This is a genomic window from Phytomonospora sp. NPDC050363 (genome assembly GCF_040655735.1).
Lineage (GTDB): Bacteria > Actinomycetota > Actinomycetes > Mycobacteriales > Micromonosporaceae > Phytomonospora.
In genome coordinates this window covers 115,344-171,734 of record NZ_JBFAKK010000010.1, presented here as the reverse complement: position 1 = coordinate 171,734, position 56,391 = coordinate 115,344, and the positions used below count along the sequence as shown (strand labels likewise).

Here is a 56,391-nt window from a genome sequence, read left to right as displayed (position 1 = left end):
CGATGCCGTCCGACCCGGTCGTCGACCGCCTCGACGCGCTCCACGCGACGATCGTGTCGATGCGGCAGCCGGAGGCCGATCGCCCCTGTCCGGAGCCCTGCTGCGTGGCGGTGCGGTCCCGTGAGCGCCAGGCCGAGCACGTCGGCGCCGACCACCTGATGCACTGAGACCTCGACCGAGAGGGCGACGGCCGGGGATCCTCGCGATCCCCGGCCGTCGCCCTCTCGTCGCTCAGATCAGGCCGTCAGCGGCTGCGCGTCGCTCTCGACAGGAGCGGGCAGCGCCACCTCTCCGCCCAGGAAGGCGTGGATCGAGGCGGCGGCGGCACGGCCCTCGGCGATCGCCCACACGATCAGCGAGGCACCCCGGTGGGCGTCGCCGGCGACGAACACGCCGGGAGTCTCGGTCTGCCAGTCGCTGCCGCAGTCGATGTTGCCCCGCCGGGTGCGCGAGACGCCCAGCTGCGAAAGCAGCACCTGGTCCTCGGTGCCCTCGAAACCGATCGCCAGCAGCACCAGGTCGGCGGGTACGACCCGCTCGGTTCCCGGCACGGGACGGATGTCGCGACGGCCGCCGGACTTGTCGACGACGACCTCGCTGATCCGCAGCCCCGTGACGCGCCCCTGGTCGTCCCCGGTGAACTCGGAGGCCGAGACCGCGAAGACGCGCTCGGTGCCCTCCTCGTGCGCCGGGTAGGACCGCAGGATCGCGGGCCACGTCGGCCACGGATCGCGGCCCGCGTCGCGCTCACCGGGCGGCTCGGGGTACAGGTCGAGCTGGGTCACCGACCTGGCGCCCTGGCGGTGCGCCGTGCCCACGCAGTCGGCGCCGGTGTCACCGCCCCCGATCACGATCACGTCCTTGCCGCGCGCGTCGATCGGAGCGAACGGCGCCCGCCCGGCCACGACCCGGTTGGCGCCGACGAGGTGCGGCATCGCCAGGTGGATCCCGGTGAACTCGCGGCCGGTCAGGTCGGTGTCGCGGCCCTGGAGGGCCCCGACGGCCAGCAGCACGGCGTCGTGGCGGCGGCGCAGCTGCCCGACCGACACGTCGACGCCGACCTCGCAACTCGTCACGAACTGCACGCCCTCGGCCTTCAACTGGGCGAGGCGGCGGTCGATGTGCCGCTTCTCCAGCTTGAAGTCGGGGATGCCGTAGCGCAGGAGCCCGCCGACGGCGTCGTCGCGCTCGTAGACGGTCACCGCGTGGCCCGCGCGGGCGAGCTGCTGAGCGGCGGCCAGGCCCGCCGGGCCCGAGCCGACCACGGCGACCGACTTGCCGGTCATGTCCAGCGGCGGCTGGGGAACGACCGTCCCGTCGGCGAAGGCACGGTCGATGATGTCGACCTCGATCTGCTTGATCGACACCGGGTCGTCGTTGATGCCGAGGACGCAGGCGGCCTCGCACGGCGCCGGGCACAGCCGGCCGGTGAACTCGGGGAAGTTGTTGGTCGCGTGCAGCTGGGCGCCGGCCTGGCCTGTGCGGCCGGTGCGCATCAGGTCGTTCCACTCCGGGATCCGGTTGCCCAGCGGACAGCCGCTGTGGCAGAACGGGATGCCGCAGTCCATGCAGCGCGTCGCCTGCTCGCGGGTGACCTGCGTGTCACCGGGCTCGTAGACCTCGCGCCAGTCGAGAAGACGCAGCGGCACCGGGCGCTTCTTGGCGGTGGCGCGGCCGTGCTTGAGGAAACCGTTCGGATCAGGCATCGGTCACTCCGCCTTCCTGTGTCGATCGGGCGCCCGGGAACGGGCTTCGCTGAACTCGTGGGGTACCGGTCATGACGCGGTCACCACCGCGGAGGCCTCCAGCTCGCTCTTCTCCTCCAGCTGCGCGAGCACCGCCTTGTAGTCGCGCGAGATGACCTTCGTGAAACCGGCCGCCGCGCGCGGCCAGTCGGCGAGCAGCGCGGCCGCGACCGCCGAGTCGGTCTCCCGTTCGTGACGCAGCAGGAGCTTGCCGATGACGTCGATGTCGGCGGCGCCCACCGGGTCGAGGTCGACCAGCTCGGCGTTGACCTTGCCCGGGTCGAGGCGGTGCACGTAGGCCACACCGCCCGACATGCCGGCCGCGAAGTTGCGCCCGGTCGGGCCGAGGATGAGCACGGTTCCACCGGTCATGTACTCGCAGCCGTGGTCGCCGACGCCCTCGACGACGGCGAGCGCGCCGGAGTTTCGGACCGCGAAGCGCTCGCCGACCTGGCCGCGCATGTAGAGCTCGCCGCCGGTGGCGCCGTAGAGGACGGTGTTGCCGGCGATGATGTTCTCCTCGGCGGCGAACGGTGCCGAGGAGTCGGGGCGCACGACGATCCGGCCGCCGGACAGGCCCTTGGCGACGTAGTCGTTGGCCTCTCCGAACAGGCGCAGGGTGACGCCGCTGGCGGTGAAGGCGCCGAAGGACTGCCCGGCCGTTCCGTGCAGGTGCGCGACGATGGTGTCGTCGGGCAGGGTGTCGCGGTGGCGGCGGGTCACCTCGCCCGACAGCATCGCGCCGACCGAGCGGTCGGTGTTGCGGATCGGGAGGTTCACGGTGACCGGTTCGCGGTTCTCCAGGGCCGGTTCGGCGGCGGCGATGAGCCGGTGGCCGAGGGTCCCGTCGAGGTCGTGCCGCTGGCCGATGAGGCGGCGGCGGGGGCCTTCGACGGGGGTGGCCAGGATCGGCCGCAGGTCGAGGTCGCCGGCCTTGGTGTGTCCGAGGACGGGCGCGACGTCGAGGAGTTCGACCTGGCCGACCGCCTCGTCGATGCTGCGCAGACCGAGCGAGGCGAGCAGTTCGCGGACCTCCTCGGCGATGTAGCGGAAGAAGTTCTCCACGAACTCCGGCGTGCCGGTGTACTTGGCGCGCAGGGCGGGGTTCTGGGTGGCCACGCCCACCGGGCAGGTGTCGAGGTGGCAGACGCGCATCATGATGCAGCCGGTGACGATGAGCGGCGCGGTGGCGAAGCCGTACTCCTCGGCGCCGAGCAGGGCGGCGACGAGCACGTCGCGGCCGGTCTTCATCTGCCCGTCGACCTGAACGACCACGCGGTCGCGCAGGCCGTTGCGGATCAGCGTCTGCTGCGTCTCGGCCAGCCCGATCTCCCACGGCGTTCCCGCGTGCTTGATGGAGTTCGCCGGCGCCGCGCCGGTCCCGCCGTCGTGGCCGGAGATCAGCACGACGTCGGCGTGCGCCTTGACCACGCCCGCCGCGACCGTGCCGACGCCCGCCTCGGAGACGAGTTTGACGTGGATGCGGGCGCGCCGGTTGGCGTGTTTGAGGTCGTAGATGAGCTGCGCGAGGTCCTCGATCGAGTAGATGTCGTGGTGCGGGGGCGGCGAGATGAGCCCGACGCCGGGCGTGGAGTGCCGGGTCTTGGCGATCCACGGGTGCACCTTGTTGCCGGGCAGCTGGCCGCCCTCGCCGGGCTTGGCGCCCTGGGCCATCTTGATCTGGATGTCGTCGGCGTTGACCAGGTACTCGCTGGTGACCCCGAAGCGGCCGGAGGCGACCTGCTTGACGGCGCTGCGGCGCAGGGGGTCGTAGAGGCGGTCGACGTCCTCGCCGCCCTCACCGCTGTTGGAGCGCCCGCCGAGGCGGTTCATGGCGATGGCGAGCGTCTCGTGGGCCTCGGCCGAGATCGCGCCGTAGGACATCGCGCCGGTGTTGAAGCGCTTGACGATCGACTCGACCGACTCGACCTCGTCGATGGCGACCGGTTCGCGGTCGCCGACGCGCAGCCCGAACAGGCCGCGCAGGGAGCCGCTGTCGGCGGCGAGCGCGTCGACCTTGGCGGTGTAGCGCTTGAAGACCTCGTACTGGCCCGAGCGGGTGGAGTGCTGGAGGAGGAACACCGTCTCGGGGTTGAAGAGGTGGACCTCGCCCTCGCGGCGCCACTGGTAGTCGCCGCCGGGTTCGAGGAGTTCGATGCCGTCGGCGGTGGCCTCGTCGGCGGCGACCATCTCGTAGGCGGCGCGGTGGCGGGCGGCGACCTCGCCGGCGAGGACCGAGAGGTCGGCTCCGCCGAGGCGGGAGTCGGTGCCGGTGAAGTAGCGGGCGACGAAGTCGCGGTCGAGGCCGAGGGCTTCGAAGACCTGGGCGCCGCAGTAGGACGACACGGTGGAGATGCCCATCTTCGACATCACCTTGAGCACGCCCTTGCCGAGGGCCTTGACGTAGTTGGCGATCGCCTCGTGGGGCTTCTGGCCGGGCAGCGCGCCGGTGGTGATGAGGTCTTCGATGGACTCGAAGGCCAGGTAGGGGTTGACCGCGGCGGCGCCGTAGCCGAGCAGGACGGCGACGTGGTGGACGGTCCGCGCGTCGCCGGCCTCGACGACGAGGGCGACCTGGGTGCGGGTCTGTTCGCGGACGAGGTGCTGGTGGACGGCGGCGGTCAGCAGGAGCGCCGGGATGGGCGCGAGGTCGGCGGTGGAGTCGCGGTCGGAGAGGACGAGGATGCGCACGCCGTCCTCGATGGCCTCCGACACGTGCCGGCAGATCTCGATGAGGCGGTCGCGGACGCCTTCGGCGCCGTCGCGGACGCGGTAGAGGCCGGAGACGCGCACGGCCTTGAAGCCGGGCAGGTCGCCGTCGTCGTCGATGGAGAGGATCTTGGCGAGGTCGTCGTTGTCGATGACCGGGTAGGGCAGCTGGATCTGGCGGCAGTTGGCCGGGCCCGGGTCGAGGAGGTTGTGCTCGGGGCCGATGGTGGTGGACACGCTGGTGACCAGTTCCTCGCGGATGGCGTCCAGCGGGGGGTTGGTGACCTGCGCGAAGAGCTGCGCGAAGTAGTCGTAGAGCAGCTTGGGGCGCTTCGACAGGGCCGCGATGGGCGTGTCGGTGCCCATGGACACGACCGGCTCGGCGCCGTCGCGGGCCATCGGTGCCAGCAGCAGCCGCAGTTCCTCGTCGGTGTAGCCGAAGGTGCGCTGGCGGCGCAGGACCGAGTCGTGGGTGTAGACGACGTGCTCGCGCTCGGGCAGTTCCTCAAGGTGGATCAGGCCGGCGTGGAGCCAGTCGGTGTAGGGCTGCTCGGCGGCCAGGTCGGCCTTGATCTGGTCATCGTCGAGGACCTGGCCGGCCTCGGTGTCGACCAGGAACATGCGGCCGGGGCGCAGGCGGCCCTTCTGCACGATCGTCGCCGGGTCGAGGTCGACGACGCCCGCCTCGCTGGCGAGGACGACCAGGTCGTCCGCGGTGCGGCACCACCGCGCCGGGCGAAGGCCGTTGCGGTCGAGGACGGCGCCGATCTGGGTCCCGTCGGTGAAGGCCACGCAGGCCGGTCCGTCCCAGGGCTCCATGAGGCTGGCGTGGTACTGGTAGAACGCGCGGCGCTTGGGGTCCATCCCGTCGTCGCTCTCCCACGCCTCGGGGATCATCATCAGCATCGAGTGCGGCAGGGAGCGTCCCGACAGGTGCAGCAGTTCGACGACCTCGTCGAAGCTCGCCGAGTCGGAGGCGCCGGGCGTGACGATCGGGTAGAGGCGCTTGATGCGGCCGGGCAGGAGCCTGCTGTCGAGCAGGGCCTCGCGGGCGCTCATCCAGTTGCGGTTGCCGCGGATGGTGTTGATCTCGCCGTTGTGGGCGACCATCCGGTAGGGGTGCGCCAGCGGCCACGAGGGGAAGGTGTTGGTGGAGAAGCGGCTGTGCACGACCGCGATCGCCGACTCCAGGGTCGGGTCGGTCAGGTCGGGGTAGAACACGCCCAGCTGCTCGGGCGTGAGCATGCCCTTATAGACGATCGTGCGCGACGACAGCGAGGGGAAGGCGACCTCGATGCGGCGCTCGCGGGTCTCGCGTTCGGCCTGCTTGCGCACGCAGAAGGCGACCCGGTCGAGTTCGAGGCCGGACAGGGCGCGGCCGTCGGCGAGGCGGCCGGCCGAGATGAAGACCTGCGCGATGGCGGGCATGGCGTCGCGCGCGGCGGGGCCGAGGCCGTCGGCGACGACCGGGACGTCGCGCCAGCCGAGCAGGACGGCGCCTTCGGTGATGACGTACTTCTCGACGATGCGCATCACCTGGGACGCCAGCTCGGGGTCCTGGGGCAAGAAGACCATGCCGGTGGCGTAGGAGCCCTCGGGCGGCAGGTCGAAGTCGACGACGTCGCGGTAGAAGCGGTCGGGGATCTGGAGCATGATCCCGGCGCCGTCGCCGCTGTCGGGGTCGGCGCCGCTGGCGCCGCGGTGCTCCATGCGGCACAGGGCCGAAAGGCCGCTGTCGACGATGCGGTGGGACCGTCGCCCGCGCACGTCCACGACGAATGCGACGCCGCACGCGTCGTGCTCGTACGCCGGGCGGTACAGGTCGCGGTGTTCAACGGTATGAGTCAACGCCACGGGCCTCCTTGTCGTCGCGATCGCGGATCAGTACCGCGTGAGTAGTCGGGACGACAATGGCCCGGAATTCGTAACCGATCGGCAACGTAGATCTTGCGCTGCGGTGATATCGGTCCGGCAAGTGTAGGGGATGTTCGGTGTTGATCTCCACCAGCTCCCACCAGGTGGTGGAGGTGTCGCATGCACGTACTACGCTCGCTAGCGCCCCAGGCCGCGACAACGCGGTTACCCCTTTAGGAGAACAGAGTCACATGGCACAGCAACCACCCCCCGGTAACTACCCGCCTCCCTCGGGCGGTCAGTACCCCCCTCCCGGCGGCCAGCCGGGTCAGCCCGGTCAGCCGCAGGGCGGTTTCCCGCCTCCCGCGCCTGGCGCTCCCCAGGGCGGTTTCCCGCCTCCGGCCCCGCCCGCCAAGAAGGGCGCCGGCGGCAAGATCGCGGCCGTCGTCGGTGTCGTGGTCGTCATCGGCATCGTCCTGGTCCTGAAGTTCGGCATCAGTGCCCTCTTCGGCGACAGCGCGCTCGACGCGAAGACCGGTGACTGCCTCACCAACACCGCCGACGCCAACGACACCGAGGTCGTCGACTGCTCCGACGCGAGCGCGTACTACACCGTCACCTCGGTCGACAACGCTCCCGGCTCGGACCAGACCCAGTGGTGCATGGGCGACGAGCAGGCGACCACCACCCTCTCCGAGGGCGAGAGCCTCACCAATCCCGACGTTGTCTACTGCCTCGTCGAGAAGTAAGCCGCACGCGATCGGCGGTCTCCTCCCGGAGGCCGCCGATCCGTTCGTCCGGGGGCCCTAGCCGCGCCGTCCGCGCAGCAGCCAGATCAGGTAGGGCGCCCCGATGAGCGCGGTCACGATCCCCACCGGGATCCCGCGCGGCGCCAGCAGCGAACGCCCGATCGCGTCGGCGACGACGAGCAGGGTCGCCCCGAACAGCGCCGAGACGGGCACCAGGCGCCGGTAGTCGGTGCCGGCGACCTTCCTTGCCAGGTGCGGCGCCACGAGGCCCACGAAACCCACGGCGCCGATCGCGCCCGCCGTCAGCGCGGCCAGCACCGCCCCGCCGGTGAGCACCAGTACACGAGTGCGACCGAGGCCCAGGCCCAGCGAGCGCGGCAGGTCCTCCCCCAGCGCGAGCATGTTCAGGGGCCTCGCCGACCACACCAGCGCCGCCACGATCACCAGTCCCGGGACCAGCCACCAGACCTGGTCCTCACCACGGGCGTACGAGCTCCCCGACAGCCACACCAGTGCCGCCGAGATGTTCATGTGGGCGCGGACGGCAAGGAGGTTGACCAGGGCCATGCCGGTGGCGGCCACGCCGATGCCGACGAGGATGACGCGCGTGGGGTCGAGGTGCCCGCCTTTCGAGCGGGCGGCGAGCAGGACGAGGCCGAGGGCGAGGACACCGCCGACCATCGCCAGGATCGGCACGGCCTCGGCCGGCGCTCCGGGCGCCAGCGTGATCAGGGCGACCGCGCCGACGGCGGCGCCGCCGGTGATGCCGAGCAGCTGCGGTTCGGCCAGCGGGTTGCGCACGACGGCCTGCACGGAGGAGCCGGCCGCGGCGAGCATGGCGCCGGCCAGGGCGGCGACCAGGATGCGCGGCACCCGCGAACCGAGGATGTCGCGGGCGAGGTCGTCGGCGTTCCAGGGCGCGAAGGCCGCCCAGGCGATGTCGACCTCGCCGACCCGCAGCGCGAGCACGAACGCGGCGATCAGGACGAGCGTGCCGCCGGTGAGGAGCGCGACGTAGGCGCGCCTGCTCATGGGGCCGCGGACGGCGACGGCCGCGCCGCCGCCCTCGTCGCCGGTGACGATCTTGCGGGCCAGGAGGATGAAGACCGGTCCGCCGAGCAGCGCGGCCAGGATCCCCACGGGGAGTTCGCCGGCACCGGCCGAGGGCGGGGCGATCAGGCGCGCGGCGACGTCGGCGGCCAGGAGGAGGGCGGCCCCGATGATGCCGGCGAAGGGGATGAGCCACACGTGCGGGCGCAGGCCGACGCGGCGGACGGCGATGGGCGCGAGGAGGCCGACGAAGCTGATGGGCCCGGCGACGGTGACGGCCGCCGCGGCGCACAGGACGGCCAGGCCAAGCGCGGCGAGTCGGATGCGGCCGACGGGCACGCCCATCGCCTCGGCGGCGTCGTCGCCGAGGCGGAGGAGGTCGAGGGGCCGGGCGAGGGCGAAGGCGGCCGCGACGGCCAGGACGACGACGGCGCCGACGACCGACGGCTTCGTCATCGTGTTCTGCACGAGGGTGCCCTTGCCCCAGAAGAAGAGCTGCCCGGCGAGGGGCTCGTTGAGCAGGAGCAGCAGCGCGGCGACCGAGGCGGCGGCGAAGGTGACGGCCGATCCGGCGAGGAGGACCCGGCCGGGAGTGCGGGGGCCGCGCGAGGTGAGCATCCAGACGATCGCCATGGCCGCCACGCCTCCGCCGAAGGCCGCCAGGCCTCCCGAGAGCAGAGCGAGACCCGGCAGGACCGGAACGGCCACGGTCACCACGACCACGCCGAGGTAGGCGCCGGCGTTCACGCCGAGTGTGTCGGAGGAGGCCAGCGGGTTGCGGGTGACGCCCTGGACGAGGACGCCGGCGACGCCGAGCGCGACGCCGGCGACGAGCCCGGCCAGCAGCCTCGGCAGCCGCGACCCGAGCAGGACGGCCTCGGTCAGCTCACCGGCGGCGCCCTGGCCGATGTGGACCAGCGCGACGCCGGCGAGGACCAGGAGCGCGGCGGCGCCCCAGAGCAGGCGTCGCCGCAGCTGGGGATGCCCGGGATGGGTCGTCGCGGGAAGGGTGCTCACGTGGCGTCACCTGTGTCGGCGGGTCGGGGCGGGGAACAAGGGCGCGGCCGCCCGGGTGCGGGCGGCCGCGCCGGTCGCGTCAGGAGGTGAGGGCCTTGACGGTCTCGTCGAGCAGCTGACCGCAGGAGAGCGGGCCGCCGAAGAACCACGTGCCCGGGTCGAGCGCCTCGACATTGCCGCCCTTGACGAAGCCGAGGTCGGTCCACAGCTCGTTGTCGGCGAGGTCGCCGGTCACCGGGTTGTCGGCGTCGGAGGCGACGTAGAGGAAGCTCGCGTCGTCGGGGACGGCGGTGAGGCCCTCGACGGTCACGGTGGTCATGCCCCACGCGTCGGGTTCACCGGTCCAGGCGTTGGCCACACCGGTCTTCCCGACCACCTCGCCCGCCAGGGACTTGCCGGTCATCATCCGGAACTGCGCGGCGCCCTCGGTGGTGAAGACCTGCGACAGCGCGAAGGGCGCACCGGCCTTGCCGGCCGCGGCGATGGCCTCGGTGGCGGTGGCGATCTCGGTGTCGAGAGCGGTGAGGACCTTCTCGGCCTCGGTGGGCTTGCCCGTGGCCAGGCCCATCTGCTCGACGATGAAGCGCATGCCGGCGAACTGGCCGCCCTCGTACTTGGTGTAGTTGTAGGTCGCCAGCGGCGCGATCCCGGCGAGGGCGTCGCGGTTGGCGGTGGCCCGGTCCTCGTCGGTGATGATCAGGTCGGGCTGGAGCGCGCGGATCTCCTCGATGCTCGGCTCTTGGCGCGTGCCGACGTCCTTGACGCCCTCGGGAACGCGCGGGCCGGCGGTCACCCAGGTGTCGTAGCCCTCGATGTCGGCGACCCCGACGGGCGTGACGCCGATGGCCAGCAGGTCCTCGACGTAGGTCCACTCCAGCGCCACGATCTTGGTGGCGGGCTTGTCGAGGGAGACCTCGCCGGCGGTGGTGGTGAGCGTGATCGCGCCGCCCTTGTCGTCGTTGTCGCTGCCGCCGTCGGCGGTCTTGCCGCTGCACGCGGCCAGACCGAGGGCGAGGGCGGCCACCGCGACCGCGCCGAGGAACTTGCGCATTGTTCTCCTTAGGTGAGCTGTTGCTCTGTCGTCGGCCGAGGGAAGACGGCCACGTGCCCGGTGCCGGGGTCGCGAAGGATCGTCACCGAGAGGTCGAAGGCCCGCGCCACGGTCTCGTCGGTGATGACCTCGGCCGACGGGCCCTTGGCGATCACCCGGCCCCCCGCGACGACGGCGACCTGGTCGGCGTAGCCGGCGGCCTGTCCGAGGTCGTGGAGGACGAGCCCGCAGGCGATGCCGTGCTCGTCGGCGAGGCGCCGGACGAGGTCGAGGACCTCGTACTGGTGCTTGAGGTCGAGGTAGGTCGTCGGCTCGTCGAGGAGGAGGACCCCGGCGCGCTGCGCGAGGACGGTCGCCAGCCACGCGCGCTGCCGTTCACCGCCGGACAGCTCGTCGAGACGACGGGAGGCCAGCCCGGCGGCGTCGGCGACGTCCATCGCCCAGTCGACGGCCTCGCGATCCTCCGCGCTGTGCCTGGCGAAGGCGCCGCTGTGCGCGTAGCGACCGTGCCGGACCAGCTCGCCGACGGTCACGCCCGCAGGGACGAGGGGCTGCTGCGGGAGGAACGCAAGACGCCGGGAGAGTTCGCGGCGGGAAAGGCCGTCGACGGGATCGCCGTCGACGCTGACCTGCCCGGCGAGCGGGGCCTGGAGGGCGGCCATGGTGCGCAGGAGGGTCGATTTCCCGCAGCCGTTGGCGCCGACGAGGACGGTGACGGCGCCTGGTTCGAGGGTGAGCTCGACGTCGCCGACGACCGGATGTCCGGCCTGGTACCCCACGGTGAGCCCCGAAGCCACCAGTGTCATCCCGCCTCCTCCAGTGCAGAGCGGGGCAACCTTAGCTTAGGGCAGGCTTATCTAATTGCCTGGGGTGTCCGAAGATGATCCACCCCGCGAGGTCCGCTCGGCGACCCAGTCGAGATAGGGGCCGTGGCCTCCGGTGACCGGCGTGACGAGCACCTCCGGCGTCTCGTAGCCGTGCCTGGCGACGATGAACGCGGTCAGCTCGCCGGCGGCCGCCTCGGTCGTCTTGAACACGACCCGCCACTCCCGCGACTCCTCCACCGCGCCCGCCCACCAGTACACGCTGGCGATCGGGCCCTCGACCTGAGCGCACGCCGCCAGCCGGGCGGCCACCGCCTCACCCGCGAGGCGGGCGGCGGCCTCCTCGGCCGGCAGCGTCGTCGTCACCAGGACGAGAGCGGTCATCAGTCCCGCAGCTTCGGCGGGTTGCGCAGGATCGCGGCGAGGAAGGCCGGGTTGTTGCGCAGGTACCGGCGCCACAACCGCTTGGGCTCCTTGGCCAGCCGGTAACTCCACTCCAGGCCGTGCTCGCGCATCCAGTCCGGTGCTCGCTTGACGAGACCGGCGTGCATGTCGAAGGCCGCGCCCACCCCGAACAGCGCCGGGGCGTGCAGAAGCTCGCGGTGCGCGGCCATCCAGCGCTCCTGCTTCGGCGTCGAGAGACCGACCCACACCAACTCGGCGCCCGAGTCGTTGATCCGCTCGACGATCTGCGCGTCCTCGTCGGCGGTCAGGGGACGAAACGGCGGCGAGTACATGCCGGCGATCTTCAACTGCGGGAAGCGGGCGGTGAGGCGCGCGGCGAGCAGCTCGGGCACGCCCTCCTTGCCGCCGTAGAGATAGGACGACCAGCCGCGCTCGGCGGCCCGCGCCAGGACGGTCTGCATGAGGTCGGCGCCGAACACCTGGCCCATCCACTCCGCGCCCGCCTTGTGGCCGGCCCACACCATCGGCATGCCGTCGGGCGTGGTCAGGCCGGAGGCGTTGTGGATGCGCATGAGCTCGGCGTCCCGCTGCGACTCCATGACACCGTGCACGCCAGTGACGCACACGTAATGCCGCTCGCGCTCGTCCACCCAGCGGGTGACCTCGTCGATCGCCATGTCCCGGTTGATGGCGCTGATGCCCACACCGAGGACGTCGACGCGCTGGATGCGGCCGGTTCCCATCTCCGTACCCACTTACTTGCCGAGCTTCCTGGCCACCTGGTCGTGGATCCAGCGGTAGGTCGAGGTGAGGCCCTCGCGCAGGGAGATCGAGGGCTCCCAGTTGAACTCCTTCTGGATCAGCGTGTTGTCGCTGTTGCGGCCGCGCACGCCCAGAGGACCGTCGATGTGCTTGAGCTTGATGTCGACACCGGCGATGCCGGCGACCACGTGGTAGAGGTTGTTGATCGTGGTGATCTCGGAGCTGCCGACGTTGAGCGGGTCGACGAAGTCACCGCGGGTCAGCATGCGCGTGCCGTGCACGCAGTCGTCGACATAGGTGAAGCTGCGGGTCTGCTCCCCGTCGCCCCAGATCTCGACCTCCGGCTGACCGGTCAGCGCCGCGATCGCGACCTTCCGGCAGGCCGCCGCCGGGGCCTTCTCACGGCCGCCGTCCCACGTGCCCTCGGGGCCGTAGATGTTGTGGTAGCGGGCGATGCGGGTCTCCAGGCCGAAGTCCTCGCGGAAGTGGCGGCACATGCGCTCGCTGAAGAGCTTCTCCCAGCCGTAGCCGTCCTCGGCGTCGGCGGGGTAGGCGTCCTCTTCCTTGAGGGCGGTCAGGTTCGGGTCCGTCTGCTTGTAACCGGCGTACACGCACGCCGAGGACGAGTAGAAGAACCGGCCGACGCCCGCGTCGCGGGCCGCCATCAGCATGTGGGTGCTGGGCAGGACCGAGAGCATGCACTCGGCCTTGTGGGTCTCGATGAAGCCCATGCCGCCCATGTTGCAGGCGAGGTTGTAGACCTCTCCGGCACCGCCGTCGAGGACCTCGCGCGCCGCGTCCAGGAGACCGACGTCCCGGCTGAGGTTGTCGGCGGCCTCGTGCCGCTGGTCCCACCGGTCGAACGGCTTGATGTCGACCGCGCGCACCGTCTTGCCTTCGGCGAGCAAAGCCCGCACGAGGTGTCCGCCGATGAACCCACCGGCTCCGGCCACCACGGCATCAAACGCTGGCATCGTCACGCTCCATTTCGGTGTTTGGCGGCACTGCGGGGGCTACATTACAGCCGGGTAACGCCCACCGTGCCGCAAGGATACCTAGGCATGGAGACGCGGTGACGGGCGCGTTTGGTTCAGTTCACGCGGGATTCAGGTGGGGTTTGGGGCGCGGGGTGGAGTGGGTGGTTTTCGGGTGATATCGCGGGGTTGGGTCGCAGCGGCGGGGTACGGGGCGTGATCGCGGAAGGGCGTGACGCGACGGGGGGTGAGGAGGGGTTTGCGGGGTTTGCGGGTGGGATCGTGGTGCAGGGGCTGGCGCGGGGGAGGGTGTTCGGCGCGGGGGCGGGGAATCGGTGAGGTTGGTCGCGTGGGGCGGAGTGCGCGGGACGGCGCGGGGGGCGCGGGGGGGCGCGGGAAGCAGCGCGCAGGGCACGGCGCGGGGGACGCGGGGCACGGCGCGGGGCGCAACGCACGGGAGTACGGCGCGGGACGCAGGGCGCGACGGTGCGGCGGGGGTGCGGGCACGGTCGGGCGGAGGCTTCGGGCGGCGCGGCGAGAACCGGGCTGGTGCGGCACGGGCTTGACGCCGGGGGCCGGCCCCGGGTTTCGGCTCCCGAGACCGGCAACGCGAAGCGTGATCGCGACCCTTCCGGGCACAGGTTCGAGGTTCTCCGACGCGAAGCGCGGGGTTCGCCGCCGCGAAAACCGCCCGCTGTGGGCCGACGGTGCCCCCTGCAACTCGCACTGCGACAGCCGAGTGGGGCGTTTACCCTCGCGCCCCGCCCTACAAGAGCCGACCGGGGCGTCCACCCCTTGCGCCCCGCTCCCCGACAGCCACCCGCACCGCCGCACCGGCACAAGCACCCCACCCACGCCTGAGCCCCGCCACGGCCAGGCCGGCGCGGACCTCCTCGGGGCCGGCCTCGGTCTCCTCGATGTAATCACCATGCCGGGTGAGATCCGCGCGGCTCGCCTGGAGCAGCGCGTAGTAGTCGTCGGCGTCGGTCGGGAGCAGCTCGGTCAAAGTGAGCCCGGCACGGTCGGTGGGTACAGCGGGAAGCCCTCGCGGCGTCGGCATGACCCGCGAGGCTAGCCCACCCCTCCCCTACGCCGTCGGCACGTCCCAGTCCGTCAGCGCCGACGCGCCCTTCGCGAAGGTCTTGTCGGGGATCCCGCGCAGCAGCGCCGTCCGCAGGGGCACCACGAACTTCCCCTGCGCGGCGAACACTCCGCCGACCCCCCGCGACATCCTCGACATCCGCGCGATGCGCGGCCGCCGCAGCTCCTCGTAGCGCCGCAGCCCGTCGGGCACCGACTTCCCGCCGAGGCACACCCCGAGCGTCACCGCGTCCTCCAGCGCCAGGCAGGCGCCCTGCCCCAGGTCTGGGGTCATCGCGTGCGCGGCGTCGCCCAGCAGAGCGACCCCGCTGGTGGCGCCGGCGTGCACGAAGCTGCGGGGCAGCGGATCGACGAACTCCACGGGGTGCTGCAGCAGCTCTTCAGGCCGCGTCGCCGCGATCAGCTCGCCGATCGGCTCGTGCCACCCGGCGAACCAGCGCTTCAGCAGGTCGAGCTGCCCCACCGACGACTCGGGCCGCACGCTCCCCCGCGCCTCGGCCGCCCAGTACACGCCGTGCCGGCCCAGGTCGGCGTAGATGAACCGCCGCCCAGACCCTTGCGTCTCACCACCGTCGACGACGTCGGGCGCACGGAAGCGCGGCACGACGGCCCGCCAGGCGACCCGGCCGGCCCCGACGAGGCGCGCGCGGTTGTCCAGCGTCGACCTCGCGAGACTGCTGATCCCGTCGGCGCCGACGACCAGGTCGGCCGTCAGCGTCTCCCCGCCGAGTTTGACGGCGGGCGAGTCACCGAGGCGCAGCCCGGTCACGGTGGCGCCGGTCCGGATCGAGGCGTTGTCGCCGAGCGCGGCGACGAGGGCCTCGTGCAGGTCCTGCCGGTGGACCACGACGGTCCCCGACAGGCCCTCACCGCGGTCCCCGGCCTCGGTCATGCGGATCAGCCAGCGTCCTTCGGGGGTGCGCAACCCTCCGGTGCGGTCCTGCCGGACGGCGATCGCGTCCAGTGCCGCGCCCATCCCGAGCGCGCGCAGGGCGCGAACCCCGTTGGCCCACAGCAGCAGGGCGGCGCCGTCGGCGCGCAGACGGTCGTGGCGCTCCAGGATCTGCACCCGCCAGCCGGCGTTGACCAGCGCCACCGCGGCGGCCAGACCGCCGACTCCGGCGCCGACGACGACGGCGGAGCGCTCGTCCATCAGACCTTCCCGTCCTCGGTGGCCTTCTCTTTGCCGTCGGTGTCCTCGTCGGCGTCCTCCGCGACGGCCTCGGTGTCGCCAGGGTCGTCGCCGGTATCGTCGCCGGGTTCCTCGGTGCCGTCATCCGGGTCGGACGCGGCGTCGGCGACGCCGGGTGCGCCGGCCGAAGCGTCGGCCTTGCCCTCGATGGCCTCGGGGCTGTCGTAGGGCACCGCCACGAGGGCGCCGTCGGCCCCGGGCACGAGGACTTCGCGCTTGCCCTCGACCCGCAGCAGGTAGATCAGCGCGCCGACGATGATCGCCACGCTCATCCACTGGTTGAGCCGCAGCCCGAGGAAGTCCTGCGCGGGGTCGATGCGCATGCCCTCGATCCAGAAGCGGCCGATGCCGTAACCGAGCACGTAGACGGCGAAGGCACGGCCCTTGCCGAACTTCAGGCGCTTGTCCAGCTGCCACACCAGCAGCGCGACGCCGAGGTTCCACAGCAGCTCGTAGAGGAAGGTCGGGTGGTACGTGGCGACGTCCATGAAACCCGCGAGCCGGTTCGGCTCGTCGATCTCCACCGCCCACCAGGCGTCCAGCGGCCCGCCGTAAAGCTCCTGGTTCGCCCAGTTCCCCAGCCGTCCGATGGCCTGCGCGACCGGGATGCCGGGCGCGGCCGCGTCGGCGACCATCGACAGCGGGATGCCCAGCCGCCGGCAGGCGATCCAGGCGCCGAGGGCGCCGGCGATGATGGCGCCGGGAATGCCGAGCCCGCCCTTCCAGATCGCGAGGGCGTCCAGAGGCACGCCGCCCTCACCGAAGTAGGCCTCCGGCGAGGTGATGACGTGGTAGATCCGGGCGCCGACGATCCCGAACGGGACCGCCCACAGCGCGATGTCGATGACCGTGCCGGGCGCCGCGCCCCTGCGACGGAGCCGGAATTCGGTGATCACGCACGCGGCGATGATCCCGAGAATGATGGCGAGGGCGTAACCGCGGAGGGGGACGACACCGAAGAGGTGCCAGACGCTCTGCGACGGACTGGGGATGTAGGCGAGGTCCACGCCGACACGCTACCGGTTGTGCTCAGTTCACGCGTGCACGGCATCGCTGAGTTCGCCGGTCAGCGCCCGCAGCGAGGCGATCCCGTCTCCGATGCTCGACGCGTCGAGCAGGCACTTCACCATCGCGGATCCGACGATGACGGCGTCGGCGTAGCCGGCGATCTCGGCGGCCTGCGGCCCCGAGCGCACGCCGAGACCAACGCCGATCGGCAGGTCGGTGGCCTCGCGGGTGCGCCGGACCAGTTCGGGCGCGGCCGAGGAGGTCGTCTCGCGGGCACCCGTGACGCCCATGATGCTCTGGGCGTAGACGAAGCCGGTGGTGGCCGCGACGGTGCTCGCGATCCGCTCGTCGCTGGAACTGGGCGCGACGAGGAAGACGCGGTCGAGACCGTGGGCCTCACTCGCGGCGAGCCAGTCGTCGGCCTCGTCGGGGACGAGGTCGGGAGTGATGAGCCCGGCACCGCCGGCGGCGGCCAGGTCGCGCGCGAACGCGTCGACCCCGTAGCGCAGGACCGGGTTCCAGTAGGTCATGACCAGTACCGGGGCCCCCGCCGAGGCGACGCCCTCGACGGTACGCAGCACGTCGGCGCTTCGCAGGCCCTTCGCGAGCGCCTGTTCGGCGGCGCGCTGGATGACGGGCCCGTCCATGACCGGGTCGGAGTAGGGGAAGCCGATCTCGACGATGTCCGCGCCGGCCTCGACCATCGCGCGGGCCGCCTTGGTGGCGTCCTCGACGGTCGGAAAGCCCGCGGGCAGGTAGCCGACCAGGGCCGAGTGGCCTGCGGCGCGGATCTTGGCCATGGTGGGGCCGACGCTCACGGGGTGGGCTCCTCGTCGTAGAGACCGAACCAGCGGGCGGCGGTGTCCATGTCCTTGTCGCCGCGGCCGGAGAGGCACACGACGATGACGGCGTCTTCGGGGAGCGTCGGCGCGAGGCGGAGTGCTCCGGCGACCGCGTGGGCGCTCTCGATGGCGGGGATGATGCCCTCGGTGCGGCACAGGGTCTTGAAGGCGTCCATGGCCTCGGCGTCGGTGACCGCCTGGTAGGTCGCCCGCTTGGTGTCGAAGAGGTAGGCGTGCTCCGGTCCGACGCCGGGGTAGTCGAGGCCGGCCGAGATCGAGTGGGACTCGATGGTCTGGCCGTCCTCGTCCTGGAGGACGTAGGTGCGCGCGCCGTGCAGGACACCGGGTGTGCCGCCGGTGAGGGTGGCGGCGTGGCGGCCGGTCTCGACACCGTCTCCGCCGGCCTCGAAGCCGTAGAGGGCGACCTCGGGGTCGCCGACGAAGGCGTGGAAGGCGCCGATGGCGTTGGAGCCGCCGCCGACGCAGGCGCACACGACGTCGGGCAGGCGCCCGAGCTGTTCGAGGGACTGCGCGCGGGTCTCGTCGCCGATGCCGCGCACGAAGTCGCGGACCATGACGGGGAACGGGTGCGGTCCGCCGACGGTGCCGATCAGGTAATGCGTGGTGTCCACACTGGACACCCAGTCCCGGAGCGCCTCGTTCATGGCGTCCTTGAGGGTCTGGGAGCCGTTGGTCACCGGGATGACCTCGGCGCCGAGCATCCGCATCCGGGCGACGTTGAGCGCCTGGCGACGGGTGTCCTCGGCGCCCATGTAGACGGTGCACTCAAGGTCGAAGAGGGCCGCGGCGGTCGCGCTGGCGACGCCGTGCTGACCGGCTCCGGTCTCGGCGATGATGCGCGGCTTGCCCATGCGCTTGGTGAGCAGAGCCTGGCCGAGGACGTTGCGGACCTTGTGCGCGCCGGTGTGGTTGAGGTCCTCGCGCTTGAGCAGGATGCGACGCCCCGCCACCTGGGACAGGCGGGGGGCGTCGTAGAGCATGCTCGGCGTTCCGGCGTACTCGCGCAGGAGCCGGTCGAACTCGGCGAGGAACGCCGGGTCGTCGAAGGCCTTGCGGTAGGCCGCGTCGAGTTCGTCGAGCGCGGCGATCAGCGCCTCGGGGACGAACCTCCCGCCGAAGCTGGCGCCCTCGGCGGTGAGGAAGTGACCGGTGAGGTCCGGCAGGTCGCTCATCGGACGGGCCTCGGGGTCGCGGGGTGGCTGCCCGCGGTGACGAGATCGGCGACGGCGTCGCGCGGGCTCTTCTTGGTGACCAGCCCTTCGCCGACCAGCACCGCGTCGGCGCCGAAGCCGGCGTAGCGGATCAGGTCGCGGGCGTCGCGCACGCCCGACTCGGCGATCTTGACGACGTTGTTGGGCAGCCCCGGTGCGATGCGCTCGAAGACCGAGCGGTCGACCTGGAGGGTGTGCAGGTCGCGGGCGTTGACGCCGATGACCTTCGCACCGGCTTCGAGCGCCCGGTCGGCCTCTTCCTCGGTGTGGATCTCGACCAGGGCGGTCATCCCGAGCGACTCGACGCGGTCGAGCAGTCCGGTCAGGGTGTTCTGGTCGAGGGCGGCCACGATCAGCAGGACCAGGTCGGCGCCGTGCGCGCGGGCCTCGTGCACCTGGTAACTGGAGACGATGAAGTCCTTGCGCAGGACCGGGATCGAGACCTGGGCGCGGACCGCGTCGAGGTCGTCGAGTGAGCCCTTGAAGTAGTTCTTCTCGGTGAGGACGCTGATCGCCCGGGCGCCGCCCGAGGCGTACTCGGTGGCGAGTTCGGCGGGGTCGGGGATCTCGGCGAGCTGACCCTTCGACGGCGACGAGCGCTTCACTTCGGCGATGACGCCGACGCCGGGCGCTTTGAGCGCGGCGAGGGCGTCGATGGCGGGCGGCGTCGCCGCCGCCAGTTCACGGATCTCGTCCAGGGACACCCGCTGGACGCGCTGGGCCAGTTCTTCCTGGACGCCGGCGACGATTTCGTCGAGCACACTCATCCGGAACTCCCCTCTCCGGGTGCCATTTTGCCGATGTTAAGCGATGTCGGATCCTCGCCACGATCGAGGGCGTTCCACAGGTCGACGGGGTCGTCTGGTACGGCCGTCGTGGCGGTCGTACCCGTCGTGGTGCGTTCGTACCGGTTCGACATGTGCGGCCAGCGCGCGCTCTCGCGGAGGGCGAGGGCGGCGATGGCGGTGACGGCGAGGCCGCCGAGCGTGGTGGCGATCGGCCACAGGCCGGGTTCGCGGACGATCCCGAGGACGCCGCCGACGGTGACGGCCAGGCCGGCCAGCGCGAGGACGGCGGCGAGGACCTTGCGGGGGGCGCCGCGCGTGGCGTAGAGGGCGACGGCTCCGGCGAGGGCGACGATGGCCAGCGGGACGATCCAGGCGGCGAGGTCGGCGCCGGTGTGGTCGGTCAGCTTCGGCGGGAGCGGGTCGCGTCGCGGGACGGTCTCGGTCCACCAGACGCGCGTGGCGGCGTAGAGGGCGAGTCCGGCTCCGGCGATGCCGCCGAGGATGGCGGTGGCGAGTTGTCTCCGGGGGTTCATGACGGCTGGTCCTGTCCGGGTGCGGTGACCGGGAGTTCTCGTCCGGTGAAGCAGGTGCGGGTGCCGGTGTGGCAGGCGGGCCCGGTCTGGTCGACGGTGACGAGCAGCGCGTCGCCGTCGCAGTCGAGGGCGACGGAGCGGACGTGCTGGACGTTTCCGGAGGTGGCGCCCTTGACCCAGTACTCCTGGCGGCTGCGGGACCAGTAGGTGGCGCGGCCGGTGGTAAGCGTGCGGTGCAGCGCCTCGTCGTTCATCCACGCGAGCATGAGGACCTCGCCGCTGCCGTACTGCTGGACGACGGCGGCGACCAGGCCGGCCGGGTCGCGGCGGAGCCGGTCGGCTATCGCGGGGTCGAGGGCTGAGGGTGGCGCCATGGAAACCGATTGTGTCGTGCCCGGGGGCGGGGACCTACACCGGCCCCTGCCGACGGGGACATGGTCACCCCATCGGCGGTCGGCGCGAAGTACACTCGAATTATTTCATCGCTCGTTGAATTCCCACCCCCGGGGAGACCCCATGCGACCCGCGATCAACATCGCCGATCTCGTCGTCGAGCGAGGGCGCCGCCGCGTCCTGCCCGGCCTTTCCTGCTCGATCGCCGCCGGGACGGTCACCGGCCTGCTCGGACCGAGCGGGAGCGGCAAGACGACTCTCATGCGCGCGATCGTCGGCGTGCAGAAGATCCGCTCGGGCACCGTCACGGTGCTCGGAGAGCCGGCCGGTTCGGCCGTGCTGCGTCACCGGATCGGCTACCTGACGCAGGCGCCGTCGGTGTACGCCGACCTCTCGGTCCGCGCGAACGTGCGCTACTTCGCCACCCTCCACGGCGTCGGAGCGAACGAGGCCGACCGGACCGTCACCGACGTGGGCCTGGAATCGGCCGCCGGGCAGCTGGTCGGGAACCTCTCCGGCGGCCAGCGGGCGCGGGCGTCGCTGGCGTGCGCGCTGGTGGCCAGGCCGGAGCTGCTCGTCCTGGACGAGCCGACCGTCGGCCAGGACCCGGTCTTGCGCCACGACCTGTGGCAGCACTTCCACGAACTGGCCGCCCAGGGCACGACCCTGCTGGTGTCCAGTCACGTCATGGACGAGGCCGCGCGCTGCGAGCGGCTGCTGCTGATCCGGGAAGGCGGGATCGTCGCCGACGACACTCCCGACGGCCTGCGGGAGACCACGGGCACCCAGGACATGGACGAGGCGTTCCTGCGCCTCATCCGCGAGCAAGAGGGCCGCGTCTGATGTCGATCCGGATCACCGCGGCGACGACCGCGCGCATTCTCCGGCAGCTCGTCACCGACCGCCGGACGGTGGCGCTGATCCTGCTGGTCCCGGCGCTGCTGCTGACGCTTCTGCGCCATGTCATGGACTCCGATCCGGCCGTCTTCGACCGGGTCGGCCTGGTGATGCTCGGCGTCTTCCCCTTCATCTCGATGTTCCTGGTCACCAGTGTCGCGATGCTGCGCGAGCGGACCGGCGGGACACTCGAACGGATGCTGACCACACCGCTGAACAAGCTGGATCTGCTGCTGGGCTACGGAATCGCGTTCGCGGTCGCCGCCGGGGTGCAGGCGGCGATCGCCGCGACGGTGGCCTATCGCCTCCTCGGGCTCGACACCGCCGGGAGCCCGTGGCTGATCGGCGCGCTGGCGGTCGCCAACGCGGTCCTGGGCGTCGCGGTGGGCCTGTTCCTCTCCGCCTTCGCCACGAGCGAGTTCCAGGCGGTGCAGTTCATGCCCGCGGTCGTGCTTCCGCAGTTGCTGCTGTGCGGGCTGATCTGGCCGCGCGACGAGATGGCCGGCTGGTTGCAGGGCGCCAGCGAGGTCATGCCCCTGACCTACGCGGTGGAGGCGCTGACCGAGGTCGGCGCGAACACCGGGATGACCCGCACGCTGTGGGTGGACCTCGCGGTCGTGCTGGGCGTGGCGCTGCTGGCGCTGGTGCTGGGCGCGGCGACGTTGCGCCGCCGCACCGACTGAGACGGACGCGAGCAGGGGCCGGATCCGCACGGATCCGGCCCCCGGCCTGTCAGCGCCAGGTGTCGCGCAGGGTGATCGCGCAGCCGGAGGAGGCCGTCACCGTGTGGGAGCGGTTCGGGTCGCTCTCCCAGACGACGGCGCCGTTGTGCCGCTTGACGTACTTGTACTGGAAGGCGGTGCCGACCGGCAGGGTCAGCGCCGCCGAGGTCCACAGTGGATACGTGGCCGCGTCGGTGGTCAGCGGCACGGCGTTCTGCGCCGACCAGTTCGCCAGCTGCGGGATGCTGCCGGTCACGTAGACGTTCTGGCCCCAGACGGTCGTGGCCGTGGCGCTGAAGGTGACCTGCACCCCGCTCGCGCAGGTGCCCGGGCCGGGCCCGGGATCGCCCTGCGTCATGGCGTTGGCGTGCAGCGCGAGCACCCCGTTCGCCGGCACGGTCCCGGTGTAGGAGCCACCGGTGACGCGGTAGGACGGGCCGGTGCAGGAGCGATCGGCGGGCTTGTAGTCGCCGTTGGCGACGTCGCAGTAGACACCGTCGGGCAGGCCGGTGGCGAAGGCCCGGGTCAGGCTCGCCCCGGAGGCGTTGAAGGCGGCGTGGGCCTTGCTCGCGCGCCCGAAGGCGATCTGGTTCGAGCCGTTGCTCCACCAGTGGGTGGTCGCCTGGCCGGCGGCGGCCTCGCGGAGGGCGCCGAGGTTGAGCACGGCCCGCTGGCGGTGCGAGCATTCCCAGCCGGTGGCGCACGCTCCCGACGCGGTGAGCGCCGGCGTCGTCGTTCCATCCGATGTGGACGGTGGGCCCGCCTCGGGGTCGGTGAAGGCGTAGCCCGAGAGCAGTTGCGGCGAACCGTAACCGTGGGCGAGCGCGAACGCCTCGGCCATGATGTAGCGGGCGCCGTCTTTGTAGGTGAGCTGGGCGCGGCCGCTGCGCTGGGTGTCGTGGTTGTCGATGAAGGTCTCGGCGGCGGCCGATCCGAGGAGCAGGTGGGATTCGAGGCCGGAGAGCGCGGCGAGATCGCCGTCCTTGAAGCGGGCGCCGACCTGGTCGCCGTAGCGGAACTCGGTGACGCGGCCGAGGCCGGTGTACTCGGTGGGGCTGATCTCGCCGGCTCCGCCCTCGATGACCTCCAGGAAGATCTTCGGTCCGCCCGAGAGCCGTCCGAAGATGTTCTGCAGGTCGGCGACGGGGACGTGTTTGGCGGCGTCGACACGGAAGCCGTCGACGCCGAGGTCGACGAGGTTCTGGAGGTAGGCGGCCAGTTTGCCGCGCACGTAGTCGGACTCGGTCTCCAGGTCGGACAGGTCGAGCAGTTCGCAGTTCTGGACCTCCCAGCGGTCGGTCCAGTTGGCGATGTCGTCGTTTCCGTTGCGGCCGCAGTGATGGAAGTCGCCGGGCCCGAAAGGCACGGCCGGGTAGGAGTACTGGGTGTAGGCGTTGCCGCCGCTGCCGTCGCCGGTGGAGGCGCCGCCCGCCATGTGGTTGACGACGGCGTCGATGTAGACCTCGACGCCGGCGGCGTCGCAGGCGTCGACCATGGCGGCGAAGTCGGCGGTGCTGCCGCGCCGGGTGTTGAGCTGGTAGCTGACGGGCTGGTAGTCCTGCCACCACGGGTAGGCCCTGGCGGGGAGGACGACGTGTTCTTGCGGCGCGGCGACCTCGACGGCGGGGAAGCCGGCGGGGCCGAGCACGTTGGTGCACTCGGCGGCGACCGACTTCCAGGGCCAGGCGAACAGGTGGAGGACGGCGTCGCCGTTGCCCGGGGCGGCGGTGACGGCGATGTCGGCCGCGGCGGGTTCGGTGGCCGTCCCGCCGGGGATTAACGCGGCGGCGGCGATGACCGCGGCGGCCGCGAAGGTGCGGAGGGGTCGGCGGTGAAAGGTGGGGATCTGCCTGGTGCGCATGATTCCTCGCTCGGGGACTTGTGGGCCGGGGACTGTACCGGTAGCCCCCGGCCGGTTCGGCTGTGCAAAGCCTTGCGCAAGGTTTCAGGGATGCTATCGCCGGGTTTCAGGGCGGTCAAGGAACGAAGGACCGCACCTCGGAACGAATTGCACTGATTATTGAGGTTCCTCTTGCGGGACTGGCCATGCGGCCGCAAGCGGCTGGAGCCACCGCGCGGACGGTTCGTGATGAAATACCAGATCGACCGGGATGTTTCGGGCGCGAGCTCCCGACACCGCCATGCTCGCGTGAAAGCCGAATCTGCAAGAACTTTCAGTACGGGTTTCGCCTGCAGGCAAGGGAACCGGCGGCCGTCTCGTCGAATACGAGACGGCCGCCGGGCGGTGCGAACGTGTGCGATGAGCGCCGGTGCTATGGGGTGTTGTCGATGAGACCGATGATCTGGGGGTGGATCAGGCTCATCCGGGTGCCTGCGTTCTGGCAGCCGCCGAGGTGGTGCAGGGCGATGACCCGGTGGGTGGACGTCGCCAGGACCGGGGAGCCGGAGTTGCCACCGGAGGTGTCGCAGAGGTAGCCGGTGTTGACCGAATCGAGGTTCACCGTGTCGATGTCGCACAGCGCGCCGCCGGCCGTCTCGTAGATCGACAGGCGCTTGGCCGTGGCGTCACCGTGACCGGGGATGTAGATGGTCTCGTGGGAGACGGGCTGGCGCGACTCGATGTAGAGGGTGCCGAAGGAGCTGATGGTGCTGAAGTTGTTCACCGAGTAGAGGGTGTAGTCGAGGCTCGCGCTGGTTTTGACGAGCGTCGCGCCGCTGACCTTGGTCGGCGTATAGGGGTTGTTGCCGCCGCAGGTCTGGCACTGGTAGTTGAACTGCGTTTCCGTGCTGACGACGCCCGCCTGGGTGGCGGTGCAGTGGTTGTTGGTCAGCAGGCGGTTGGTGTCGCCGACCCGGAAGCCGGTGCAGGCGCTGGTGCCGCCGATGAGGAGGCGGGCGACCGGGCGCGAGCGCGCGAACTGGGTGGGGTGGCTGGTCTGGTAGCAGACGACGTCGCGGCGGGCGTCGCTGCCGCAGACGGACATCAGCCCGATGTTGACCGCGTTGTACTCGGCCTCGTCGTAACCGCGCCAGAACTTGTCGATCGTCACGACGGGAGCCGAGGCGCCCAGGCCGCGCAGGCCCTTGTCGGACTCGCGGTGCACGGTCACGATCGCGGTGTCGCCCTCGATGGACATGGCCGCGAAGCCGCTGTCACCGTGAAGGGTGTAGCCGGAGTCTCCGGAACGCAACCCGCGGCCGGGCGCGCCGTGATACGTATGGGTTTCGGCCCCCGAAGGGTCGGAGACCGTGACGTAGTCGCCCGCGGCGAGCGACAAGGCTCCGAAGTGGACTTTGACGTACGTCGCGCCGGGATGGCGTACGGTCTGGGAAGTCACCTCGGAGGATACGGAGTAGTCGACGCTGATCGCAGCGGTCTCCTCGGCACCCACGCGTTCGATCTGCGGAGCCGCGGGGGGTGCGGCGACGGGTGCGGAGGGTTCGGCGAATCCCGTCCCTCCGGAGAGGGCGGCCAGGGCGGCCGCCCCGAGAACGCTCGCGGCGAGGATTCGGGGTAAATGCGCTAAACGCATGAGCGTACCTTTCTTCGCGGGCTTGCGTGTGAACTGTCCGGTAATGATCCGGATCTGCGGCCGAGAGTACGGCAAGGCCCCAGGTGTGGAAACCCCGGAAAATTCAACAGGCTCCACCACAACCGCGCGTCTTGACCGTGACCCTCCGGTGCCCGTAGGCCGCCCGAACGGGCGGGTCGATTCGAGCACGCAGGGTCAGTGAAAAGTCGACGGAAGGTAACCTGCGTAGGCGAACCCGGTAACGGTCCTTGTTTGACACCCATAGACGACCGACGAATACTTGCCTGCCGTAAGGCGAACCGGCGAGAAGAAGAGGCATTGCCGCGATGACACGACCCCTGGCGTACTTCGAAGACCCCTCCCCTGGCTTCGGAGCGCTGCCCCCTCGTGCGATCGGCCGGACGAACGCGGCACATCTCGACCTCAGCGGCACGTGGCGGTTCCACCTCGCTCCTTCCGACGAGAAGGCGCCCGAGGGCTTCTGGGAGCCCGGTTTCGACGACGCGGAGTGGACCGACATCCCGGTCCCGTCCAGCTGGCCGATGCACGGGCACGGTGCCCCGATCTACACCAACGTCGCCTATCCCATTCCCGTCGACCCTCCCCGCGTTCCGGCCGATAACCAGGTCGGCGACCACCGGCTCGTCTTCCGGCTGCCCGCCGACTGGCCCGAGGACGGCCGCACGGTGCTGCGCTTCGAAGGCGCCGATTCCTCACTGCGGGTCTGGTGCAACGGGGTCGAGCTCGGGGTCTCGCGCGGGAGCAGACTCCCGGTCGAGTTCGACGCGAGCAAGGCGCTGCGCGCCGGCGACAACGTCCTGGCCGCGCGGGTCCACCAGTGGTCGTCGGCCACATACCTGGAGGACCAGGACATGTGGTGGCTGCCGGGGATCTTCCGCGAGGTGACCCTGCGGCACCGGCCCGACGGCGGCGTCGGCGACTTCTTCGTGCGCGCCGGATACGACCACACCAACGGCTCGGGTTCTCTGCTGCTGGAGGCGGCCGAGGGCACCCGGCTGATCATCGCCGAACTCGGCGTGGACGCCGCGGCGGGCGAGGCGGTGACGGTGTCCACTGTGGAGCCGTGGCACGCCGAGCTGCCCCGCCGCTACGCCGCCGAGGTCCGCACCGAGACCGAGACCGTGTCCGTCCAAGTCGGGTTCCGGACAGTGGCCATCGAGGACGCGCGGCTGCTCGTCAACGGCGCGCCGATCCTTCTGCGCGGCGTCAACCGCCACGAGTTCCATCCCCGCACCGGCCGGGTCGTCCCGTACCAGACCGCGCGCTCCGAGCTGACGCTCATGAAACGACACAACATCAACGCCGTGCGGACGAGCCACTACCCGCCGCACCCCGACTTCCTCGACCTGTGCGACGAACTCGGCATGTGGGTGATCGACGAGTGCGACCTGGAGACGCACGGCTTCGAACTCCAGGACTGGCGCGACAACCCCAGTGATGATCCACAGTGGACCGAGGCGTACCTGGACCGCATGCGCCGCATGGTCGAGCGCGACAAGAACCACCCCAGCGTCATCATATGGTCGCTGGGCAACGAGGCCGGCACCGGCGCCAACCTCGCCGCGATGGCCGCCTGGGCAAGGGAACGCGACAGCACGCGCCTGATCCACTACGAGGGCGACTGGACCTGCGAGCACACCGACGTCTACAGCCGCATGTACGCCGGTGTCACCGAGGTCGAGCAGATCGGCAAGCGGATCGAGACGCCACTCGACGATCCCGCCCTCGACGCCCGCCGCCGCGCGATGCCCTTCCTGCTCTGCGAGTACGCCCACGCCATGGGAAACGGCCCCGGCGGCCTCGGCGAGTACCAGCGCCTCTTCGACGCCTATCCGCGACTGGCCGGCGGCTTCGTCTGGGAGTGGCTCGACCACGGCATCCCGGTCACCACCGGCGACGGCCGCGCGCACTACGCCTACGGCGGCGACTTCGGCGAGGCCGTCCACGACGGCAACTTCGTCATCGACGGGCTCGTCTTCCCCGACCGCACCCCCTCCCCCGGCCTCGCGGAGTTCAAGAAGGTCGTCGAACCCCTGCGCTTCGAGACCCGGCCCGACTGCACCGTCCGGGTCACCAACCGGCATGACGTCCGCGATACCTCGCACCTCTCCTTCCACTGGGAACTCGCCCTCGACGGGCAGCACACCGACGGCGGCCCCCTCGACGTACCGGTCCTCGAACCCGGTGAGAGCATCGACGTGGCACTGCCCATCTCGGCGCCCGAACGCGCCGGCCTGCCCCCCTTCGAGCACTGGTGGACCATCCGGGCGCAACTCGCCACCGACACCGCGTGGGCGCCCGCGGGCCACGAGATCGCCTGGCACCAGGGCCGAACCGACGACGTCATCGCCGAGCGCCCCTTCGACGCCGAGGAACCCGGCCGCCCGGTGGTCGTCGCCGACGGCCGGGTCCTGCTCGGCGGCGCCGAGTTCGCGCCCGATGGAACGCTGCTGCGTCTGGGTGACGTCGAGATCGGCTGCCCCTCGCTGGAACTGTGGCGGGCCCCGACCGACAACGATCGCGGCAAGAACCCCTCCGTCGCGCGGCGCTGGGAGCAGGCGGGCCTCGACCGGCTCCAGCACCGCCTGATCCGGGCGGGTGCCTACGACAACAGCTACGTGGTGCACACCGAGATCCGGCCCGAGGGCGGCACGGCCGCCATGTCGAACACCTACCGCTGGCAGGCCTTCGGCCCATGGCTGCGCCTGGAGATCACCATGCTGCCCGAGGGCGAGTGGGCCGTCCCCCTCGGCCGGGTCGGCGTCCGGCTCGGGCTGCCGTCGGCCTGGGACACCGTCGAGTGGTTCGGGCGCGGACCGGGCGAGGCCTACCCCGACAGCACGGCCGCCGCGCGCGTCGGACACTTCACGGCCACCGTCGACCGGCTGCAGACTCCCTACGTCTTCCCGCAGGAGAACGGCGCCCGCGCCGAGGTGCGCTGGGCGCGCATCACCGGCCGCGACGGACGCGGCCTCCAGCTGCACGGTGAGCCGCACTTCTCGCTGACCGCGCGCCGCTGGTCGACCAAGGCCCTCGCCGACGCCAGGCACACCACCGATCTCGTCGACTCCGGCGAGCTCCACCTGCACATCGACCACGTCCACCGGGGCCTCGGTTCGGCCTCATGCGGACCCGACGTCCTGCCGCGGTACGAACTCAACGCGGTGCCGCTGACCTTCGCGGTGTGGCTGCGCACCATCTAGCCGGGGCCCCGCGCGCCGGGCAGTAAGGTCGACTTCGTGACCAACGGCCGGACCGGACGACGCCGGGGCAATCCCGACACCCGCGAGCAGATCCTGGAAGCGGCGAGGCACGCCTTCGCCGAGGAGGGCTTCGAGCGGACCACGATCCGGCGGATCGCGCAGGACGCCGAGGTCGATCCGGCGCTGGTCCACCACTACTTCGGCAGCAAGGACCAGCTGTTGCTGGCCTCCATCGACTCGCCCTTCGACCCGGGCGAAGTGCTGCCCGGCATCATCGAGGGCGGCGTCGACGGCGTCGGAGAGCGGCTCGTCCGCGCCTTCCTCGGCGTCTGGGACGGCCCGGGCGGCAAGCGGGGTGTCGTGCTGCTCCGCTCGGCGGTCGCGCAGCCGCTGCTGGTGCGGCTGGTGCGGGAGTTCTTCGTGTCGCGGATCCTCAAGACCGCGGTGAAGGAGCTCGGGCTCGACATCGACAAGGGCGCCTTCCGGGCGACGCTGGTCGCCTCACAGCTGCTGGGTCTGGCCATGGCCCGCTACGTCCTGAAACTGGAGCCGCTGGCCGGCGCCGACCAGGAGGCCGTCGTGGCGATGCTCGCGCCGACCATCCAGCGCTACCTCACCGAGGCGCTGCCGGAGAACGCGCCGGGTTGAGCCCGGCGCGCCGCGGCGCTAGTCGGTCATCCGGAAGTCGTAGCGCTCCGGCAGCGGGAAGTCCTGCCGCGCCTTGAGGCGCACCTGCTCGTCGTTGACGTCGAGCCCCAGAGCGTCGGCGACGGTCCGCCGGGCGACCTCGTTCCACAGACCGTCGAGGGAGATCTCCCCCTCGCGCAGGTCGGGGACCTCGAAGCCGTCGGCGAACACCGAAGCGGCCTGGTCGAGTTCCCCTCCCGCGAGGGCCACGCGGACGCGGCACACGGCGACGCGACCGTGCGAGCGGTGCGGTTCGGGGAGATCGTCGAGGACGGCCTTGGCGTCTTCGAGGCGCCCGGCGTCGAGCAGTGCCCCGCACGCCTCGACGGCGAACTGCCATGAGGGCGGAGCGAGGCGGTAGGCCTTCAGGTAGCGGTCGGCGGCGGGCTCGCCGCCGAAAGCCGGGTCGACGCGGTCCTGGTGGGCCAGTGCCCTCAGGGCCCAGGCGTTCGGCGTGGCACCGGCCGAGTCCTCCCATGCGGCGCGGGCACCGGCGGTGTCCCCGGCTGCCACTCGGGCCAGGCCCAGCTGATAGGTGCCGTGCCAGTCGGCGTCGCCGGCGGCCTCTTCGAGCAGGCCGAGCCAGCCGGGGCCGCTGATGTGCGCGACGGGCGGGACCGAGGGGTCGGCGGCGGGAAGGCGTCCCTCGTCGAGCAGCCGCAGCCAGGGCTCCTGCGCGTCGGTGAGGGTGTCGTCGCGGAAGGGGATGCCGGGCAGGTCGGCGGGGTTGGCGCCGACGGCGTTGCGCCGGTGGCGTTCCAGGGCGCCCCAGCCCGAACCGGTGGACAGGCGCTCGGTGGGCCGCGCGTCGCACCAGCGCGCCCACTCGTCGAGGCGGGAGTTGAGCGCGGGCAGCGGAAGCCGCTCGTCGAGCTGCGACTGGACGGCCTCGCGGGCCGCCGGCCAGTCGGGGGCGTGCGTGGCGTCGGGGCTGACGTCGAGGGCGCCGTAGGCCTCGACCCACGCCCACGTGTCGCCCGCGGCCATCGGCAGGTGCTCCAGCTGGGTGCGGGCTAGGCCGGCCTGGATCTCCAGGTAGCCGCCGGAGCCCGGCTCGGTCAGCCAGTCCTGCCAGCGCCGCCCGCCGGGGTTCTCGCCCCAGACGAAGAGCTTGCGGCCGGTCAGGCGGGCCGTCGACGCCTGGAGCAGCCCGTGCCCCTCACCGTCGACGGCTGCGATCCACGGCCGCTGCCCTTTCTCCAGCCGGAAGAAGTAGTCGGCGGCGTGCGGGGCACGGCCGGGATAGGAGTAGTCGAGTCCTTTGTGGACGGGCGCCTCGATCAGTTCGAGCGAGCCCTCGTAGGCGAAGCGGTAGGAGGCGTCGGCGGGCGCGATGACGCGCGTCTCCTCCGAGGCGGGCACCGCGATGTTCGACCACCAGTACATCGGCACGTCGACGTCTTGGGTGTTGACGATCCGGACGTGCACGTAGAGGAAGCGCGAGCCCTCGGGCAGGCAGAAGTCGAGCTGGTAGGGAACCTCGCGCAGCCGCTCGAACTCCCACAGCCGCAGCACCGGACCCTCGGGCGTGTCGACACGTGCGGCGTGCATCGGGGCGCAGGTCAGCGGCGTGTGCCCGGTCGTGCCGAGATTCCACTCCACGCCGCCGGAGAACCACGCCCCGCGCAGCGCGAGGTTGGCCGGCTGGAAGACGGGGTTGCGGTACAGCAGCTCCCGGCCGGTGGCCTTGTCGACCAGCGACCACAACCGCCCGCCGAGGTCGAGGGCGACCGTCGCCCGCAGATGCTCGTTCTCCAGGACCGCCACGCGCAGTTCGCCCGGACCGCGCTCACGGCCGTAGCCGTCCTGCGTCGTGTACGGCAGAACGCTCGGCACCCGGCCGTAGCCGAGGTCGAAGACCTCGCCGGGGACGCCGCTGATGTCGGCATCGGCGTGAATGTCGGTCGCGGCGGGCAACGGCGGCAGCGGCGAGTCGGGCCCGAGAGGCGCGATCGGCAGATGCAGGGTGTCGAGGTGCAGCTCGGGCAAGTCGGATCCTAGGTTTCGGCGGCGGTGCCGGTCGACGCGGTTCAGGTGGAGCGCGTCTGCTCCACCCAGCTCGAATGGAGCTTGGCATAAACCGAGTCCGTCTGTGCGACCAGTTCGGCATGCGAACCATTTTGCACAATTCGCCCGGCGTCGAAGACCAGGACGCGGTCGGCCGCCTCGGCCGTGGAGAGCCGGTGCGCGATCGCGACGGTCGTGCGGCCGCGGGTCACCGCGTCGAGCGCACGTGCCAGCCGGACCTCGGTGGCCGGGTCGACCGCGGAGGTCGCCTCGTCGAGCACCAGGAGGTCGGGATCGGCGACATAGGCGCGCGCCAGCGCCACCAGCTGCCGCTCACCGACGCTGAGCGCCTCGCCGCGCTCGCCCACGGGCGTGTCCATGCCGACGGGCAGGCTGTCGACCCACTCGGCGAGACCCAGTTCGGTGAACGCCAGGTACAGCTCGGCGTCGGAGAGCTCGGGTTTGGCGAAGCGGACGTTCTCGGCGACGGTGGCGTCGAAGAGGAAGCCGTCCTGGGGGACCATCACCACGCGGCGGCGCAGGGACGCGAAGCGCAGGTCGGTCAGCGAGACGCCCGACAGCCGCACCTGGCCCTTCGCCGGGTCCATCAGCCGGGTCAGCAGCTTGGCGAAGGTCGTCTTGCCGCTGCCGGTCTCGCCGACCACGGCGATGCGCGACTGCGCCGGGATCTTCACGTCGATCCGGCTGAGCACCTCCGGCCCGCCGGGGTAGGAGAAGTGCACCTCGTCGAAGTGGACGGCGACCGGCCCCTTCGCCAGGTCCGTTCCGTTCTCGCCCGGGTCGGCGACGTCGGGCTCGGTGTCGAGCACGTCGAGGACCCGGCGCCACCCGGCGATCGCGTTCTGGGCGTCGTTGAGGATCTCGGTGCCCATCTGGACCGGCTGCACGAACAGCGTGGTCAGGAACAGGAAGGCGGTGAGCTGGCCGATGGTGATCTGGTCGTCGACGCCCAGCAGGACGCCGACGATGACCACGCCGGACAGGCAGATCCCGGAGGTGATCTCACCCGAGGAGAAGCTGAGGACGCTGCGGCGCAGCGCTCGAAACTGCGCGCCCCGGAAGTCCTCGATCGAGCCGTCGAGCCGCTTCTCGGTGCGGCCCTGCACACCGTAGGCGCGGATCACGGCCGCCCCGACGACGGTCTCGGCGATCGTGCCGAGCATGACGCCGACCTTTTCGCGGGAAGCCTGGTAGGCCAGCGCGAGGCGCTGCTGGAGGAAGCGCACGATCCAGATCAGCGGCAGGAAGGTCACCAGCACGACCAGCGCCAGCTTCCACGAGTACGTGAACATCACGATCGTGGCGATCAGCACCTGGCCGCCGGAGATGAGCAGCATCAGCCCGCCGAACTGGAGGAACTGGCTGATCTGGTCGATGTCGGTGGTGACCCGGGAGGTGAGCGTGCCGCGCCGCTCGGACTGCTGGTGCAGCATCGAGAGGTCGTGGACGTGCCGGAACGCCCGGGCCCGCAGACTCGCCAGGGCCGTCTCGCTGACCCGGAAGAGCCGCACGTTCATCAGGTACGACGTGCACACCGTGATGCTCAAGACGCCGAGGCTGATCAGGGCGACGGTGGCCACGACGCCCGGGAAGGGCCCGCCGGGGGCGGTGATCCCCCGGTCGATGCCCTGCTGGATCGCCACGGGCACCACGATCCGGCCGACGGTCGCCACGACCGCCAGCGCCAGGGTCCCGGCGAGGCCGGTGCGCAGCTCCGGCGACAGGGCCAGACCGCGCTTGAAGGTCTGCCAGGAGCCGTCCCGCTTGTCCGCCATCGCGGCGTCCACAGTGGTCACGCCGAAACCTCTTCTTCCTCGGTGTCCTCGACCTCGATGAACGCGCCTTCCCTCGCCCGCTCGGCCTCCTCGCGCTCGTAGGCGGTGACGAGGTTGGCGTAGCCGGGCACGCTGTCGAGCAGTTCGAGGTGAGTGCCGGTCGCGATGACCTTGCCGTGCTCCAGGTAGACGACCTCGTCGGCCAGCGCGATCGTCGCGCGGCGGTAGGCGACCACCAGCACCGAGGCCGGGTTCTCCGACTTCTTCAGCGCGCCGAGGATCGCCGACTCCACGCGCGGGTCGACCGCGCTGGTCGCGTCGTCGAGGACGAGCAGCCGGGGGGCGCCGGCCAGGGCCCGCGCCAGCGTGATGCGCTGCCGCTGCCCGCCGGACAGGCTGTGGCCGCGCTCGCCGACCTCGGTGTCGAGCTGATCGCCGAGCTTCGACACGAAGGCGTCGGCCTGCGCGGTGCGCAGCGCCGTCCACACGTCGTCGTCGCCGTCGACGGCCTCGCGCGCCAGCGTGATGTTGCCGCGGATGGTGTCGTCGAAGACGAAGGGCACCTGCTGCACGAGGGCGATGTTCTCGGCGAGCGCGCCGTGGGTGAGTTCGCGGACGTCGTTGCCGTCGAGGAGGACGCGGCCGTCGTCGGGGTCGACGAGGCGGGTGGCGAGGGAGGCGATGGTGGACTTGCCGGAGCCGGTGGGCCCGACGAGGGCGACGGTGCGCCCGGCGGGGATTTCGAGGTTGACGCCGTGCAGGACCTCGGAGCCGTCGGGGTAGGTGTAGTCGACGTCGCGGAACTCCAGCGTGGCCGGGGTGCCGCGGCCCTCGGTCTGACGGGGGCCGTACTCCATGTCTCCGGTGGCGTTGAGGACCTTGGTGACGCGCTCCCAGCCGACGACCGAGCGCGGCAGTTCGCCGAGGACCCAGCCGATGGCGCGGATGGGGAAGGCCAGGACGGTGAAGAGGAAGACGACGGAGGTGACGGTCTCGATGTCGGCGGCGCCGGTCGACATGCGCCAGGTGCCGACGACCAGGACGGCGAGGGTGCCGATGTTGGGCAGGGAGTCGATGATGGGGTCGAAGGCGCCCCTGATCCGGCCGACCTTGATGAGACCGTCGCGTAGCTCGTCGGCCTTGCCGGCGAAGCGCTCGGTCTCCTCGGACTCGCGGCCCATGGTCTTGACGACGAGGGCGCCGTCGAAGCTCTCGTGGGCGATGGTGGACACGTCGGCGCGCAGCTGCTGGACGTGGGTGACGCGCGGGGACATGCGCCGGGAGTAGATGACGTTGAGGGCGAAGACGAGCGGGAACACCGCGAGTCCGACCAGCGCCATGGCCCAGTCGGTGACGAACAGCGCGACGCCGGCCACAACGAGCATGACGAGGGTTCCGACCGCGAAGGGGAAGGGCGCGATGGGGAACCAGACGGCCTCGACGTCGGCGTTGGCGTTCGACAGCAGGCCACCGGTGGACTGCTTGTGGTGCCACGACAGGGGCAGGCGGAGGTAGCGGCGTGTCACGCGGCGGCGGTATGAGGCCTGGAGGCGAAACTGCATGGCTCCGGCGCCGAGCCGCCGGGCGATCATCCCGGAGACCTTCAGCGCGCTGACGCCGAGGATCGCGGCGACCGCGAGGGCGATGGCGCCCGCCCGGACGCGGCCCTCCTGGATGGCCGGCACCGCGATGCGGGCGACGATCGCGCCGAGCACGTAGGAGCTGGCGATCGTGACGAGGCTGTGCAGCACCGCCCCTGCCACGCCGATCGCGAAGGGCCCGGGCTCCTCGCGGATCGCCTGCCTGAGTACGCGCAGTCCCTTGCCGACCACACCCTGGTCTCGCACTCGCCCTCCATATGTCCGCTGATCTCCGCGGGCAATCCTTGCCCTTCGAATGTCCGTACCGCAAGCCCGAGCGGGTCCTTACAACCAGAACGTGATGACGAACACTTTCGACTCCTGGCGGGCCTTTGGAAACCGCTATCTCACCGCGACCTCACAGAGGCCTGACAGTGACCACCGGGGAGCCGCGGACGTGGATTCGCGCATCGCGGGAGCAGGTCGTAGGGGGTTTGGGCGAGCCGACCGGGACCGGCCACCGGCGGACTGCCGGGGACCGGCCGGTTGGTACGAGCACGTGATGCGAGGTTACCGCCGCAATTCGGTGATCGGCCAGGAGTGGCGCGGGTTGTGGACCGGTCAGCCGTCCAGTGACTGACGAACGGCGCGGGTGACTCCGCCGAACTGGTGAAGCTCGACGGATCCGGCCAGGTCGCCCTCGGCGTCGAAGCGGAGTTCGGCGTGCGCGTAGGGAGCGTAGGCGACGGTGTCGCCCGTCGGCCCGAAGATCAGCGCGGGCTGGCCGGCGACCTTGAGGTGGAGGTGGCCGTCGATGACCTCCAGGTTCAGCTCGATGCCCAGCTCGGTGCGGTAGGCGCCGCTGTGCCGGGCGAGCCAGGCCTCGTTGGCGGCCTCCGGGTTCTTCACCGCGGCGGAGGTGCGGGGGAAGCCGAGGGCGTCGGCGATGACCTGAAGGAGGGTGAAGGTCAGGAAGGAGCCCTCGTCGGCGTTGGTCATGACCGAGGTGGCCCAGTTCCCCTCGCGGGAGGCCTCGGCCGCGCACCGGTAGCCGTGGTTGCTGCCGCCGTGGCCGAAGCGGTCGCCGAGCGGGTCGGAGGCCAGCTGCACGCCCAGACCGAAGCCGGGTACGACCTCGGTGAGGACCTCGGTGGCGAGCTCGGCCGGCAGGAAGGCCTTCTCGGCGCCCGCGGCGGCTTCACGCAGGGCGGTGAAGAAGCGCACGAGATCGGAAGGGGTGCACCACAGGCCGGCCGCGGCCTGCTCGGGGTAGGTCTTCCAGCCGCCTTCGACGGGCTTGCCGCCGACGTGGGCGACGGCGACGTCGGTGGGCGGCGCGTACCCGGCGGTCTCCATGCCGAGCGGGGCGAGGACGAGGCGCTCGGCGAGTTCGGCGAAGGGCGCGCCGCCGATGTCCTCCAGGATGAGCTGGAGGATCTGGTATCCGCCGCCGGAGTAGCGGCAGGCGGTGCCGGGGATGCCGTCGACGCGGACGGCGCCGGTGTTGGCGGGGCCTTCGCCGTCGACGATCTCGACGAGGGTGGGCAGTTCCTCGCCTTCGGCGTAGCCGGGGAAGCCGCTGGTGGTGAGGGCGCCGGAGTGGCTCAGCAGGTGCCGGACGGTGACGACGGCGGGCCAGTCCGCGGGGGCGGGCAGGCGCCAGGAGCGCAGGAGGTCGTTGACGTCGCTGTCGAGGTCGAGGCCCAGGCGCAGCGCGACGGCGGCGGCGATCGGCTTGCTGATCGAGCAGGCCTGGAAGCGCGAGGTCGGTTCGGCACCGAGGGCGACGGTCACCAGCTCGCCCCCGACCAGCACGGCGACGGAGACCGCCGGCACCGGCTGTTCGGAGGCCGCGAGGGCCTCGGTGACGGCGGGGCGGAGTCGGGCGGCGATGGTTGCGGCGGAGTCGGTCATGTCGTGACTCTATAGTGACGTCACTTCTACGTCAAGTGCGCGTCAGTTGTGGCGCAGCGCGCCGAACGCTCCCTCCGGAACCGCCGGGTGGCGGGGCGCCACCGCTGCGACCCGCACGTATGCCTCTCCCTGCGCGGGTCGCGGATCGAGCTCGCCCTTGTTCGGCCAGGCCGCGAAGGCCCGCTCGGCCTGCGCGGTGATCGTCAGCGAAGGATTGACACCGAGGTTCGCCGAGACCGCCGAACCGTCGACGACGTGCACGCCCGGATGCCCGAAGAGCCGGTGATAGGCGTCGATCACGCCTCGGCCGGCGTCGGCGCCGATCGGGCAGCCGCCCAGGAAGTGCGCGGTCATCGGCACGTCCAGGATCTCGCCGACCGAGCCACCGGGAAAACCGTTGATCTCCTCGGCCAGCAGCCGCACCGCCTCCTCCGCCTCGGGGATGTGGCTCGGGTTCGGCGCCCCGTGGCCCTGCCGCGACGTCAGCCGCCCCTTCCACGGCCACCGTCGGCGCCGGAAGGTCGTCAGCGAGTTGTCGTGGGTCTGCATCACCAGGCAGATGATCGTGCGCTCCGACCAGCGCCGCACCGACAGCGAGCGAAGGAACGCCCCCGGCCGCCGGAACGCCGCCGCGAGGAACCGCAGCCAGCGGGGAACGCGTCCGCCGCCGGGGACCTGGATCGTCGACAGCAGCCCCATGGCGTTCGAGCCGCGCCCGTAGCGGACCGGCTCGATGTGGGTGTGGGCGTCGACGTGGACCGAAGAGGTGATCGCCACGCCGCGCGTGAAGTCGGGCCGCGAACCGTAGCGCCGGTCGCTCGTCTGCGCCCCGGCGAGCGCCTCGGAGTTGGTGCGGGTCAGTTCGCCGAGCCTCGCCGAGATGCGGGGCAGGCTCCCGTTGTCGCGAAGGGTGTGCAGCAGCGTCTGCGTGCCGTACGCGCCCGCCGCGACGACGACCTGGCCCGCGTGGACGGTCTCGGCGCGGCCGCCCTTCGTCGGCCGCGTCTCGACGGTGAAGCCCCCTGCGTCCTCGCGGACGCCGGTGACCGTTGTCAGCGGGTGGATGACCGCGCCGGCGGCCTCGGCGAGGTAGAGGTAGTTCTCGGTGAGGGTGTTCTTGGCGCCGTGGCGGCAGCCGGTCATGCACTCACCGCACTCGACGCAGGCGCGCCTGCCCGGGCCTCGCCCGCCGAAGTACGGGTCGGGGGCGGGCTCGCCGGGCGCCGCGCGGGTCCGGCCGTCGGCGTCGGCGCCGTCGCCGAAGAACACGCCGACCGGTGTGAGGGTGAAGCTGCTCCCCGCGCCGATCCGCTCGGCCGCGGAGCGCAAGTGCGTGTCCGCGTCCGTCACGGTCGGGTTCTCGCGGACGCCGAGCATGCGCCGGGCCTGGTCGTAGTGGGGTGCCAGTTCGGCGTGCCAGTCGGTGATGCCGCTCCACTGCGGGTCGGCGAAGAACTCACCGGGCGGCACGTAGAGGGTGTTGGCGTAGTTGAGCGAGCCGCCGCCGACTCCCGCGCCGGCGAGGATGACCACGTCGCGCAGGAGGTGGATGCGCTGAATCCCGTACAGGCCGAGCCGCGGTGCCCACAGGAAGCGGCGCAGGTCCCAGGAGTTTCGCGGCAGCGTCTCGGGCGTGTACCGGCGGCCGGCCTCGAAGACGCCGACCCGGTAGCCCTTCTCGGTGAGCCGCAGCGCGGCGACCGAGCCGCCGAATCCGGACCCGATGACGACGACGTCGTAAGCGGTCATCGCGACAGCATGACCCCGACGCCGGGCGTTGTCTAGCGACGCACCGGGTGACCCGCCTGGTCAAGTGCGTCCTTGACCTGCCCGATGCTCAGTGTGCCGAAGTGGAAGACGCTCGCTGCGAGCACCGCGTCGGCTCCCGCGCCGACGGCCGCCGGGAAGTCGTCGACCTTGCCCGCGCCGCCCGAGGCGATGACGGGGACGTTCACCGCCGACCGGATCGCCTCGATCAGCGGGAGGTCGAAGCCCTCGGTGGTCCCGTCGGTGTCCATCGAGTTGACCAGGAGCTCACCGGCGCCCTCACGGGCCGCGCGCGTGGCCCACTCCACGGCGTCGATACCGGTCCCCCGGCGCCCGCCGTGGGTGGTGACCTCGAAGCCCGAGTCCGTGCCGGCCGCGCGCCGCACGTCCAGGGACAGGACGAGGACCTGGCGGCCGAAGCGGCCGGCGATCTCGCCGATCAGTTCCGGCCGTTCCACCGCGGCCGTGTTGACGCCCACCTTGTCGGCCCCGGCCCGCAGCAGCGCGTCGACGTCGTCGACGGTCCGCACGCCCCCGCCGACCGTCAAGGGGATGAAGACCGTCTCGGCGGTCTTGCGGACCACCTCGAAGGTCGTCGCCCGCCCATGCGCGCTCGCGGTGATGTCGAGGAACGTGAGCTCGTCGGCACCGGCCTCACCATAGGCGCGGGCCAGCTCCACGGGGTCGCCGGCGTCACGCAGTTCGGTGAAGCGGACGCCCTTGACGACCCGCCCGGCGTCCACGTCCAGGCAGGGGATGACACGTACGGCGACTGGCATGGGATCGAGGGTACGGGGTCGGCGGGCGCCTCGCGGGGAGGCGCCCACCTGCTGGAACGTCGGTCTACTCGGGGGACACGATCTTCGTCTCCGGGCCGAAATGGCCGCCGGTGGCGAGGAGGACCTCGAAGACCCGGGAACCGTCGGCCGGTTCCCTCGCCACACCGAGGTCCCCGAAACCTGGCGCGGGAAGGACCGGCGTGGCACGGGGATCGTCGCCCGTCCCGTTCAGCGCACCTGAGGAGGCGGTCAGCAGAGCCGCGTGCCAGGCGGGCGAGTCGCTCGACCAGGCGAGCTCGGGAGCGTCGAAGCGTCCGTTCCCGGTGCCCATGTGAACGCCCGGCAGCACCCCGCCGCCCGCCGGCGGAGCGGCGAAGACGGCGAGCTCGTCGGCGCCGTCGCCGTTGAGGTCGGCCATGGTCGCCGTGGTGTCGGTGTTCACGCACCAGTCGAGGTCACCTGCGGGCGAGGTGACCGGCGCGGCGGAGAAGCCTCCGGAACTCGACAAGAGGGTGCGGGGAGCGGCGTGGCAGTTCCGGGTGTCGGGTCAGGGTCGGCAGTCCCTCGCTGTCGCGGCTCTCCGGCACCGCTCCCGCGTGTCCCCGGTCGGCGGGGAGGCCTTGGAGCGGAAAACCCTTGTGCGGGTTCCACGGCGTGGAGACCATGTCGGTGTAGGCCCCGAAGTAGACGTACGGGTGGGCCAGATCGCCGACCCAGCCGCCGGGGCCGTCCGGGGCGCATCCGGCCGTCAGCGGGCCGGGCACGTTCATTGATCCGGAAGCCATCGAGACACGCCACCGGTCGCCGGCGCGGTGGTATTGGACGCGGAAGCCGGACCGGGTGCCGTCGCTCCGGGCGATCACGTCGTGGTCGGCGGACTTGTCGTTCAGCCGTGCCCATGCCCCGACGGTGAAGGACGCGTCCGTGGGGACGACCTGGGCCGAGGTGCTCGTGCATCCCGAACCGTCCAGGTGGACGTCGGTACCGGAGTCGTTCACGGTCACCCCGTCACCGAAGCCGAGGTCGTGGCCGTAGCGCCAGCGGTTCCAGCCGGGCACTGGCGCATGGAGAGACGTGATCGTGTGCGCTGTTCCGGCGGCGTCGGTGGAGTCGAAGGGCCAGCGGTAGGAGGCGGCGGCGGCGAATCGCCCATCGAGGGTTCGCTCTCGTTGAGGGAGTGCATATATCCGACGGGTTCGACGCCGTCCGGCGGTGTGAAGTGGAGGGTCCGACGAACTGAAGAACCTACCGATACCCGTTCCTCGTGTACCCCAGCGCGAACTCCCCAGTGCCGTCGAAATACGCCGCCACCAGCTTCGCCGGGTCCGTCGCCGGCAGACCGCGCTGCAAGTCACTTCCGTCGTTGCCGTCGTCCCAGCCCCAGGCGGTGTTGGCGGCGTTGTCCTTGCCGTTGTCGCCTCGGAAGGTGCCGGGGGAGGCGAAGGTCAGGGCATCGGAGCGGCGGGACCAGAGACCGCCGGCGGCGAAGGTGTCCACAAGGGTGTAACCGACGCTGGAGTCGTTGCCGCCGGAGGGGACTTCGGCGGTGCCGGGGTAGTAGACGACGCCGTCGCCGCCGGGGAAGCCGGCGTTGTTCCAGGCGTAGAGGCCGTGGCCCTTGGCCTCTTGACGGGTGGTGGGGCGCGAAACGCCGTCGACGGTGCGCATGACCACGGTGCCGTCGATGTTCTCCCGGCCCGACGTGAAAGGGCTCCCGGCCGGCACGTAGGAGTAGAAGTCGCTGTGGGCGACGGTGATCATCGCCTCCAGCCTGCCGAAGGCACTCCCGTCGCGCCGGACGACCAGCAGGGCGCCCTCCATGTCGTTCTCGTGCGTGTGGAGCCCGAGCGGGTCGGCGAAGTCCTCCCAGTCCCTGGGGTGGAAGAAGGAGTAGACGATGAACCAGTGCGTCGAGGTCTCCACCACCGACTGGTACACCGCGCCGGTGAGGCGCGACGGGTCGTCGTCCTGGTGCTCCCAGTTGTTCCCGGCGTCCCAGTCGCCGTCGAAGCTCACCCGCGACAGATAGTCGGCGTCGTAGTCGCTGGAATCGGTGTCCTGATAGTGGACCGGCGCCCAGCGGGCGGCGAGCTCGGCGTCGGTCGCCGCGTGGGCCGCTCCGGGGAGCAGTAAAACGGCGGCGGTGGTGACGCAGGCCAAAACGGCGGCGCGGATCTTCACGGCGGCTCCAAAGGGGAGAGACGGGACGCCAGACTACTGACGGGTGCGCGGCCCGCACCAGGCCCGAGACGAGAGTTCACCGCGAATCCGATATCCGGTGGTCCGCGGTTCTCGCCTCCCGTACCGTCCCGCGCATGACGACCGACGCCTCCGGCCTCCCGCTCGCCGAGTTCGGCTTCCCCGGACCGCTCCGCGACCAGCTCGTCGCGGCCATCCTGTCCGGCGCGAAGACCTCCACGACCGGGGTGCTCGCCGACTACGAGTACTGCGGCGACCCGCTTCCGGTCGCCGGCGACCTGGCCGCCGTGGTCGACTCCGCCGGGCGCCGGGTCGCGATCATCGAGACCACGTCGGCCGTCGTGGCGCCCCTGTCGGCGGTGGACGCCCAACACGCCATCGACGAGGGCGAGGGCTACGACGACGTCCCCGGCTGGCGGGCCGCGCACGAGGAGTTCTGGCACGACAAGGAGTTCCGCGACGCCATCGGCGACCCGGACTTCACCGTCGACGAGGACACCCCGCTGGTGCTGGTGCGGTTCCGGCTCGCCGAGGTCCTCGACGAGCCGGCCTGATCACACCGCTCGCACCGAGACGTCGTCGCAGCGGCCCTCGCCGCCGCCCAGACGCGTGTAGCAGTAGACGCGTGCGGTCGTGTTCGACGGACCCGTGGTGAAGGTGACGGTGCCCGGCGCGTAAGCCGTCGTGGTGAACGCCGGCATCCGGGCCTCGGTCCCGCCGTGGTTCTTCACGCCGATGACCAGCTCCGTCCCGGTGGCGCTGACCCGCCCCCAGCCCGACAGGACGTAGGTCGTGTTCGGCGCGACCGCCACGGTCTGTTCGACCGACGCCGGCGACGGGCCGGCGCGCAGCCCGTAGGTTCCGCTGTGCGCGGCGGCGGTGGTGACCGTCGCGCTGTTCCACGGCGTCCACCCGGCGGTCGTGCCGCTCTCGAAACCGCCGTTGGCGACCAGGTTCGGCGCCTGGCAGGTCCCGTCGCTGAACGCCGACGCCTGGTGCGCGCCCCGGTCGGGCGCGCAGACGGCGGGTACGGGACCACCGAAGTAGTCGCGGCCGCCGTTGCCCGCCACGACCGTACCGGTCCCCTTCGCCGGCGAGGCACTCTGAAGCCGGTGTCCCTCGGGTCCACCGCCGGGCGCCACCAGCAGCGGGTCGGCGGTGCTCTTGCCGGGGTCGGCCGGTTCGCTCGCGGGGTGGCTGCCGTAGAAGGTGTTGTCGCGCCAGGTGTGGTCGGCTCCGCCGGTGTAGCCGCCGCTGCCGAGGTTGTAGACGATGTTGTTCGACCAGGTCGTGAAGGTGTTGCCGCCGCCGTCCTCGATGATCTTGGTGGTCGAAGCGCTCGGCAGGTAGAAGGTGTTGTTGTAGATCCGCGCGGCCTTCTCCCCCACGGCGTAGAGGATGCGCGAGCCGTCGTTGACCGACAGGTTGTAGCGCACGACCGTGCCCGTTGAGCTGGAGGCACCGCCGCAGGCCCCGCAGAACAGCATGAAGCCGCCCTCGTTGTCGTGGCTGTAGTTGTACTGGAAGACCACCCCGCGGTTGCCGAAGTCGGAGTCGAAGGCCATCCCGTCATTGGTGCCCGCGACGCGGTTGACCCGGTAGACCTCGTTGTACTGCACGATCGTGTTGTCGCTGTTGATGGTCCACAGACCGGCGTTGTTGCCCGGTGAGCGCAGCGCCACGTCGTAGACCTCGTTGCCCTCGACGCGGGCGCCGTCGGCCACCCGCATCACTAGCCCGTCGCCGGCGATGTCGTGGATGACGTTGTTCCGGTAGACGACGTTGGTCGAGGCCAGCCAGTTCTCGGTGCCGGTGCAGCCGTAGACGGCGCGGCATCCCCAGCTGGACCCGGTGGTCAGTCCTTCGCGGTCGACGGCGCGGATCTCGCTGTTCTCGACGACCACGCCGTCGAAGCGGGTCGGAATCGCGGTGCCGCTGACCCGGAACTGGATGCCGTTGCTGCCCTTGGAGTCGCCGCCGTTGACGTCGTGGACGTAGACGTCGTCGACGCGGTAGCCGCGGCCGACGCCGATGTCGGCGATCTCGACGAGCAGGCCGTTGCGCTCGGCGACCGTGGTGCCCTTGTTGGTGATCTCAAGGCCGCGGACGACGACCTGTTGCATGTTGAGCAGGTGCACACCGGCGTAGACGGTGCCGCCGCCGTTGACGACCGGGCGGGTGGTGCCGCTGCCGTAGGCGGCGATCGTGATGGGTGCGGCGGCCGTGCCCGAGCCCTTGGGCGCGAGCCCGCCCGCGCAGGCGACGCCCCGCTTGAGAAGGAGCTGGTCGCCCGGCGCGAGGGTGACCGCGTTGGCCTGGGCGAGAGTGCGAAACGGCGCGGAGGCGCTGCCGTCGCCGCCGCTGCCGGAGCAGTCGACGTAGTAGGCGCGTGCCTGCGCCGAGGGTGCGGCTCCCGCCGCGGAGGCGGGGACTAACGCCGCCGTGAGCAGTAGGACGGCGAGCGCGGCGGTGCGCAGAGGACGGTAGATAGAAATCGGTTTCACTGGAAGCTCCTTTGCCACGTGAAAGCGCTTGCCGGATACCGTGCCCGAGCACTGGAGTGTTGTCAATGGTCGGGGATTATGTTGAGTGGCAACGGTTTCTAGTGGAATCGTGACCAGAGTGGCCGAAGGGCGCGAAAAAGGCCGTGCCCCACGGGGCACGGCCTCGACAGGGGTCACTCCCCCTCGGTCTTCTCCCGGTAGGCCTCGACCTCGACCTCGACCAGGTGGTCGGGATGGAGCAGCCGCGCGACGACCACGAGCGTGGCCACCGGCCGCACGACGCCGAACAGGTCGCCGTGCGCCTTCCCGACGGCCTCGGCGTACTCCGGTGCGGTCACGTACATGCGCGTGCGCACGACGTCGGCGACGCCCGCGCCGAGCTCGACCAGGGAGTCCAGCGCTATCCGGAACGCCTCGCGGGCCTGCGCGTAGGGGTCTCCGACATGGGCGACGACGCCGTTGACCGTCGAGGTGCTGCCCGAGGAGAGCACCCAGGGCCCGACCGCGACCGCCCGCGAGTAGCCGTACTGCTGCTCCCAGCGGCCGCCGGAGTCGATCCGCCGCACGGTCACCGCCCGGCGCTCCCACCGGACTCGCGCAGCACGCGCAGCGCGTCGGTGACCGAGAAGTTGCCCTCGTACAGGGCGGTGCCGACGATGACGCCTTCCACGCCGTCGCCCGCCAGCGCCGAAAGGGCGCGCAGGTCGTCGAGCGTCGAGACGCCGCCGCTGGCGATCACCGGCTTGTCGGTGCGCTCGCAGACCTCCCGCAGCAGCGCGAGGTTCGGTCCCGACAGCATCCCGTCGGAGGGAACGTCGGTGACGACGTAGCGCGCGCAACCGGCCTTCTCCAGGCGGGCGAGCACTTCGAGGAGTTCGCCGCCCTCGCGGGTCCAGCCTCGGGCGGCGAGGCGTCCTTCGCGCACGTCGAGGCCGATGGCGACGCGGTCGCCGTACTCGCCGACGACGCGGTCGCACCACTCCGGGTCCTCAAGGGCGGCGGTGCCGATGTTGACACGGGTGGCCCCGCTGTCGAGGGCCAGACGCAGCGAGGCGTCGTCGCGGATCCCGCCGGACATCTCGACCTTGATGTCGAGGGCGGCGGTCACCTCGGCCAGCAGCGGGGCGTTGCTGCCCCGGCCGAAGGCGGCGTCGAGGTCGACGAGGTGGATCCACTCGGCGCCCTGGCTCTGCCAGTTGCGGGCGGCCTCCAGCGGGTCGCCGTACTTGCGTTCGCTGCCGGCGACGCCCTGCACGAGTTGCACGGCCTGGCCGCCGGTCACGTCGACGGCGGGCAGCAGTTCGAGTGTCACGAGATTTCCCCTACCCAGTTGGCGAGGAGCGCGGCGCCGGTGTCGCCGGACTTCTCCGGATGGAACTGTGTCGCCGACAGCGCGCCCTTGCGCACCGCGGCCAGAAACCGTCCACCATGGACGGTGGTGGCGATCTGCGCGCCGGCGACCTCGGCGGGCGCGGCGTAGGAGTGCACGAAGTAGAAGCGCGCGTCGGTGCCGATCCCCTCGAAGAGGGCGAAGTCCGGGTCGGCCTCGACGGTGTTCCAGCCCATGTGCGGCACGCGGACCGAAGGCAGCAGTTCGGCGTCGAGGCGGGTCACCGCGCCGGGCAGCAGCCCGAGGCCCTTGGTGATCACACCGTGCTCCTCGCCGGTCTCGAACATGACCTGCATGCCGACGCAGATCCCCAGCACAGGGGCGCCGGCGGCCACGCGTTCGGCGACGACCGGGCCGAGCCCGATCTCCTCGATGCCGGCCATGCACGCGGCGAAGGCGCCCACCCCGGGAACGACGAGCCCGTCGGCGTTGCGGGCGGCCGCCAGGTCGGCGGTGACGGTGACCTTCGCGCCGGTGCGGGCGACGGCCCGCTCGACGGAGCGGAGGTTGCCGCTGCCGTAGTCGGCGACGACGATCTCGGCGGTCATTCCCCGCCGCCAGGCAGGAGCCACAGGACGCCGCCGGCGATGGCGATCAGGCCGACGAGCAGCAGGAGGCCGACGGCGAGCTTGCTTCCGCCCTGCTTGTGCACCGAGTAGGCGCCGCCGCCGAGGAGGCCGCCGAGCCCGAGCAGCAGGATCGGGAGGACCGAGTTCACAGGATGCCCTTCGTGCTGGGCACGCCGGCGGTGCCGTCCAGCCGCACGGCGTCGCGCAGGGCTCGCGCGACGGCCTTGAACTGGGCCTCGACGACGTGGTGCGCGTCGGGCTTCTGCCCCGGGTTGGACGCGCGGATCACCGAGACGTGCAGGGTGATGCGGGCGTGGTGGCCGAAGGACTCCCAGATGTGGCGGGTCATGCTGGTCGGGTACTGCGGCCCGATCATCGGCGCGAGGTCCAGCGGCTCCTCGTGGACGACGTAGGGCCGTCCCGAGAGGTCGACGACGGCCCGGACGGCGACCTCGTCGAGCGGGACGGTGGCGTCGCCGAAGCGGCGCACGCCCGCCTTGTCGCCGAGGGCCTCGGCGAAGGCCTGGCCGACGGCGATGGCGGTGTCCTCAAGGGAGTGATGCGCATCGATGTGCAGGTCACCGTCGGTCTGCACGGACAGGCCGAAGCCGCCGTGCTTGCCGAGCTGGTGGAGCATGTGGTCGAAGAACCCCACGCCCGTCGACACCTCGACCGCACCGGGCGTGTCGAGGTCGAGGGCAACGCGGATCTTCGTCTCCCCGGTCTTCCGCTCGATGACGGCGGTCCGGCTCATCTGCTACTCCTCAAGGATGGTGCGTCGTTCGTGGGCGTGCGGGGCTCACACACCGGTTTCGGCCAGGACCGCACGAATCGCGGTCAGGAACGCGTCGACCTCGGCGGCGGTGCCCGCGGTGACCCGCAGCCAGCCGTCGAGCCCGACGTCGCGGATCAGCACACCTCTATCTACCAACGAGCGCCACACCGCGCGGGAATCGGCCGGCACCCCGAAGAGTACGAAATTGGCGTCGCTGGGCACCACCGGCAAGCCCAGCGCCGTCAGGCTCGTCACCATCCGGTCGCGCTGCCGCTTGATGTCGTCCACGGTGGACAGCAGGGTCGCGGCGTGAGCGAGCGCGGCCCGCGCGGCGGCCTGGGTCAGCGCCGAGAGGTGGTAGGGCAGGCGCACCAGCTGGAGGGCGTCGACGACGGCCGGGTCGGCGGCGAGGTAGCCCAGCCGCGCGCCGGCGAAGGCGAAGGCCTTGCTCATCGTGCGGGTCACGACCAGCCGCTCGTGGCCCGGAAGCAGGGTCAGCGCGCTTTCGGTGCCCTGGCGGGCGAACTCGGCGTAGGCCTCGTCGACGACGACCAGGCCGGGCGCGGCCGACAGGACGGCGGTGAGCACTTCCGGGCGCAGCGCCGTACCCGTCGGGTTGTTGGGCGAGCACAGGAAGACCACGTCGGGACGGTGCTCGGCGATCTGCGCGACGGCGTGGGCGGCGTCGATGTCGAAGTCGTCCTCGCGCTTGCCGTCCACCCAGTCCGTGCCCGTGGCCGCGGCGATGATCGGGTGCATCGAGTACGCCGGGGTGAAGCCGAGGGCGCGGCGGCCGGGGCCGCCGAACGCCTGGAGGAGCTGTTGGAGGATCTCGTTCGACCCGTTGGCGGCCCACACGCGCGGGACGTCGAGTCCGTACCCGAGGTAGCCGGCGAGGTCGGCGCGCAAGGCGACGGCGTCGCGGTCCGGGTAGCGGTTGAGGCCGCGCACGACCTCGCCGATCGCCTTCTCGATGTCGGCGGCGACCTCATCGGGCAGCGGGTGGGAGTTCTCGTTGGTGTTGAGTTTGACGGCGACGTCGAGTTGGGGAGCGCCGTAGGGGCTGCGGCCGCGCAGGTCGGGGCGCAGCAGGTCGCTGATGGTCCTGCCGTCGGCGCTCATGCTTCGGTCCGCTCTCGGCTTCGGGCGAAGCGCACGGTCACGGCCGTGCCGTGCGCGGGCAGGTCCTCGGCCTGGGCGAGGGTGGTGACGTGACCGGCGACCTCGCGCAGCGCCTGCTCGCTGTAGTCGATGATGTGCACGCCGCGCAGGAAGCTCTGCACCGACAGGCCCGGGGAGTGCCGGGCGCAGCCGCCGGTGGGCAGGATGTGGTTCGATCCGGCGCAGTAGTCGCCGAGCGAGACCGGTGAGTAGGGGCCGACGAAGATCGCCCCGGCGTTGCGGACCCGCATGGCGAGCCCGCGGGCGCCCCTGGTCTGGATCTCCAGGTGCTCGGCGGCGTAGGCGTCGACGACGCGCAGGCCCTGTTCGAGGTCGTCGACCAGGATGGTGCCCGACTGCTCGCCGGACAGGGCGGTGCCGATGCGGCCGGCGTGCTTGGCGGCGGCGACCTGGTCTTCGAGTGCGGCGTCGACGGCGTCGGCGAGCGCGGTCGAGGTCGTGACCAGGACGCTGGCCGCCTTGGGGTCGTGTTCGGCCTGGCTGATGAGGTCGGCGGCGACGTGGACCGGGTCGGCGGTGTCGTCGGCCAGGACGGCGATCTCGGTGGTGCCTGCCTCGGCGTCGATGCCGACGAGGCCGCGGACGGCGCGTTTGGCGGCGGTGACGTAGATGTTGCCGGGCCCGGTGATCATGTCGACGGGTACGCACTCGTCGGTGCCGTAGGCGAACATGCCGATCGCGGCGGGTCCGCCGACGGCGTAGACCTCGTCGACGCCGAGCATCGCGCACACGGCGAGGATGGTGGCGTCGGGCAGGCCGGTGTCGCGCTGCGGCGGGCTGGACACGGCGATGTCGGGGACACCGGCGGTCTGGGCCGGGACGACGTTCATGACGACGCTGGAGGCGAGCGCGGCGAGGCCGCCGGGCACGTAGAGGCCCACGCGGCCGACCGGGATGAAGCGTTCGGTGACGACGCCGCCGGGGACGACCTCGGTGACGACGTCGGCGCGGCGCTGGTCGGCGTGGACCTTGCGGACGCGTTCGGTGGCCTCGGTGAGGGCGGCGCGAAGCTCGGGGTCGAGGGCGTCGAGGGCGTCGGTCAGGGCCTGCGCGGGGACGCGCAGGGAGCCGAGTTCGACGCCGTCGCGTTCGGCCGTGATCTTGCGGATCGGCTCGGCGCCGTGATGCCGGATCGCGTCGAGCAGCGGCTGGATCTCGTCCAGGGCCGCCGCCACGTCGAAGGTCGCGCGGGGAAGGAGTCCCTGCGGAATGGACGCGGTACCTCGAAGATCAATGCGGTTCAGCACCCTACGAGGGTAGACGACCCGCGGTGGGACTCCCACCATCCGGGGGCGTGGTCTGCATGGTGGGAAGGGTGGTCTCGGTCTCCCGGCTCAGGGACTGGTAGCGCGACCAGCCGGCCAGGACGGTGTAGACGAACACGGCGGCCAGGGCCATGGTGGCCAGCACGCCGAGTTGCAGGTGCCCGCCGACGTCGAGGAGGTTCCCGGTCAGGACGCTGTCCCAGGCCGCACCCGGATCGAAGTTGATCATGAGGAGCTTGGGCGGGCGGAAGATGTGCTGGCCCGGTTCGGCGGCGGCGAGCATGTCGTCGAAGCCGAGGCGGCCCCACCATTCGCCGAACAGCCACGCGACGACCTGGCAGGCGATGGAGCCCAGCACCAGTGCGGTGACCTGGATCGGGCCGCGCGCGCGGCGCAGCAGCGCCCACACCAGGATCGCGGCGACGACGCCGAAGCCGAGGCCGAGGAAGGTGAAGACTCCGTCGTCGCCCGCGTAGCCCTCAGGGCTCTCCGTGGTGTAGCGAAAGCCCGTCTCCGTGGCGACCAGCTCGACGCGCGGCGCAAGGGCCTGCCAGAGCAGGGCGAGGGGGATGCCGAGCACCGCGAGGACGCCGACGACGATCCCGCCGGAGGCGAACTCGCTCCCCAGCGAACGCCGGTGAGCCGGCGACGGCACCGCGTCGGCGGAGTCGGCGCGGGTCTCGCCGGTGCCGGGCGAAGCGGCCTCGTACGGACTGGCCCAGGCGTCGCCCGTGGCGGCGGTGTCGTTCGGGGCGTCGTTGGTCCGCGTTGCCGAACCGGGCTGGCCCGGGTCGCGCGGATCTGGCGAGGCGGCTGTCACGCGTAGATCCTGCCATGCCCGCGTGACCGGCGCGCGACCACGGCGTCGGTCACCCGATGCGCTCCACGATCGCGTGCGCCGCGGTGATCCACGCGTCCCTGGTCGGCTGCTGGAGCATCGAGTACTGGATGCTCGAACCGGCCTCCAGGGTCGGGTCGTAGGGCACCACGGCGACCCGCCGGGTCCGGGTGTTGAAGTGCGCGGTCAGGTCGGTCAGCAGCGAGCCGGGGTTCGGCGTGGGGCACGACAGCAGCGTCACGGCGTTGGCGACGAGGTCGCGGTGGCCGTTCTCGATGAGCAGGTCCAGCATCCAGTCGGCGGCGAAGGCGGCGTCCTCGCGGGGGACGGTGGTGATCACGAGCTGGTCGGCGGCCTCGATGACGGTCCGCCAGTTCGGGCTCTCGACGTTGTTGCCGGTGTCGATGCACACGATGTCGTGGGTGCGGGTCAGCACGTCGAGGACGCGCAGGACCGTCGACGGGTCGAGCTTCCCGGCCAGCTTCGGGTCCTCGTCGCCGGCGAGCACGTCGAAGGAGCCGTCGGTGGAGTGCCGCAGATAGTCGTCGATGCGCTCGGTGATCTGCGGCCCGGCGGCCTCGACCTGGATGAGGTCGTTGACCAGATGGCGGATCGTGCGCGCGTGCCGGGCGGTGCCCGCCCGCAGGCCGAGGGTGCCGCGCAGCTCGTTGTTGTCCCACGCCACGACACCGCGTCCGCGGACCGTGCCGAGCGTGGCGGCGGCGAGAACCGTCGCGGTGGTCTTGTGCACGCCGCCCTTGGGGTTGGCGAAGGCGACGACCCGGCAGCGGCCGAGGTCGCGGCGAAGCTCCTCCATCACGACCGTGGCGACCGGCAGCGCGTGCCTCGACTGGCCGTAGCCGTAACCGGGGCCGGGCTGCGTCGGAACCTGCGGGGCGAGCGGCGGATCGGGCTCGGGGGCACGGTGACTGCGGGCGCGACGGTCGAACAGAGCCCGCCACCTGGGCACACTCTCCTCTTGGCCGTACGGCGTCCTTATCGACTCCACACTCGCCTCCCGACTGCGCTCACGTGAATCCCAAGGCTACGGATGCCGGGGCACCCGGCGCACCTGGCCCGGGTGCTTTCGGGTGGTTTCGGTGGGAAAATGACTTGGCGCGAGATCCCCACGCCCACCGATTCTCCCCCGCTCATCGCGGAGCCTTGGACGCGGGTGCGGCACCGACCGGCGGATCGTCCTCACTCAAGCCGCTGCCGGGCGGCCCGGCCATTCCCGGCTGCTCGGGCAGCGCGGGCAGGAACACCGCGCGGTCGAAGCTCTGCATCTCCGGCGCGGCGTCCACCGCACGGACCAGGTCGAGGCCGGACAGCTCCAGCAGGTTCTGCGGGGTGGACCGCACGACCACCGCGTAGGCGCACTCGCAGTGCGCACGGTAGGCCTCGGCCTCGTCCTCGGCCAGCGCCTGCGCGGTCAGGTAGATCTCGCGCTGCCGCTTCTCCTGCTCGCTGTCGCCGGTGAGCTTCCCGGCGAGGCCGGCGTAGGCGGCGGCGTCGGCGTCCTTGCTCGCGGCGGCCCGGTCCATCTCGGCGAGCAGGTCCCCCGGCATCGAGGCGATGTCGAGCGAAATGATCTCGGTGGGCGCGTTCGGCAGCGGAACGCGCGCGTAGACCCGGGCGACGGCGTGCCCCTTGGTGATCTCCCCGACCGCGTCGGGCCCGAGGTAGGCCGACAGCGACACCAGCGCCCACGTCGGCGACGTGGAGTGCTCGGCGAGCTGCGCCAGTTCCACCCGCGAGTCCTCGGCGTACTCGGGGATCGACTCGCCGTCGTTGACGCCGACGCGCACGACCGGGCCGCTGTCGTCGACATGCTCGGTCGGCTGGTCGGTGGACCACACCGCGGCCACGACCAGCAGAGCGCAGCCGATCAGGGCCGTCGAGGTGATCACGCGCCTGCGGCCGGTCCCCGCCTGCATCCAGCGGATGCCCCGCCCGACGGGGGGCAGGAGGCGGCGGTCGATACGGCGGAGCAGGTCACCGAGGCCCATGAGGGGGCACCCTCCGAAGTAGAGCGCGTGGTCGTCGGTCGGGCGGTCCGCGCCGAGCGGGCCCGCCGCTCCGGTCAGCCTCGCAAGATGTCGAGCGCGTGCGCCAGGTCTTGAGGGTAGTCGCTGTGGAACTCCACCCACTGTCCCGAACCCGGGTGGGTGAAGGCAAGGCTTCGCGCGTGCAACCACTGCCGGGTGAGCTCCACCCGCGCGGCCAGCGTCGGGTCGGCGCCGTAGGTGAGGTCGCCGACGCAAGGGTGGCGCAGGGCCGAGAAGTGCACCCGGATCTGGTGCGTGCGGCCGGTCTCGAGCTTGACGTCGACCAGGCTCGCGGCCGGGAACGCCTCGACGGTGTCGTAGTGCGTGACACTGGGCTTCCCGCCGGCGGCGACGGCGAACTTGTAGTCGTGATTGGGGTGCCGGCCGATGGGCGCGTCGATGGTGCCCCGCAGCGGATCCGGATGCCCTTGGACCACCGCGTGGTAGCGCTTGTCGACCTCGCGCTCCTTGAAGGCGCGCTTGAGCAGGGTGTAGGCCCGCTCGCTCTTGGCGACGACCATGATCCCGGTGGTGCCGACGTCGAGCCGGTGCACGATCCCCTGGCGCTCGGCGGCACCATGGCTGGAGACGCGGTGCCCGAGGGCGGCGACGCCCGCCGTGACGGTCGGGCCGGTCCAGCCCGGACTGGAGTGCGCGGCGACGCCGACCGGCTTGTCGATCACCACGATGTCGTCATCGGAGTAGATGACCGAAAGGCCCTCGACCTCCTGCGGCTCGGTCTCCTCGGCGGCGCCCGGCGGCGGCGGGAGGCGCACCTCCAGCCACGAACCCCCGGCCACCCGGTCGGACTTCGCCGAAGCCGAGCCGTCGACGGTCACGTCGCCCTGCTCGATGAGCTCGGCCGCGGTCGTGCGCGACAGCCCGAAAAGGCGCGCGACGGCCTGGTCGAGGCGGGAGCCTTCGAGTCCGTCGGGTACCGGCAGCGACCTCTCCACACCGGTCACCGGCGGTCTTCCTTCACGGTCTCTCCCGACTCGCCGTTCTCGGCCTTCTTATCTTCCTTGCGGTACCGCGTGCCGTCCATGCGGCGGCCGGTGAGCTCCAGGAGCACCACCAGGCACACGCCGATCACCAGCGAGGAGTCGGCGAGGTTGAAGACCGGGTAGGCCTGCCCGCCGGGCTCGAAGGGACTGATGAAGTCCACCACGTGCCCGTGGAAGACCCCGGGCGCCCGGAAGACGCGGTCGACGATGTTGCCGAGCGCGCCGCCGAAGACCAGCCCGAAGGCGATCGCCCACGGCAGCGACCGCACCCGCCACACGTACGCGGCGATGGCGGCGCTGACCGTCATCGCGACGATGGACAGCACCCACGTGTACTCGCTGCCCATGCCCCAGGCGGCGCCGCCGTTGCGGATCAGGTCGAAGTAGATCAGCCCGCCGAGCAGCTTCACGGGCTCGCGTCCCTGGAGGGACTCGACCGCGATGGTCTTGGTGAGGATGTCCAGCGCGATCGAACCCAGCCCGACGGCGAAGAACACACCCAGGACGAACCCGCGGCGCCGAACCGACTTCGGCCGCGCGGCGGTCACCTCGACGTCCTCGGCGGCCTCACCGGCCGGCACTTCTCCCGTACTCAGCGCGCTCCTCCAAGCTGGCACCTCGCCGGGATCATCCGCGAACGGAAGGGCTCACCGGCGTTCTTCGAGCTGTTTGCAGTCCACGCAGAGGGTAGCCGACGGGAAGGCGGCCAGCCGAGCGGCCGGAATGGGCTTGCCACAGCGCTCGCACATGCCGTAGTTGCCCGCCTCCAGGCGCTCCAGGGCGTGCTCCACCTGGATCACCCGCTCGTGCATGGTGTTGGCGAGGGTGATCTCCTGCTCGCGCTCAAGGGTCTTCGAGCCGGTGTCGACCTGGTCGTCCCCGGCGGAGTCGGCGAGCCGGTCGCGCTGCAGCTCGGCGATGTCGGTGACGGTCTGCGAGTACTCGGCGCGCAGTTCCTCAAGCCGCTCGGTGAGGGCGGCCCGGATCTGCTCGACCTCTTCGGGGCTGCGCTGCGCGGCCTCGACCGCGGCACTGGGCGCGGTGGTCTTCTTGGCGGCCGCCTTCTTCGTGGCAACGGTCTTCTTCGCCGGCGTTCCGCCGGTCGCCTTCGCAGCTGGCATGGTTGCGCTCTCCGGAGGGGTCTTGGTGGGGGTGGATTTCGCGCCGGCCTTCGTGGCCAGAGACGACGCCGGAGCGTCGGTCACCGCCGTGTCCCCAATGGACTCCGCGGCGGCCTTTGCGTTGGTGGACTCGGCCGCCGAGGTGGGCTTGGCGGCAGTGGTGGTGTTCGCCGTCGACGACCGGCCGGTGCCGGCACCCGCAGCGGCCTTCTTCCGCGTAGCCGTGCCCGAATTCCGATCGCCCATGGCCGCCCCCCGGCAGGTATAAAACAGAGCGCGGCATGCGCCGCGCGTGAGGACACATAATACGCCCACACACCGCCGCGACACAATCACCTCACGCGACCGGCCGGCACCGGTCCGTCGCGGACTTCTCGCCCGCACCCCCGCTGAGCGGGGACGGAACCCGATCCGCTCCACAGAGGACAGTGCGACCCGAACGGTCGCGCCCCGGCGGGCCGCCCTGCGGACCGGGAGTGACTCCGGGCACGGTGACGCGGGAAACAGCGTCGACGGTGTTGGCATACCGTCCGTTTCCCCTTTTCGGGGCGAGCGAAACCGCCGGACGGCCAAGCCGCCCGGCGGTCGAGTTCTCGCTTACCGTCCGAACCCTCAGCGCCCGCTGCGCACGCTCAGGTCGGCCAGCACGTCGGCCGTCGGCTCGCACAGCCCGCAGGGCGTGAAGCCCAGCTCGACCGCCTCATTGACGGCGAGCGGCTCATCCTCCTTGCCGAGGAGGTGCACGCACCCCGCGAGGTGGTACCTCGGGCGGCCGTCGACCACCTGGACCGGCACGGTGAGCCCGGACAGGCGCGTCCGGTCGATGCGCGTGATCGACATCGGTCCCGGCTCGTCGGCCAGGTCCTCGTCGAGCTCGGCGTCCTCCGGTTCACCCGAGGACGACTCCGCGACAGCGGCCGTGGGTGCTGCCACCCGGCGCGCGGGCGGCGGCGTCTCCGGACGCGACTCGACGCGGGCCTCGCGTTCGAGCTGTTCGAGACGGTCGAGGCGATCCGAGCGGTCGAAGCGCCCCTCGCGATCCCCACCGCCGATCTCATCCAAATCGGCGGCGCGGTCGTCGAAGCGCTCCCGGCGCGCGTAGGCCGGCTCCCGAAGGGTCCGCCGCTCCTCGCGCGAGCCCGTGCCGCCGGCCAGGTCCTCGAAGTCCCCGGCCGCGTGCTCCTCGGCGTCCTCGTCACGCCCGGCGGACCGGGCACCCAGGTACAGGCCGATACCGGCGATGACACTCGCCGCGATCGAACCCACGAGGAACAGGTCGTTGTGATTCATCAGGCCGGTGACCAGCAGACCGGCCGCGGCCACGAGAATCAGTAAACTGCCGACGATCATTGCGAACCCCCCTTACGGGACGATTGGTGTGCGGTGGTGGCGGCACACGGATGCCCCCCGGCAACCGCGCGAAACGCCACACACCAACCACACGTAACCATCGTCACATTGAACTACATGCCCGATTTAGTCCGTCGGCAGCCCACCCCGGGTGCCGTTGAACCCACCGGTGAGAGCCGCGGCACCGGCCGGGACGCCGTTGCGGCCACCCTCGACCGCTCCGACCTCGACGCCTTCGACGACACCGTCGGGGCGACCCGTCAGGTCGCGCAGCTGGCTCTCCAGGTACGCCTTGAGGCGCGTGCGGTACTCACGCTCGAAGGCCTTGAGCTCCTCGATGTGCTTCTGCAGCGCCGCGCGCTTGGTCTCCAGGGTGCCCATGACCTCCTGGTGACGCTGGCGGGCCTCACGCTCAAGGCTGTCCGACTTGGCGCGCGCCTCGCGCACGAACTCCTCGGACTGCGCACGAGCCTCGCCGAGGACCTTGTCGGCCTCACGGCGGGCACTGTCGACGTGGTCGTCGGCGGTGCGCTGGGCCACCATCAGCAGACGCAGTGCCTGCTGCTCGCCCTGCTCGGCGTCGGCCGCGCTGACAGCGCCGCCCACTCCGGGCCCGGCGGCACGAACCTGCTCGAGCTCCTGCTGCGTCGCACGCAGCTGTTGCTCGGCGGCGGCCTTGTCAGAACGCAGACGCTCCAGCTGGGCGGCCATCTCCGCGTTGTCGGCGACGCCGGGACCGGCACCCGCCCGGAGACGCTCGACCTGCGCACGCAGCTCGCTGTTCTCCTCGATCAGTCGGGCGAGCTCCCGCTCCACCTCGTCGAGGAAGGTGTCGACGTCATCCTCGTCGTACCCTCGCTTTCCGAGCATGGGTTTCTTAAACGCGACGTTGTGAACGTCGGCCGGGGTCAGCGGCATCCGAAACTCCTTGGGTCAGCCTGCGGGCGGTGCGAGGCCGCCGGGAGTCGACAGTGGAGTGTCGTCACCCCACCGCCGATTCCATCAGCGACCGCACGACCACCTGCTTAAGCACGTACACGATTAGCAGCA

General features: G+C 71.5%; 51 protein-coding genes and 1 pseudogene (2 of these 52 running past the window's edge). 8 read left to right on the top strand and 44 right to left on the bottom strand.

Going from position 1 to position 56,391, the window contains the following annotated elements:
* On the top strand, nt 1-167 hold the 3' end of the coding sequence (locus AB0I28_RS26045; protein WP_357497523.1) for an ion transporter. The gene continues 739 nt to the left of window position 1, outside the view; the window shows 167 of its 906 coding nt (coding positions 740-906); its start codon lies off the left edge, out of view; it ends in the stop codon at nt 165-167.
* 69 nt (nt 168-236) lie between these two features.
* On the opposite strand, the gene AB0I28_RS26040 is transcribed toward AB0I28_RS26045, so the two are convergent.
* Together AB0I28_RS26040 and gltB are read right to left on the bottom strand one after the other, a co-directional pair.
* Nucleotides 237-1,706, bottom strand: a complete 1,470-nt coding sequence (locus tag AB0I28_RS26040; RefSeq protein ID WP_357497521.1) for a glutamate synthase subunit beta — start codon at nt 1,704-1,706, stop codon at nt 237-239.
* 69 nt (nt 1,707-1,775) lie between these two features.
* On the bottom strand, nt 1,776-6,308 hold the full coding sequence (gene gltB / locus AB0I28_RS26035) for a glutamate synthase large subunit (RefSeq protein ID WP_357497519.1): 4,533 nt from the start codon (nt 6,306-6,308) through the stop codon (nt 1,776-1,778).
* A gap of 251 nt (nt 6,309-6,559) precedes the next feature.
* Between gltB and AB0I28_RS26030 the strand changes: the two genes are divergently transcribed.
* Nucleotides 6,560-7,057 (top strand): hypothetical protein, encoded by a 498-nt coding sequence (locus tag AB0I28_RS26030; protein WP_357497517.1) that lies wholly within the window; start codon nt 6,560-6,562, stop codon nt 7,055-7,057.
* Between the two features lie 57 nt (nt 7,058-7,114).
* Here AB0I28_RS26030 and AB0I28_RS26025 read toward each other — a convergent pair whose 3' ends face one another.
* The 14 genes from AB0I28_RS26025 to hisI all read right to left on the bottom strand — a co-directional run bounded on the left by AB0I28_RS26025 (nt 7,115) and on the right by hisI (nt 20,210).
* Nucleotides 7,115-9,124, bottom strand: coding sequence for an iron ABC transporter permease (locus tag AB0I28_RS26025; RefSeq protein ID WP_357497515.1), 2,010 nt, complete (start codon nt 9,122-9,124; stop codon nt 7,115-7,117).
* Nucleotides 9,125-9,203: 79 nt separating this feature from the next.
* On the bottom strand, nt 9,204-10,175 hold the full coding sequence (locus AB0I28_RS26020; protein WP_357497514.1) for an iron-siderophore ABC transporter substrate-binding protein: 972 nt from the start codon (nt 10,173-10,175) through the stop codon (nt 9,204-9,206).
* 8 nt (nt 10,176-10,183) lie between these two features.
* Nucleotides 10,184-10,981 (bottom strand): ABC transporter ATP-binding protein, encoded by a 798-nt coding sequence (locus AB0I28_RS26015; protein ID WP_357497512.1) that lies wholly within the window; start codon nt 10,979-10,981, stop codon nt 10,184-10,186.
* A gap of 51 nt (nt 10,982-11,032) precedes the next feature.
* On the bottom strand, nt 11,033-11,383 hold the full coding sequence (gene cutA, locus AB0I28_RS26010) for a divalent-cation tolerance protein CutA (RefSeq protein WP_357497510.1): 351 nt from the start codon (nt 11,381-11,383) through the stop codon (nt 11,033-11,035).
* Entirely contained in the window at nt 11,383-12,147 is a 765-nt protein-coding gene (locus AB0I28_RS26005; RefSeq protein WP_357497508.1) for a WecB/TagA/CpsF family glycosyltransferase, read from the bottom strand. Before AB0I28_RS26005 ends, cutA begins: the two co-directional genes overlap by 1 nt.
* Nucleotides 12,148-12,159: 12 nt before the next feature.
* Nucleotides 12,160-13,140 (bottom strand): NAD-dependent epimerase/dehydratase family protein, encoded by a 981-nt coding sequence (locus AB0I28_RS26000; protein WP_357497506.1) that lies wholly within the window; start codon nt 13,138-13,140, stop codon nt 12,160-12,162.
* Between the two features lie 766 nt (nt 13,141-13,906).
* Nucleotides 13,907-14,200 carry a hypothetical protein gene (locus AB0I28_RS25995; protein ID WP_357497505.1) on the bottom strand — a complete coding sequence of 98 codons (294 nt, stop codon included), beginning with the start codon at nt 14,198-14,200 and terminating at the stop codon, nt 13,907-13,909.
* 27 nt (nt 14,201-14,227) lie between these two features.
* Complete coding sequence (locus AB0I28_RS25990; RefSeq protein WP_357497503.1) at nt 14,228-15,394, bottom strand: FAD-dependent monooxygenase; 1,167 nt, start codon at nt 15,392-15,394, stop codon at nt 14,228-14,230.
* Nucleotides 15,394-16,440, bottom strand: coding sequence for a prolipoprotein diacylglyceryl transferase (lgt, locus tag AB0I28_RS25985; RefSeq protein ID WP_357497502.1), 1,047 nt, complete (start codon nt 16,438-16,440; stop codon nt 15,394-15,396). The genes AB0I28_RS25990 and lgt overlap by 1 nt, the downstream gene beginning before the upstream one ends.
* Before the next feature lie 27 nt (nt 16,441-16,467).
* Nucleotides 16,468-17,241, bottom strand: a complete 774-nt coding sequence (gene trpA / locus AB0I28_RS25980; protein WP_357497778.1) for a tryptophan synthase subunit alpha — start codon at nt 17,239-17,241, stop codon at nt 16,468-16,470.
* 14 nt (nt 17,242-17,255) lie between these two features.
* On the bottom strand, nt 17,256-18,476 hold the full coding sequence (gene trpB, locus AB0I28_RS25975; RefSeq protein ID WP_357497500.1) for a tryptophan synthase subunit beta: 1,221 nt from the start codon (nt 18,474-18,476) through the stop codon (nt 17,256-17,258).
* On the bottom strand, nt 18,473-19,282 hold the full coding sequence (trpC, locus tag AB0I28_RS25970) for an indole-3-glycerol phosphate synthase TrpC (RefSeq protein WP_357497498.1): 810 nt from the start codon (nt 19,280-19,282) through the stop codon (nt 18,473-18,475). The genes trpB and trpC overlap by 4 nt, the downstream gene beginning before the upstream one ends.
* Nucleotides 19,279-19,836 (bottom strand): Trp biosynthesis-associated membrane protein, encoded by a 558-nt coding sequence (locus AB0I28_RS25965; RefSeq protein ID WP_357497496.1) that lies wholly within the window; start codon nt 19,834-19,836, stop codon nt 19,279-19,281. Before AB0I28_RS25965 ends, trpC begins: the two co-directional genes overlap by 4 nt.
* Nucleotides 19,833-20,210 (bottom strand): phosphoribosyl-AMP cyclohydrolase, encoded by a 378-nt coding sequence (gene hisI / locus AB0I28_RS25960; RefSeq protein WP_357497494.1) that lies wholly within the window; start codon nt 20,208-20,210, stop codon nt 19,833-19,835. Before hisI ends, AB0I28_RS25965 begins: the two co-directional genes overlap by 4 nt.
* Nucleotides 20,211-20,352: 142 nt before the next feature.
* Here hisI and AB0I28_RS25955 point away from each other — a divergent pair, with 142 nt between their 5' ends.
* Together AB0I28_RS25955 and AB0I28_RS25950 are read left to right on the top strand one after the other, a co-directional pair.
* Complete coding sequence (locus AB0I28_RS25955; RefSeq protein ID WP_357497492.1) at nt 20,353-21,072, top strand: ABC transporter ATP-binding protein; 720 nt, start codon at nt 20,353-20,355, stop codon at nt 21,070-21,072.
* Nucleotides 21,072-21,809 (top strand): ABC transporter permease, encoded by a 738-nt coding sequence (locus tag AB0I28_RS25950; protein ID WP_357497490.1) that lies wholly within the window; start codon nt 21,072-21,074, stop codon nt 21,807-21,809. Before AB0I28_RS25955 ends, AB0I28_RS25950 begins: the two co-directional genes overlap by 1 nt.
* 49 nt (nt 21,810-21,858) lie before the next feature.
* Here the strand turns inward: AB0I28_RS25950 and AB0I28_RS25945 are convergent, their stop codons facing one another.
* Together AB0I28_RS25945 and AB0I28_RS25940 are read right to left on the bottom strand one after the other, a co-directional pair.
* On the bottom strand, nt 21,859-23,709 hold the full coding sequence (locus tag AB0I28_RS25945; protein ID WP_357497489.1) for a carbohydrate-binding module family 20 domain-containing protein: 1,851 nt from the start codon (nt 23,707-23,709) through the stop codon (nt 21,859-21,861).
* A gap of 412 nt (nt 23,710-24,121) precedes the next feature.
* The gene (locus tag AB0I28_RS25940) at nt 24,122-25,342 is read right to left on the bottom strand and encodes a serine protease (protein ID WP_357497487.1); all 1,221 of its coding nucleotides are present in this window, start codon (nt 25,340-25,342) and stop codon (nt 24,122-24,124) included.
* A gap of 326 nt (nt 25,343-25,668) precedes the next feature.
* Here AB0I28_RS25940 and AB0I28_RS25935 point away from each other — a divergent pair, with 326 nt between their 5' ends.
* Nucleotides 25,669-28,566 (top strand): glycoside hydrolase family 2 TIM barrel-domain containing protein, encoded by a 2,898-nt coding sequence (locus AB0I28_RS25935; protein ID WP_357497485.1) that lies wholly within the window; start codon nt 25,669-25,671, stop codon nt 28,564-28,566.
* Nucleotides 28,567-28,602: 36 nt separating this feature from the next.
* Complete coding sequence (locus AB0I28_RS25930; protein ID WP_357497483.1) at nt 28,603-29,214, top strand: TetR family transcriptional regulator; 612 nt, start codon at nt 28,603-28,605, stop codon at nt 29,212-29,214.
* 18 nt (nt 29,215-29,232) lie between these two features.
* Here AB0I28_RS25930 and AB0I28_RS25925 read toward each other — a convergent pair whose 3' ends face one another.
* The 9 genes from AB0I28_RS25925 to AB0I28_RS25885 form a co-directional block, all read right to left on the bottom strand.
* Nucleotides 29,233-31,242, bottom strand: a complete 2,010-nt coding sequence (locus AB0I28_RS25925) for a DUF5107 domain-containing protein (protein WP_357497481.1) — start codon at nt 31,240-31,242, stop codon at nt 29,233-29,235.
* Between the two features lie 41 nt (nt 31,243-31,283).
* Nucleotides 31,284-33,056, bottom strand: a complete 1,773-nt coding sequence (locus AB0I28_RS25920) for an ABC transporter ATP-binding protein (RefSeq protein WP_357497776.1) — start codon at nt 33,054-33,056, stop codon at nt 31,284-31,286.
* A gap of 17 nt (nt 33,057-33,073) precedes the next feature.
* Entirely contained in the window at nt 33,074-34,888 is a 1,815-nt protein-coding gene (locus AB0I28_RS25915; protein ID WP_357497774.1) for an ABC transporter ATP-binding protein, read from the bottom strand.
* A 369-nt stretch (nt 34,889-35,257) separates the two neighbouring features.
* Complete coding sequence (locus AB0I28_RS25910; protein WP_357497479.1) at nt 35,258-36,550, bottom strand: serine hydrolase domain-containing protein; 1,293 nt, start codon at nt 36,548-36,550, stop codon at nt 35,258-35,260.
* Nucleotides 36,551-36,592: 42 nt separating this feature from the next.
* Nucleotides 36,593-38,299: a GMC family oxidoreductase gene (locus tag AB0I28_RS25905; protein WP_357497477.1), complete on the bottom strand. Its 1,707-nt coding sequence runs from the start codon at nt 38,297-38,299 to the stop codon at nt 36,593-36,595.
* 32 nt (nt 38,300-38,331) lie between these two features.
* Nucleotides 38,332-39,096: an imidazole glycerol phosphate synthase subunit HisF gene (hisF, locus tag AB0I28_RS25900; RefSeq protein ID WP_357497475.1), complete on the bottom strand. Its 765-nt coding sequence runs from the start codon at nt 39,094-39,096 to the stop codon at nt 38,332-38,334.
* A 64-nt stretch (nt 39,097-39,160) separates the two neighbouring features.
* Nucleotides 39,161-39,538 (bottom strand): hypothetical protein, encoded by a 378-nt coding sequence (locus AB0I28_RS25895; protein WP_357497473.1) that lies wholly within the window; start codon nt 39,536-39,538, stop codon nt 39,161-39,163.
* Nucleotides 39,539-39,551: 13 nt separating this feature from the next.
* Nucleotides 39,552-40,154 carry a hypothetical protein gene (locus AB0I28_RS25890; RefSeq protein WP_357497471.1) on the bottom strand — a complete coding sequence of 201 codons (603 nt, stop codon included), beginning with the start codon at nt 40,152-40,154 and terminating at the stop codon, nt 39,552-39,554.
* A 187-nt stretch (nt 40,155-40,341) separates the two neighbouring features.
* Nucleotides 40,342-41,277: a hypothetical protein gene (locus AB0I28_RS25885; protein WP_357497470.1), complete on the bottom strand. Its 936-nt coding sequence runs from the start codon at nt 41,275-41,277 to the stop codon at nt 40,342-40,344.
* Between the two features lie 134 nt (nt 41,278-41,411).
* Between AB0I28_RS25885 and AB0I28_RS25880 the strand changes: the two genes are divergently transcribed.
* Nucleotides 41,412-41,849 carry an ASCH domain-containing protein gene (locus AB0I28_RS25880; protein WP_357497468.1) on the top strand — a complete coding sequence of 146 codons (438 nt, stop codon included), beginning with the start codon at nt 41,412-41,414 and terminating at the stop codon, nt 41,847-41,849.
* Here AB0I28_RS25880 and AB0I28_RS25875 read toward each other — a convergent pair whose 3' ends face one another.
* The 14 genes and pseudogenes from AB0I28_RS25875 to AB0I28_RS25810 all read right to left on the bottom strand — a co-directional run bounded on the left by AB0I28_RS25875 (nt 41,850) and on the right by AB0I28_RS25810 (nt 53,991).
* A complete protein-coding gene (locus AB0I28_RS25875; RefSeq protein WP_357497466.1) occupies nt 41,850-43,799 on the bottom strand; it encodes a carbohydrate binding domain-containing protein in 1,950 nt (649 codons plus the stop codon). It lies immediately after the preceding gene.
* A 173-nt stretch (nt 43,800-43,972) separates the two neighbouring features.
* The gene (locus tag AB0I28_RS25870; protein ID WP_357497464.1) at nt 43,973-44,371 is read right to left on the bottom strand and encodes a RidA family protein; all 399 of its coding nucleotides are present in this window, start codon (nt 44,369-44,371) and stop codon (nt 43,973-43,975) included.
* A complete protein-coding gene (priA, locus tag AB0I28_RS25865; protein ID WP_357497462.1) occupies nt 44,368-45,111 on the bottom strand; it encodes a bifunctional 1-(5-phosphoribosyl)-5-((5-phosphoribosylamino)methylideneamino)imidazole-4-carboxamide isomerase/phosphoribosylanthranilate isomerase PriA in 744 nt (247 codons plus the stop codon). The genes AB0I28_RS25870 and priA overlap by 4 nt, the downstream gene beginning before the upstream one ends.
* The gene (gene hisH / locus AB0I28_RS25860) at nt 45,108-45,737 is read right to left on the bottom strand and encodes an imidazole glycerol phosphate synthase subunit HisH (RefSeq protein ID WP_357497461.1); all 630 of its coding nucleotides are present in this window, start codon (nt 45,735-45,737) and stop codon (nt 45,108-45,110) included. Before hisH ends, priA begins: the two co-directional genes overlap by 4 nt.
* Nucleotides 45,734-45,907 carry a hypothetical protein gene (locus AB0I28_RS25855; RefSeq protein ID WP_357497459.1) on the bottom strand — a complete coding sequence of 58 codons (174 nt, stop codon included), beginning with the start codon at nt 45,905-45,907 and terminating at the stop codon, nt 45,734-45,736. The genes hisH and AB0I28_RS25855 overlap by 4 nt, the downstream gene beginning before the upstream one ends.
* Entirely contained in the window at nt 45,904-46,512 is a 609-nt protein-coding gene (gene hisB / locus AB0I28_RS25850; RefSeq protein WP_357497457.1) for an imidazoleglycerol-phosphate dehydratase HisB, read from the bottom strand. Before hisB ends, AB0I28_RS25855 begins: the two co-directional genes overlap by 4 nt.
* Nucleotides 46,513-46,557: 45 nt before the next feature.
* Entirely contained in the window at nt 46,558-47,655 is a 1,098-nt protein-coding gene (locus tag AB0I28_RS25845; protein ID WP_357497455.1) for a histidinol-phosphate transaminase, read from the bottom strand.
* Nucleotides 47,652-48,962, bottom strand: a complete 1,311-nt coding sequence (gene hisD / locus AB0I28_RS25840) for a histidinol dehydrogenase (protein WP_357497453.1) — start codon at nt 48,960-48,962, stop codon at nt 47,652-47,654. The genes AB0I28_RS25845 and hisD overlap by 4 nt, the downstream gene beginning before the upstream one ends.
* Before the next feature lies 1 nt (nt 48,963).
* Nucleotides 48,964-49,800 (bottom strand): DUF2567 domain-containing protein, encoded by an 837-nt coding sequence (locus AB0I28_RS25835; RefSeq protein ID WP_357497451.1) that lies wholly within the window; start codon nt 49,798-49,800, stop codon nt 48,964-48,966.
* Nucleotides 49,801-49,849: 49 nt separating this feature from the next.
* A pseudogene (locus tag AB0I28_RS25830) lies at nt 49,850-50,626 on the bottom strand (AAA family ATPase); the annotation flags it as partial.
* Nucleotides 50,627-50,969: 343 nt separating this feature from the next.
* On the bottom strand, nt 50,970-51,827 hold the full coding sequence (locus tag AB0I28_RS25825) for a hypothetical protein (RefSeq protein ID WP_357497450.1): 858 nt from the start codon (nt 51,825-51,827) through the stop codon (nt 50,970-50,972).
* Nucleotides 51,828-51,901: 74 nt separating this feature from the next.
* A complete protein-coding gene (locus tag AB0I28_RS25820) occupies nt 51,902-52,831 on the bottom strand; it encodes an RluA family pseudouridine synthase (protein WP_357497448.1) in 930 nt (309 codons plus the stop codon).
* Nucleotides 52,828-53,451 (bottom strand): signal peptidase II, encoded by a 624-nt coding sequence (gene lspA / locus AB0I28_RS25815; protein WP_357497447.1) that lies wholly within the window; start codon nt 53,449-53,451, stop codon nt 52,828-52,830. Before lspA ends, AB0I28_RS25820 begins: the two co-directional genes overlap by 4 nt.
* 66 nt (nt 53,452-53,517) lie before the next feature.
* Nucleotides 53,518-53,991: a TraR/DksA C4-type zinc finger protein gene (locus tag AB0I28_RS25810; protein ID WP_357497445.1), complete on the bottom strand. Its 474-nt coding sequence runs from the start codon at nt 53,989-53,991 to the stop codon at nt 53,518-53,520.
* On the opposite strand from AB0I28_RS25810, the gene AB0I28_RS25805 reads away from it, so the two are divergent.
* Nucleotides 53,990-54,259, top strand: coding sequence for a hypothetical protein (locus AB0I28_RS25805; RefSeq protein WP_357497443.1), 270 nt, complete (start codon nt 53,990-53,992; stop codon nt 54,257-54,259). The genes AB0I28_RS25810 and AB0I28_RS25805 overlap by 2 nt on opposite strands.
* Before the next feature lie 344 nt (nt 54,260-54,603).
* On the opposite strand, the gene AB0I28_RS25800 is transcribed toward AB0I28_RS25805, so the two are convergent.
* The 3 genes from AB0I28_RS25800 to AB0I28_RS25790 all read right to left on the bottom strand — a co-directional run.
* Entirely contained in the window at nt 54,604-55,341 is a 738-nt protein-coding gene (locus tag AB0I28_RS25800) for a hypothetical protein (protein ID WP_357497441.1), read from the bottom strand.
* Nucleotides 55,342-55,467: 126 nt separating this feature from the next.
* The gene (locus AB0I28_RS25795; protein WP_357497439.1) at nt 55,468-56,259 is read right to left on the bottom strand and encodes a DivIVA domain-containing protein; all 792 of its coding nucleotides are present in this window, start codon (nt 56,257-56,259) and stop codon (nt 55,468-55,470) included.
* A 64-nt stretch (nt 56,260-56,323) separates the two neighbouring features.
* Nucleotides 56,324-56,391, bottom strand: the 3' end of a protein-coding gene (locus AB0I28_RS25790) for a YggT family protein (RefSeq protein WP_357497437.1). It continues 238 nt past the right edge of the window; only the last 68 of its 306 coding nucleotides appear in the window; its start codon lies off the right edge, out of view; its stop codon occupies nt 56,324-56,326.

What these genes read in the sequence shown, in the direction of transcription:
- hisH (WP_357497461.1), bottom strand. Translation starts at nt 45,737, where the DNA reads ATGACCGCCGAGATCGTCGTCGCCGACTACGGCAGCGGCAACCTCCGC.
- AB0I28_RS25825 (WP_357497450.1), bottom strand. Translation starts at nt 51,827, where the DNA reads ATGGGCCTCGGTGACCTGCTCCGCCGTATCGACCGCCGCCTCCTGCCC.
- trpB (WP_357497500.1), bottom strand. Translation starts at nt 18,476, where the DNA reads ATGAGCGACCTGCCGGACCTCACCGGTCACTTCCTCACCGCCGAGGGC.
- AB0I28_RS25955 (WP_357497492.1), top strand. Translation starts at nt 20,353, where the DNA reads ATGCGACCCGCGATCAACATCGCCGATCTCGTCGTCGAGCGAGGGCGC.
- AB0I28_RS25800 (WP_357497441.1), bottom strand. Translation starts at nt 55,341, where the DNA reads ATGATCGTCGGCAGTTTACTGATTCTCGTGGCCGCGGCCGGTCTGCTG.
- AB0I28_RS25950 (WP_357497490.1), top strand. Translation starts at nt 21,072, where the DNA reads ATGTCGATCCGGATCACCGCGGCGACGACCGCGCGCATTCTCCGGCAG.
- AB0I28_RS25935 (WP_357497485.1), top strand. Translation starts at nt 25,669, where the DNA reads ATGACACGACCCCTGGCGTACTTCGAAGACCCCTCCCCTGGCTTCGGA.
- hisB (WP_357497457.1), bottom strand. Translation starts at nt 46,512, where the DNA reads ATGAGCCGGACCGCCGTCATCGAGCGGAAGACCGGGGAGACGAAGATC.
- AB0I28_RS25795 (WP_357497439.1), bottom strand. Translation starts at nt 56,259, where the DNA reads ATGCCGCTGACCCCGGCCGACGTTCACAACGTCGCGTTTAAGAAACCC.
- AB0I28_RS26030 (WP_357497517.1), top strand. Translation starts at nt 6,560, where the DNA reads ATGGCACAGCAACCACCCCCCGGTAACTACCCGCCTCCCTCGGGCGGT.
- trpA (WP_357497778.1), bottom strand. Translation starts at nt 17,241, where the DNA reads ATGGCCAAGATCCGCGCCGCAGGCCACTCGGCCCTGGTCGGCTACCTG.
- cutA (WP_357497510.1), bottom strand. Translation starts at nt 11,383, where the DNA reads ATGACCGCTCTCGTCCTGGTGACGACGACGCTGCCGGCCGAGGAGGCC.
- AB0I28_RS26020 (WP_357497514.1), bottom strand. Translation starts at nt 10,175, where the DNA reads ATGCGCAAGTTCCTCGGCGCGGTCGCGGTGGCCGCCCTCGCCCTCGGT.
- trpC (WP_357497498.1), bottom strand. Translation starts at nt 19,282, where the DNA reads ATGAGTGTGCTCGACGAAATCGTCGCCGGCGTCCAGGAAGAACTGGCC.
- AB0I28_RS25910 (WP_357497479.1), bottom strand. Translation starts at nt 36,550, where the DNA reads ATGACCGACTCCGCCGCAACCATCGCCGCCCGACTCCGCCCCGCCGTC.
- AB0I28_RS25805 (WP_357497443.1), top strand. Translation starts at nt 53,990, where the DNA reads ATGGTTGCGCTCTCCGGAGGGGTCTTGGTGGGGGTGGATTTCGCGCCG.
- AB0I28_RS25810 (WP_357497445.1), bottom strand. Translation starts at nt 53,991, where the DNA reads ATGCCAGCTGCGAAGGCGACCGGCGGAACGCCGGCGAAGAAGACCGTT.
- AB0I28_RS25905 (WP_357497477.1), bottom strand. Translation starts at nt 38,299, where the DNA reads ATGACCGCTTACGACGTCGTCGTCATCGGGTCCGGATTCGGCGGCTCG.
- AB0I28_RS26005 (WP_357497508.1), bottom strand. Translation starts at nt 12,147, where the DNA reads ATGGGAACCGGCCGCATCCAGCGCGTCGACGTCCTCGGTGTGGGCATC.
- AB0I28_RS25995 (WP_357497505.1), bottom strand. Translation starts at nt 14,200, where the DNA reads ATGCCGACGCCGCGAGGGCTTCCCGCTGTACCCACCGACCGTGCCGGG.
- AB0I28_RS25965 (WP_357497496.1), bottom strand. Translation starts at nt 19,836, where the DNA reads ATGAACCCCCGGAGACAACTCGCCACCGCCATCCTCGGCGGCATCGCC.
- hisI (WP_357497494.1), bottom strand. Translation starts at nt 20,210, where the DNA reads ATGGCGCCACCCTCAGCCCTCGACCCCGCGATAGCCGACCGGCTCCGC.
- AB0I28_RS25880 (WP_357497468.1), top strand. Translation starts at nt 41,412, where the DNA reads ATGACGACCGACGCCTCCGGCCTCCCGCTCGCCGAGTTCGGCTTCCCC.
- AB0I28_RS25945 (WP_357497489.1), bottom strand. Translation starts at nt 23,709, where the DNA reads ATGCGCACCAGGCAGATCCCCACCTTTCACCGCCGACCCCTCCGCACC.
- AB0I28_RS25940 (WP_357497487.1), bottom strand. Translation starts at nt 25,342, where the DNA reads ATGCGTTTAGCGCATTTACCCCGAATCCTCGCCGCGAGCGTTCTCGGG.
- hisF (WP_357497475.1), bottom strand. Translation starts at nt 39,096, where the DNA reads ATGCCAGTCGCCGTACGTGTCATCCCCTGCCTGGACGTGGACGCCGGG.
- AB0I28_RS25845 (WP_357497455.1), bottom strand. Translation starts at nt 47,655, where the DNA reads ATGAGCGCCGACGGCAGGACCATCAGCGACCTGCTGCGCCCCGACCTG.
- AB0I28_RS25990 (WP_357497503.1), bottom strand. Translation starts at nt 15,394, where the DNA reads ATGGACGAGCGCTCCGCCGTCGTCGTCGGCGCCGGAGTCGGCGGTCTG.
- AB0I28_RS26000 (WP_357497506.1), bottom strand. Translation starts at nt 13,140, where the DNA reads ATGCCAGCGTTTGATGCCGTGGTGGCCGGAGCCGGTGGGTTCATCGGC.
- AB0I28_RS25920 (WP_357497776.1), bottom strand. Translation starts at nt 33,056, where the DNA reads ATGGCGGACAAGCGGGACGGCTCCTGGCAGACCTTCAAGCGCGGTCTG.
- AB0I28_RS26015 (WP_357497512.1), bottom strand. Translation starts at nt 10,981, where the DNA reads ATGACACTGGTGGCTTCGGGGCTCACCGTGGGGTACCAGGCCGGACAT.
- AB0I28_RS26040 (WP_357497521.1), bottom strand. Translation starts at nt 1,706, where the DNA reads ATGCCTGATCCGAACGGTTTCCTCAAGCACGGCCGCGCCACCGCCAAG.